Here is a 57,671-nt window from a genome sequence, read left to right on the forward strand (position 1 = left end):
AGGATACACCTGTTCCCATTCCGAACACAGAAGTTAAGCTCTTTAGCGCTGATGGTACTTGGTGGGCAACTGCCTGGGAGAGTAAGACGTAGCCACGTAATCTTTTTTTGTATGAACTTATTTAAGAACTTAGAATATTTTATTCTAGGTTCTTTTTTTATTAAAAAAATCAAACTAAATCTTCAATAAAGATTAAATATAATAAAAAAATAAACAATGAATCATATAAATTATATGCGTTATTGTTTATTTTTGAATGAATACCTATCAAAAAGCTCTTAACTTTAGTTAGGTGAAAATGAGTTATATAAGTGATAAGTTATTTAGTTTGATGAATTTGTCTTACTTATTAAGAAACTTCATCAAAATCATTTAAAATTAAAGCAAAATAGGCTATACTCTTTAATAAGATAAGAATAAGGGGGTACGATTCATATTATGCTTAAAAAAATTAATAAAATACTAGTCGCAAATCGTGGAGAAATAGCAATAAGAATATTTAGGGCTTGCTCTGAATTGGGTATAAAAAGTGTAGGTATATATAGTAAAGAAGATAAGTATGGATTATTTAGGACAAAAGCAGATGAATCTTACTTAATTGGGGAAGATAAAGGGCCAATAGATGCATATTTAGATATAGATAGTATAATTGATTTAGCTAAAAGGAAAAACGTAGATGCAATCCATCCTGGATATGGATTCTTGTCTGAGAATCCAGAATTCGTTCGTAAATGTGAGGAAAATGGAATTATATTTATAGGTCCATCTGCAGATATAATGAATATGATGGGAGACAAGATTAACTCTAAACAGATATCAAAAGAAGTTGGAGTTGCTACTATTCCTGGAATAGATAAATCTATAAAAACTGTAGAAGAAGCAAAAGAAGTTGCAAAAAAAATTGGATATCCAGTAATGCTTAAAGCCTCTAATGGTGGAGGCGGTAGAGGTATGAGAGTTGTATATGACGAATCTGATTTAAAAATAGAATATAAGACTGCTTGTAGTGAATCTAAAAAAGCATTTGGTGAAGATATTATTTTTATTGAAAAATATATATCTAATCCTAAACATATAGAGGTACAAATTTTAGGAGATAAACATGGTAATATAGTGCACTTACATGAAAGAGACTGCTCAGTTCAAAGAAGGCACCAAAAAATAATCGAATATGCACCTGCTTTTTCTTTAGATGATGAATTAAGAAAAAACATATGTGATGATGCTTTAAAAATTGCTAGACATGTAGGATATGTTAATGCGGGTACGTTAGAGTTTTTAGTAGATGAAAATGGAGAGCATTATTTTATAGAGATGAACCCTAGAGTTCAAGTAGAACATACAGTAACTGAAATGATTACAGGTATAGACATAGTACAAAGTCAAATATTAATAGCACAAGGACATAAGTTAGATAGTGAAGAGATAAATATAAAATCTCAAGAAAGTATTGAAGTAAGAGGATATTCTATACAATGTAGAATAACAACTGAGGACCCTAAAAATAAATTTATGCCAGATACGGGTAAAATTCAAGTTTATAGAACTGGTTCAGGGTGTGGAATTAGATTAGATGGTGGTAATGGATTTACAGGTGCTAATATAAATCCTCATTATGACAGTTTATTGGTAAAAACTATATCTTGGGATAGAACTTTTGCAGGGGCAATAAATAAAACTGTAAGATCGATAAAAGAATTTAGGGTTAGAGGTGTTAAGACAAATATAGGATTTTTAGTAAACGTATTAAATAATCCTATATTTAAAGATGGAAAATGTAGTACTAAATTTATAGATGAAAATCCAGATTTATTTGAAATAAGGGAAAGTAAAGATAGAGGAACAAAACTTCTTCAATTTATAGGTAATGCAGTTGTAAATGAAAATAAATGTAGTGAAAAACCATTATTTGATGAATTATATGTTCCAAAGTTAAGTAAAGAAATAATAACAACAGAAGGAAGTAGAGATTTATTTAATAGATTAGGAAAAGAAAAGTATATAGAAAGTATTAAAAATGAAAGCAAATTACTTCTTACAGATACAACAATGAGAGATGCACATCAATCATTGCTTGCAACAAGACTTAGAACATATGATTTATTAAAAGTAGCTCAACCAACTAATGATTATATGAAAGATTTATTTTCTCTTGAAATGTGGGGAGGAGCTACTTATGATGTTGCATATAGATTTTTAAATGAGTCTCCATGGATTAGATTAGAAAAATTAAGAGAAGCAATACCAAATATAATGTTCCAAATGTTATTTAGAGCTTCTAATGGAGTTGGATATAAGAATTATCCTGATAATGTAATAGAAGAATTTATAAAAGAATCTGCACAAAAAGGAATAGATGTGTTTAGAATATTTGATTCTTTAAACTGGGTTGAGAATATGAAACCATCTATATCAGCAGCACTTGATACAGGTAAAATAGTAGAATCGAGTATATGTTATACAGGTGATATATTAGATAAAACAAAAACTAAATATGATTTAGAATATTATGTAAGGATGGCTCAAGAACTAGAAAGTTTAGGATCTGATATTATATGTATAAAAGATATGGCTGGGTTACTTAAGCCATATGCTGCATATACACTAATAAAAGAATTAAAGAAAAATGTAAGTACTCCTATACATTTACACACACACGATACAAGTGGAAATGGAATAGCAACTTGTTTGATGGCGTCACAAGCAGGTGTTGATATTGTAGATGGAGCACTAGAGACAATGGCAGGGTTAACAAGTCAGCCATCATTAAATGCTATAATAGAAGCTCTTAAAAATACAGAAAGAGATACAAATATAAATTTATATGGATATGAAGAGATAGGAAGCTACTATAAGGATTTAAGAAAAGTATATTCTAAATTTGAAAGTGGATTATGCAATCCTTCTGCTGAAATATATAAATATGAAATACCTGGTGGGCAATATACAAATTTAAAACCTCAAGCAGATAGCTTAGGTTTGGTTAATAAATTTGATAAAGTAAAAGAAATGTATAAAGAAGCCAATGATATTTTAGGTGATATCATAAAGGTTACGCCATCATCTAAAGTGGTAGGTGATTTAGCTATTTTCATGGTTAAAAATAACTTAACAAAGGATAATATATTAGATGAAGGTGAAAAATTATCTTTCCCTGATTCAGTACTTGATTATTGTAAGGGAATGATAGGTCAACCAGAAGGCGGTATACCAAAAGATATACAAACGATGGTGTTAAAAGGCGAAAAACCTATAGATGTAAGACCTGGAACTTTAATACCAAAAGAAGATTTTGAAAGTGTTAAGAAACATTTAGATGAAAAGTTTAACATGAATACTAATATAAGAAATATATTAAGTTATACTTTATATCCTAAAGTGTATGAAGATTATCTAAAGCACTTACAATCATATAATGATATATCTAAACTTGAAAGCCATGTATACTTCTATGGATTAAATAAGGGTGAAGAATGTGAAGTTGAGATAGAAGAAGGTAAAGTGTTAACTATAAAATTAATAGATATAGGTGAAGTTAAAGAAAATGGAACTAGAACAATAGCATTTGAATTAAATGCTATGATAAGAGAAATAGAAATAAAAGATAATAATTACTCTGGTAACATAAAAGACATAGTAAGAGCTGATATGAATGATATTTTACAAATTGGAGCTAGTATACCAGGAAAAGTGGTTGAGATTTTAGTAAAAGAAAATGAAGAAGTAAAACAAAATCAACCATTAATAGTAATTGAAGCTATGAAAATGGAAACTATAATAGTAGCTAAAACAAATGGTTTAATCAAAGAAATAAGTGTAGCTAAAAATGAATTAGTTGGAGACAAACAACTATTAATGACAATGAAAAAATAATATAAATTAACCAAAAACCTCTATATGTTTAAATAAACATAATAGAGGTTTTTGTATTTTAAGTATAAAATGTTTTTCAAGGAACAATATTAAACTATAAAAAATATTTATATATAAAAATAATATAGCATCTAATGAATAAATGGAATTATATATGAGTTCATGAATATATATTTATAAATATATATATTTTATATCACCTAAGTAATTATATTTATTTGGTAGCTTAGATAAATGTAATTTAATAGACGTTTTTAATAAAATATTTATATATTATATGATTTGTGTATTTGTAAAACTATTGTAGGAGATAATTCTATAGAAAGAGGAAAAGTATTATTATATGTAGAAGTACTTATTTGAAAGGCTTCATATTAAATATATATCAATAATTACTTGAAGTGGTTATTTCTTAGGAAATAACTATTAAATATAACACTTTAGGACCTGTAGTACAAAAGAAAAGTTGCAGACTTATCAAGAGAAAGTTATGAATAAAAGTAACTAAGAAATAGAATGTAATATATGAATTTTGTATAAATATTAAAAGGTAGGTGCTTATATGAAGGTTTATGATAACGATATGCTAAGAAACATAGCAATACTAGGCCATAGTGGTTGTGGTAAAACAAATTTAATTGAAGCTATAGCGTATACATCAAATTTAACCAATAAAATACCTAAAATAATGGATAAAGTAAATATGACATATAGTATGGGATTAGTGCCAGTTGAGTATAATGATTATAAGTATAATTTATTAGATACTCCAGGATATTTTGATTTTAGTGGTGAAGTTATATCATCTCTTAGTGCAAGTGATGCAGCTATAATAGTAATAGACGCAACAACCGACATTCAAGTTGGAACAGAAAAATCTTTAGAATTGACTCATAATATTCCTAAAATAATGTTTATAAATAAAATAGATAACGAAAAAGCTAGATATAAAGACACTTTATCTATGCTAAGAGAAAAATATGGAAATAAAGTGGTTCCTATGATTATACCTATATACAAAGACAAAGAATTCATCAAATTACATAATGTATTTGAGAATATGGATGGATTAGAGGGTGAATTTAAAGATGAAGCGGTGAGTGTAAAAGAAGCTTTAATGGAACTTATAGCTGAAACTGATGATGAAATATTAGATAAATATTTTAATGGAGAAGAATTAAGTTCAAAAGATATCCAAAAAGGTATAACGATAGGTATGCAAAGAGGGGACATAATACCTGTAATATGTGGATCAACAATAAATAATATAGGAACAGGAGAAATATTAGAAACTGTATCTAAATATTTAGAACCAAAATATAATGATTATCAAAGTAAATTTAAAGGTCAAATATTTAAAACGATAGTTGACCCCTTTATAGGCAAAATGTCTTATTTGAAAGTTATTAAAGGTGAAATAAATAAAGACATAGAAATATTTAATATAAATAAAGCAGTGAAAGATAAAATATACAATTTGTACACTATAAAAAATAAAGAACTTATAGAAGTAGATAAGGCTAAGTGTGGAGATATAGTTGTAATAACTAAAGTTAATTCATTGCAAACTGGAGACACAGTATCTTTAGATAAAGATGAAGAAGCTTTAATAGATTTAGGGTTACCTAAGCCTCAAATATATTATGCAGTACTTCCTAAAAATAAAGGTGATGAAGAAAAAGTAGGAGCAGCTTTAAATAAAATCACCGAAGAAGATCCAACTGTTAAATGGTATAGAAATTCTGAGACTAAGCAAGCACTTATAGGTGGGCAAGGCGAATTACACATAAACACCGTGAAAATTAAAATGAAAGAAAAGTTTGGTGTAGATGTAGAATTAGAGGATTTAAAAGTTGCTTATAGAGAAACAATAAAAGGAGTTGCAGATGTTCAAGGTAGACATAAGAAACAATCTGGAGGTCATGGACAATTTGGAGATGTTAAAATAAAATTTGAAAGAAGCAAAAATGATTTTGAATTTGCAGAAGCAATTTTTGGAGGATCTGTACCTAAGCAATATATACCTGCTGTAGAAAAAGGATTGAGAGATTCTATGACAAAGGGAGTGTTAGCAGGATTCCCTGTTACAAATATAAAAGCAACGCTTTATGATGGGTCATATCATGATGTAGATTCTTCAGAGATGGCCTTTAAAATGGCTGCAAATGCTGCATTTAAAAAAGGGATGGAAGAAGGACAGTCAATATTATTAGAGCCAATTATGAAATTAAAAATAATAATTCCAGAAGAATATATGGGAGATATTATGGGCGACATTAATAAAAGAAGAGGTAAAATACTTGGAATGGAATTTGATGATTATGGAAAACAAGTAATTTATGCTCAAGCACCTCAAGCTGAAACTTTTAAATATGCTATAGATTTAAGAGCTATGACCCAAGGCAGAGGGTGCTTTGAGATGGAACTAGAAAAGTATGAAGAAGTTCCAAATCAAATAGCCCAAAAGATAATAGATTGCACAAACAATAAGTAGTAAGTAGATAGTAATGGCTCCTGATATTTAAATCTGGAGCCTTATTAAATTTCAAAATAACCTTATTAAAATTTAAAATAATGGTAATAGAAAGTTAAACTTCAAAGTGTAACTTTAATATAAAAAATGCATATATATTATATATTAACCAAACATTTTATAACGTTCATAAATATGACAGATAAGTAGTTAAACATATAGAGAGGAGGAGATTGTGTGTATTTTAATAGATTTACTCAAAAGGCTAAAAAGGCAATAGATTTAAGTTTAGAGTCTGCACAAAAACTAGGTCATAAGATTGTTGGAAGTGAACATATATTATTAGGCCTTTTAAAAGAAAAAGAAGGTATAGCATCAAAAGTTTTAACTAATCTAGGATTAACAGAAGATGTATTAGAAGAAAAAATAATAGAAATAAAAGGAAAAGCAGATTTACCTGTAGCGGATATAACACTAAGCCCTAGATGTAAGCAAATATTAGAACTTTCAGGTATGTTTGCAAATAAATTAAAAAATAATTATATAGGAACAGAACATATATTACTTGCAATAGTTCAAGAAGGTGAAGGAATAGGTATTAAAATATTACAGGCACAAGGGATAGATGAAAAAGATATAGTTCAATTGATAATAGATATGATGGGACTAGATGAATATTCTGTTCAGCAGGAACAGGAAATTACTCGTTCAAATAAAGTACAAGAAGCTTCAACAAAATTATTAGATAAATACGGAAGAAATCTTACTCAGTATGCATCTCAAAATAAAATAGATCCAGTTATAGGAAGAGAAAAAGAAATTGAAAGAATAGTACAGATATTGAGTAGAAGAACAAAAAATAATCCGGTTTTAATTGGAGATCCAGGTGTTGGAAAAACATCTGTAGCAGAGGGATTAGCTATTGATATAGCAATGGGAAATGTACCAGAAAATCTTAGAAATAAAATTTTATATACATTAGATATGGGATCAATGCTTGCAGGAGCTAAATATAGAGGTGAGTTTGAAGAGAGAATAAAACAAGTTATAGATGAAGTTATAAAAAATGGTAATATAATTTTATTTATTGATGAACTACACACGATAATAGGGGCTGGGGCAACAGGAGAAAGTACAATAGATGCTTCTAATATACTTAAACCGGTATTAGCTAGAGGTGAGATACAAGTAGTAGGAGCAACCACTATAGATGAGTACAGAAAACATATAGAAAAAGACGCTGCGCTAGAAAGAAGATTTCAGCCTGTTATGATAAATGAGCCTACTAAGGAAGATACAATAAAAATATTAGAAGGTCTTAGACCTAAATATGAAGAGCATCATAGAGTTAAGATAAGCGATGAAGCTATTCATTCAGCAGTTGAGTTGTCTACAAGATATATTAATGATAGATATCTACCAGACAAAGCCATAGATTTAATTGATGAAGCTGCATCAAAAATTAGGTTAAGAAAAAGCACTCCTCCCGCTGAAATAAAAGGACTAGAAGAAGAAATTCAAATAATAATTAAAGAAAAAGAAGAAGCAGTTAAATACCAAGATTTTGAGAAAGTAGCAAAAATAAAAGACGAACAAGAGGTTCTTAAAAATCAATTAGAGGAAGTTAAACATCAATGGAATAAGATGTCTAAATACACAGATACGGTAGAGGCAGATACGATAGCAGAAGTAGTAGAGTTGTGGACAGGAATACCTGTAAACAAAATAGTAGAAGAAGAGTCTGATAGATTATTAAGGTTAGAAGAAATACTGCATGACAGAGTTGTTGGTCAAGAACAAGCTGTAAAAGCTATTTCTAACGCTATAAGAAGGTCAAGGGCAGGACTTAAGGACCCTAACAGACCAATAGGTTCATTTTTATTCCTAGGGCCAACAGGGGTTGGCAAAACAGAATTGTCTAAAGTATTAGCAGAAGTTCAATTTGGAGACCAAAATCAAGTTATAAGAATTGATATGTCAGAGTATATGGAAAAGCATGCTGTATCAAAACTTATAGGTTCTCCTCCTGGATATATAGGCTATGATGAAGGTGGGCAATTGACTGAAAAAGTTAGACGAAATCAATACTCTGTTGTTTTATTTGATGAAATAGAAAAGGCACATCCTGATGTTTTTAATATTTTATTACAGATATTAGATGATGGAAGACTTACAGATTCAAAAGGAAGAACGGTAGATTTTAAGAATACTATAATTATAATGACTTCAAATGTTGGTGCAACTAAAATAGGAAAAGAAAAATCACTGGGATTTGCTTCTATAAAAGATAAAGATGAAGAAGCTAAAACAAGTTATGAAAAAATGAAAGAAAATATAATGGGAGAATTGAAAAAAGGGTTTAGACCAGAATTTTTAAATAGAATAGACGATATAATAGTATTCCACTCATTGTTAGAATCACATATAAGTAAAATAGTAAAATTAATGACTAAAGATGTAATTAAAAGACTAAAAGATATGGATATAGATTTAGAGATAAGCGAAGATGCAGTAAAATTAATAGCAAAAGAAGGTCTTGATTTAGAATATGGAGCAAGACCATTAAAAAGAGCAATACAAAAAGAACTAGAAGATCAGTTATCTGAAGCTATATTGAGAGGTACTGTAAAAAAAGGAAGTATTGTTATAGCAGAAGTTAAAGACAATAATATAGTATTTATAAGTAAGTAGTAGTAATATATAAAGGGGGGGAGAATTACCCTCTTTTATTTTACTTATAGTAAATCTGACTATTAACTTTACATAATATACCACACATATGTTAAAATTATATAGAACTATAGAATTGTAGAAATTAAGGATGAGTTAAAAATGGCGAAAATAAAAACAAAGTATGTATGTCAAGAATGCGGTTATGAAACATCTAAATGGCTTGGAAAGTGCCCAGAATGCACCAAATGGAATACATTTGTAGAAGAGATAGAACAAAAGGGATTAAAAAAAGACGTATTTATAATAGACAAGTCTTCTTCTAAACCAGTAAAGATAAATTCTATACAAGCGAGAGAAGAAGAAAGATTTTCAACATGTATAAACGAACTAGATAGAGTACTAGGAGGAGGAGTTGTAAAAGATTCTTTAGTACTTGTAGGAGGAGATCCTGGTATAGGCAAATCAACTCTTTTAATACAGGTTTCAAGTAATGTTGCTAATTCAGGTAAAAGAGTACTTTATATATCAGGAGAAGAATCAGAGTCTCAAATAAAAATGAGAGCTCAAAGATTAGGTATTAGTTCTGATAATTTATATATATTTGCAGAAAATAATTTAAGTTTGATAGAAGCTCAATTGGAGAGTATAGATCCGCAGCTTATAATATTAGATTCTATTCAAACTGTTTATAGTCCAGAAATAGCATCAGCACCTGGTACTGTTAGCCAAATTAAAGAGGGAACTTCTAAATTTATGAAGATTTCTAAAAAAATGGGTATATCAACCTTTATAGTTGGACATGTAACTAAAGAAGGTTCACTGGCAGGGCCGAAGCTTTTAGAGCATATGGTTGATACTGTATTATATTTTGAGGGCGAGAGATACAATACGTATAGATTAGTTAGAGCTGTAAAAAATAGATTTGGGTCGACTAATGAACTTGGAGTATTTGAGATGAGGGATTTAGGATTGGTTGAGTTAGAAAATCCATCAAAAATACTTATATCAGAAAAACCAAAAGACGTAGCTGGGTCAGTAATAATATCTACGGTAGAAGGAACTAGGCCGATGTTGTTAGAATTACAAGCATTAGTATCTCCAACAAGTTTTGGTATTCCAAAGAGAACAGCAACAGGTGTAGATTATAACAGAGTATCTATGCTTTTAGCAGTTTTAGAGAAGCGTGTTGGGTTACAAATTCAAAATCAAGATGTATATTTGAATATAGTAGGTGGAATAAAGATAAATGAACCTTCTATAGATTTAGGCGTAATCATTGCGGTAGCATCTAGCTTTAAAAATATTACCGTAGATGAAAAGACAGTAGTTACAGGTGAGGTTGGTTTAACTGGAGAAGTAAGGGCTGTTAGTTACATTGAAAAAAGAGTTTCTGAATGTAAAAAATTAGGCTTTACGAAAATGGTAATTCCAAGAAATAATTATGAAGCAGTAAAAGATATAAAAGGCATAGAAATATGGCCAGTTGATAACTTAAGACAAGCTATAAACATAGTATTAGGGGGGAATAAAGAATAATGGAAGATATCTTAAATAACAAAAATGTATTGCATGCATTAAAAATGATATCTCCGGGAAGCCCATTAAGGAAAGGTTTAGAAAACGTCCTTAAAGCGAAAACAGGGGGACTTATAGTTATTGCAAATAGTGAAGAAATTATGAAAGTGGTAGATGGAGGATTTAATGTTAATGCAGAATATTCACCTGCATTTTTATATGAATTAGCCAAAATGGATGGAGCTATAGTGCTTAGTGGAGATATAAAAAAAATATTATTTGCAAATGCACAGCTTATTCCAGATTACTCTATTTTAACATCGGAAACAGGGACAAGACATAGAACAGCTGAAAGAGTAGCTAAGCAAACAGGAGCTATTGTAATAGCTATTTCTCAAAGAAGAAATGTAATAACTGTTTATAGAGAAGATCAAAAATACGCATTAGAGGAAATCTCAAAAATATTTACAAAAGCAAATCAAGCTCTTCAGACTTTAGAAAAGTATAAGTCAGTGTTAGACCAAGCTGTAATAAATTTAAATGCATTAGAATTTAATGATTTAGTAACTATATACGATGTAGCAGTTGTAATTCAAAAAATGGAAATGGTAATGAGAATTACAAATATAATTGAAAAATATGTAATTGAGCTAGGAAAAGAAGGTACATTAGTTAGCATGCAATTAGAAGAATTAATGGGAACTACTAGAAGTGACCAAAAATTAATATTTAAAGATTACAGTAGACAAAATGTAGATATATTAGACTTTAAGAAAAAAATAAAGAGTCTTTCTCCAGAAGAACTGATAGATTTACCTAATATGGCCAAATTATTAGGATATAGCGGTTTTTCAGAAAATCTAGATATGGCTATAAGACCTAGAGGATATAGAATTCTTAATAAAATACACAGGTTACCGGCAGCAATTATAGATAATTTAGTTAATTATTTTGATAATTTCCATGAGATACTAAATGCATCTATTGAAGATTTAGATTATGTTGAAGGTATTGGTGAAATTAGAGCAACTTATATTAAAAATGGACTTATAAAAATGAAACAATTGGTATTATTAGATAGACACATATAATATGTTTTACCACTTTGTTCTTGAATAATTTAGGTATTATGGATTATAATAAAAAAATATATAAATAAATATATAACCAGGGGGTGAAGAGTTGATACAAAAAATAACAAGAATTATAATTGCTATACTTGGATTTACTGTAGGTATTACTACATATTCTACATTAATGAAACAATTTCCAGTTCTTACGTTTGGAACAGATGTAAATGGCATCATAGCATCTGTGTCAGTTGGGATAATTATAGGGCTTATATTCTATGCGATAGAGCCTTGGGTTATAAATAAATTTAAAGATTTTGCTAAAGTTATGGATAAAGAAATATCTAAATATCCTCAGACCGATATATTATTGGGATCTATAGGTCTTATAGTAGGGTTTGTTATAGCTTACTTAGTGAGTGGATTAGTAAACTCAGTTCCAATAGTAGGAGGAATACTATCATTAGTTACATATGGATTTATGGGTTACCTAGGAATTAGGGTAGCACTTAAAAGTAAAGATGATTTATTTAACTTAAATAAGCTTGGAAGATTGACATCAATGAAAGAAAAAGGAACTAAAAAAGAAGTTAAGGCTATACCACCTAAGGTACTAGATACTAGTGTAATAATAGATGGTAGAATAGCTGATATATGTAAAACAGGTTTTATTGAGGGAAAACTTGTTATACCAGAGTTTGTATTAGATGAGTTAAGACACATAGCGGATTCTTCTGATGATTTAAAAAGAGTTAGAGGAAGAAGAGGTTTAGATATATTAAATATAATAAAAGAAGAACTACAAATAGAAGTTGAAATAAGCAAATCTGATTTTAATGATATAGCTGAAGTAGATATGAAACTTTTAAAATTAGCTAGCGTTTTAAATGGTAAAGTAGTTACTAATGATTATAACTTAAATAAAGTAGCTCAAGTTCAAGGTGTTGAAGTTTTAAATATTAATGAACTAGCTAATGCTGTTAAGCCAGTTGCAATACCAGGAGAAGAAATGATAGTGCAAGTGGTTAAAGAAGGTAAAGAAAATAGTCAAGGTATTGCATACCTTGATGATGGAACAATGATAGTTGTAGACGGAGGAAGAAAGCACATGGGCGAAACTATAAGGGTTTTAGTTACATCAGTGCTACAAACGCCTGCAGGAAGAATGATATTTGGAAAACCAAAGAATTAGTATATTAAAAAGTCTCCGTATTTTCGGAGACTTTTTATAGTAGAATAAGGTAAAGATATAATTTACAAAGAGGTGAATATATGAACGGAGTTGTTATAGTAGCAGCAGGGACTGGAAGTAGAATGAAAATGGAAATAAATAAGCAATTTATAAAACTTAATGAAAAAGAAATAATTGCTTATACAATTGAAAAATTCTACAAACATAAAAATATACAAGATATAGTTGTTGTAATAAAAGAAGAAGAAGCTGAATTTTTCAAAGAAAATATATTAAAAAAATACAAATTTGAAAATATAAAAATAGCTTATGGTGGAAATGAAAGACAAGACTCTGTATATAATGGATTAAAATTATTAGATAATAAATGCGATACAGTATTAATTCATGATGGAGCAAGACCGTTTGTTTCAGGATACACTATAGATAAAAGTATAGAAGAAGTTAAAAAGCATAAAGCTGTAGTAGTAGGTGTTAGGGTTAAAGATACAATAAAAGTGATAAATGATAAAAATGATATAATTGATACACCTGATAGAAGTAAGCTTTGGGCAGTTCAAACACCTCAAACATTCGATTACAATATACTATTAAAGTCTTATGAAGATGCATTTGAAAATGGATTTTACGGTACAGATGATGCTATGTTAGTGGAACGTATAGGATATAAAGTTAAAATGGTAGAAGGGTCGTACAATAATATAAAAATTACTACTCAAGAGGATATAAATATAGGAACTCAAATATTAAAAATTCAAGATTAATAGGAGGTAGAAAATGAGAATTGGATCAGGATATGATGTACATAAATTAGTTGAGGGAAGAAAATTAATAATAGGTGGAGTTCATGTTCCACATGAAACAGGATTATTAGGTCACTCTGATGCCGATGTATTAGTTCATGCAGTGATGGATTCAATATTAGGGGCACTAGCATTAGGCGACATCGGTAAACATTTCCCTGATACTGATGAAAAATATAGGGGTGCTGATAGTATAAAATTATTAGAATTTGTTTATAATTTAATAAAGGATAAGGGATATGTTATAGGAAACATAGACTGTACAATAATAGCACAAAGTCCTAAAATGGCACCTCATATACAAAATATGAGAGAAAATATATGCAAAGCTTTAAATACAGATATAAATAATATAAATGTCAAAGCAACTACAGAAGAAGGACTTGGATTCACAGGAAGCAAGCTAGGTATTGCAGCGCAGAGTATATGTTTGTTAGTTAAAGTTGACAACTAATATTAAATAATATATTATTATATTTAATAAGATACATTTATACAAAATAGTAAACTTATTTATATAAATGTATATACTAAATTATAATAAAAAGCTATGATAAAGAAATAGTAGAGGGTTAAAGCTTCACAGAGAGGAAACGTTGGTGAGAGTTTCTAAGAATAAATCTTTGAACCAATCTTTTAGCATAAAAGCGTTAAAAAGCTTTTACGGTAGAGACCGTTATATCTCCTAAAGAGAGCCTTATGGCTAACTAGAGTGGTACCGCGGAAATTCAACCTTTCGTCTCTATACTATGTATAGAGGCGAGAGGTTTTTTTAATTTATAAAGTCAAAAAAGTAACAAAAAATAAAATCATAAAAATAGGAGGAAGTTTAATATGAAAATGTCAAAGATGTTAATGCCAACTTTAAGAGAAGTTCCAAATGATGCAGAAATAACAAGTCATCAGTTAATGTTAAGAGCAGGTATGATAAAGAAAATGTCTTCAGGGGTATACAACCAATTACCAATGGGATTAAGAGTTTTCAAAAAAATAGAAGCTATAATAAGAGAAGAGTTAGAAAAGAAAGGTTGCCAAGAAATACTATGTGCAGGATTAATACCAGCAGAACTTTGGAAAGAATCTGGTAGATGGGATGTAATGGGAGCTGAAATGATGAGATTAAAGGATAGAAATGCAAGAGATTTCTGTCTTGGACCAACTCATGAGGAAGTATTTACAGACATAATAAGACAAGAGATAAATTCATATAAACAACTTCCACTAAACTTATATCAAATACAAGTTAAGTATAGAGATGAAAGAAGACCAAGATTTGGCGTTATGAGAACTAAGACTTTTACAATGAAAGATGCATACAGCTTTGACGTAGATGAAGCGGGATTAGACAAATCATACCAAGATATGTTTGAAGCTTATACAAGTATATTTGCTAGATGTGGATTAGAAAACAGTCCAGTTCAAGCAGATTCAGGAGCTATAGGTGGTTCAACTTCAGCTGAATTCATGGTTAAATCAGAAGTTGGAGAAGATGAAATAGTATTCTGTAGTGGTTGTGATTATGCTGCTAATATTGAGAAGGCAGAATCAGTAAACACAGTTCCAGCAAAAGAAGAAATGAGAGAATTAAACCCAGTTCATACTCCAGGAGTTCATACTATAGAAGAGTTAGAAACATTCTTTAATGTATCAGCAGACAAATTTGCTAAAACATTAATATATGAAGCTGATGGAAAAACAGTAGTAGTTTTAGTAAGAGGAGATAGAGAAGTAAATGAAGTAAAAGTTTGCAATGCTATAGGTGAGGTTATAGAATTTGATCTTGCAAGAGAAGAAATTGTAAATGAATTAACTAATGCAGAAGTAGGATTTGCTGGTCCAATAGGAATTAAGGCAGATTATATATTTATAGATAAAGAAGTAGCAGAGCAAAGTAACATAGGTGTAGGTGGAAATAAAACAGATTATCATATACAAAATGCTAACTATGGAAGAGATTTCGAGGGCGTTGTAGGAGATTTTAGAAATGTACAAAAAGGTGATAAATGTACTTGTTGTGGTGCTGATTTAGAGATAGCTAGAGGAGTAGAAGTTGGTCATATATTTAAATTAGGGACTAAGTATTCTGAAACTATGGGAGCTAACTTTATAGACAATGACGGTAAATCTAAGCCAATAGTAATGGGATGTTATGGAATAGGTGTAGAGAGAACAGCTGCAGCTATAATAGAACAACATCATGATGAAAATGGTATAGTATGGCCATTAGCTATAGCACCATATCAATTAGTAGTTGTACCAGTAAATATAAAGAAAGCAGAACATATGGAAGCTGCACAAAATATATACAGTGAATTACAAGCTATGGGTGTAGAAGTTTTACTAGATGATAGAGATGAAAGAGCTGGAGTTAAATTTAAAGATGCTGAGTTAATAGGGATACCAATGAGAATAACAGTTGGTAAAGATATAACTGAAGGTAAAGTAGAATTTAAATTAAGAGACGCAGATGAAAAAGAATTATTAACTTTAGAAGACATAAAATCAAGAGTAGAATCTGAATTTGTAAAGAATAACGTAAAGTTAGGTTAGTATAAATTAAAAATAGTATATATAATCCACGGAGTTATTAACATATTCGATTAAAATGTGGATATATATACTATTTTAACTATGTCAGAAATTAAGTTATCCACAAAATGAATGTAGAAAATAATAGATTTTTATCATATAATGAATTATATTAATTTGAGGATATCGATAATTATTATTCCAAAGAGTTCGTAAGGAATTCCTAATAGAATATTTTTTTGCATTTGCTGGATATAATAAAAATAAAATATACATTATTTTGATATTATAAATATAGACGATAATTATAGGAGGTAACAAAATGAGCGTAAGAGTAAGATTTGCTCCAAGTCCAACAGGGTTTGTTCATATAGGTAGTTTAAGAACAGCTTTATACAACTATTTATTTGCAAAAAAAATGGGTGGAGAATACATATTAAGAGTAGAAGATACAGACCAAACAAGATTAGTTGATGGTGCAATAGAAAACATGCTTACTGGTATGGCTTGGGGTGGAGTTAACCACACTGAAGGTGTTGTACTAGATGAGAATGGAAACATAACTCAAAAAGGTGAATATGGTCCATACATACAATCAGAAAGATTAGATATATACAAAGACTATATAAGCCAATTATTAGATAATGGACAAGCGTATTACTGCTTCTGTACAAAAGAGAGATTAGATGAAGTAAGAGAAAAGCAAAAAGAAGCTGGAGAAACTCCAAAATACGATGGTCATTGTAGAGACCTTACTAAAGAAGAAGTTGAAGCTAAGATAGCAGCAGGAGTTCCTCATGTTATAAGACTAAGATTACCAGAAAACCATGTTATAAAGTTTACTGACTTAGTTAGAGGAGAAACTGAATTCAATACTAATGATTTAGACGATCAAGTTTTAATAAAAACTGATGGATTCCCAACTTACCACTTTGCAGTTGTAGTTGATGACCATTTAATGAAAATAACTCATGTTATAAGAGGAGAAGAATGGGTTTCTTCAACTCCAAAACATGTTTACTTATATGAAGCATTTGGATGGGAAGCTCCAACATTTGTACATTTACCAAATATACTTAATAGTGAGAAGAAAAAATTAAGTAAAAGACATGGTGATGTTGCAGTTGAAGATTTCAAGAAAAAAGGATATTTACCAGACGGATTAATAAACTATGTTGCATTAGTTGGATGGTCTCCAGAAGATAATCAAGAAATATTCTCTATGGAAGAATTAGAAAATGCATTCTCTGTAGAAAGAGTATCTAAGAGTGGTGGAGTATTTGATACTGAAAAATTAAACTGGGTTAACCAACATTATATAAAAGATGCAGATGATGCTTATTTAACAGATTTAGCATTACCATTTTTAGTTGAAGCTGGATTTATAACGGAAGAAGAAGCTACTACTAAGTACGATTTCTTAAAAGGAATGGTATCAGTTCTTAAAGAAAAATTACAATATGTAAAAGAAATAACTGAACATGCTAACATATTCTTTGGAAATGAAGTCAACTTAGAAACTGAAGAATGTAGGGAATTTTTAAAATTAGAACATATGCCAACTTTAATAGATGTATTATTAGATAAGATAGAAATCGCAGAAGTTGTAGATGAAGCATTTGTAAAAGCTATGTTTAAAGAAATACAAAAAGAACACGGTATAAAAGGTAAAAATTTATTCATGGGTTCTAGAATAGTATTAACTGGACAAATGCATGGACCAGACTTACCAAAAACTATGGAAGTATTAGGAAAGCAAAATTGTTTAGATAGAATATCATACGTAAAAAATAATATTTTATAATAAAAAATCCACCTTTTTCAAGGTGGGTTTTTTTGTCTTTATATAGCTAAGAATTTAAACATATCTTTAATGAATTTAGCATTTGAAATGTCTTAAGTACTAACTAATTCTCAAAAAATAGTTGTCCATCTTACATATCATAATATTTGTTACATTTTATCATTAATTAGTGAATTAAACTTTTGTGTAGTTTTTTGATGAAAACATTTAGATGGCTAAGTAAAGGAATTTAGATTAATTAATGTAATATATTAACACAGAGAAAAATATTGATTAGAAAAATAACTATTATAAATAGATTGGATTGGTTTTAATATAAGGGGGATAATTATGTATAGTAGCATAGATGATGTCAAAAAAGAATTAAAAGAATTATGTAGCGAGTATATAAATATACTTGAGGAACTAAAACAAGAAGATATAATAACTAAAGAGACTTTTGAAATATGTAGTTCAAATAAAATTTCATTTTTGGAAGAATAAAATTAATTTTAATAAAGAGGACATAATACTAATACTATTAATTGTGTGTGTTTTAAACTATAATATATTATAGAATATTTATTAAAAGATATAACAATCAGTGAGGTGATGAGTGTGAAATTATATAATACATTAACTAGATCAAAAGAAGAATTTGTACCATTAGAAGAAGGAAAGGTAAAAATGTATGTGTGTGGTCCTACAGTATATAACTATATTCATATAGGAAATGCAAGACCATTTATAATATTTGATACTTTAAGAAGATATTTAGAGTACAGAGGTTATGATGTTACATATGTACAAAACTTTACAGATGTTGATGATAAAATAATCAAAAGAGGACACGAAGAGCAAATATCTCCAGAAGATGTTGCAAATAAGTATATAGATGAATACTTTGTAGATGCAGATGGACTAGGAATAAAAAGAGCAAATGTTCATCCTAGAGTAACAGATAATATACAACAGATAATAGATTTTGTTAAGGAATTAGAGAAAAAAGGATATGCATATGAAGTAAATGGAGATGTTTACTTTGATACTAAGAAATTTGAAGGATATGGAAAGCTTTCTAAACAAAATCAAGATGACTTAGAAGCTGGTTCAAGAATAGAAGTAAATGATCAAAAAAGACATCCAATGGACTTTGTTCTTTGGAAGTCAAAGAAAGATGGAGAACCAGGATGGGAAAGTCCTTGGGGAGAAGGTAGACCAGGATGGCATATAGAATGTTCAGTTATGTCTAATAGATACCTAGGTGAAACTATAGATATACATGCTGGAGGACAAGATTTAGCATTCCCACATCATGAAAATGAAATAGCACAAAGTGAAGCTAGAAGTGGAAAGACATTCTCTAATTATTGGGTTCATAATGGTTATATAAATATAAATAATGAAAAAATGAGTAAATCAAAAGGGAATTTCTTCACAGTAAGAGATATATCTAAAGCATATGACTTAGAGATAGTTAGATTCTTTATGTTGTCAGCTCATTATAGAAATCCAGTTAACTTTAGTGATGAAATGCTTGCACAAGCTAAAGCTGGACTTGAAAGATTATACAATGCAAAAGAAAAATTAGAGTTTACTATAAATAACTTAAAAGAATCTAATATATCTGAAACAGAAAAAAATCTTGAAACTGAATTAAACACTTATAGAGCTAAATTTATAAGTGCTATGGAAGATGATTTAAATACAGCAGATGCTGTAAGTGTTATATTCGAATTATCTAAATTTATAAATTCTAATATAGATGAAAATTCTTCTTTAGAATTTGCTAAAAAATGTTTAGAAGAATTTAATGAATTAACTTCTGTATTAAACATAGTAAATAAGAAAAATGAAGATATAGTAGATGAGGAAATAGAAAACCTTATACAAAAAAGAGTAGATGCTAAGAAGAACAAAGATTTTAAATTAGCAGATAACATAAGAGTAGAATTACTAGACAAAGGCATAATCTTAGAAGATACTAGACAAGGAACTAAGTGGAAAAGAGCATAATTATGAATAAAATAGAATTGATTACTATGTCTCCATTAGTGTTAGCTTATATAGGAGACACTGTATATGAAACACAAATAAGAGAATACTTAATAACAAAAAATATAAATAAAAAAGTTAATGATCTTCATAAGTCAGCAGTTAAATATGTTAAGGCAAAAGCTCAAGCAAGTATAATGCATGAAATAGAAGAACAATTAACAGAAGAAGAACTTAGAATTTACAAAAGGGGAAGAAATCAAAAATCACATACTTCTCCTAAAAATGCAGATATGATAGATTACAAACAAGCAACTGGATTTGAAGCATTAGTTGGATACTTGCATTTAGGAAATGAACATGAAAGACTACAGTATATAATTACTGAAGGTATAAAAATAATAGAAAAAAACATGTAATAAAAAAGTATTGCTTATGATAAGCAATACTTTTTTATAGCATTAAAATTAATATATTTTTATTGAAATAAGTTACACCTAAATTTAAAAATAGTGTTATTATAAATTATATTATAAGTGATGTATAATATAATTTATAAATTATGAAGAGAGAGAGGATTAGAGAATGAAAGTAAAATTATTATCTCATACACCGGAGCCAGAAAAAGTTATATCTATGGCTGCTAAATTGTGTTACTCAAGTGTTGGAGTTGAAGAAATAGAAGAAAATTTGACAGAAGAAAGTGTTAACAAATTCTTAAATATGTTAATAAACATAGGTCATGAATCTCCTTTAGAGCATGTTTCATTTACATTTGCCGTAGAAGGGATATCTAGAGCTTGTTCACATCAAATAGTTAGACACAGAATAGCTAGTTACTCTCAACAAAGTCAAAGATACGTAAAGTTAAATCAATTTGAATACATAATTCCTCAGGAAATAAATGAAATAAAAGAAGCTAGAGAACTATTTATAGATTCAATGAAGAAAGATCAAGAAGTATATGACAAGTTAGTAGATATATTATTTGAAAAACATTATAATAATTTAATAGAAAATGGAAAAAATGAAAAAGAAGCTAAAAGAGATGCTGAAAAAAAGGCAATAGAAGATGCTAGATATGTATTCCCAAATGCTTGTGAAACTAAAATGGTATTTACTATGAATACAAGAAGTTTATATAACTTCCTAGATCATAGATGTTGTGAAAGAGCACAATGGGAAATAAGAGAGTTAGCAACAGAGATGTTAAAAGAGTTAAAAAAAGCAGCTCCAATATTATTTAAAAATAGTGGACCTAACTGTGTAAAAGGATCTTGTCCTGAAGGAAATATGACATGCGGCAAGATGCCTAGCATAAGAGAAAAATTTAAGAATTTGTAGGCGGTGGAAGAATTGGCAATAATAGAAGGAAGAAATCCAGTAATAGAAGCAATAAAAAATGACAGAGAAATAGATAAGATAATGGTAGCAAATTCTGCTAAAGAAGGTTCTATCAAGAAAATAATAGGTATGGCTAAAGAAAAAAATATAATAATACAATATGTTGATAGAAATAAATTAGATGAAATAAGTACTAGCCACTCACATCAAGGAGTTATGGCACAAGTAAGTGAACATAAATATCATGAATTAGATGATTTAATAGCAAGTGTTAAAGAAAAAGGGGAAGATCCATTCTTTATAATATTAGATGAAATAACAGACCCTCACAATCTTGGAACAATAATAAGAACAGCTGATGCAGTAGGTGCTCATGGTGTAATAATACCAAAGAGAAGATCTGTACATATAACTCCAACTGTAGTTAAAGCTTCAGCAGGCGCTATAGAATACGTACCGGTTTGTAAGGTTACTAATATAGTAAACACTATAAAAAAATTAAAAGAAGAAGGACTATGGATAGCAGCAGCAGACATGGACGGAGAAGTTTTCTATAAACAAAACCTTACAGGAGCATTAGGATTAGTTATAGGAAGCGAAGGATTTGGGATATCTAGATTAGTTAAAGAAAATTGTGATTTTACAGTTAAAATGCCTATGATAGGGAATGTAACATCATTAAATGCATCTGTAGCAGGTGGAATTCTTCTTTATGAGATATTCAAGCAAAGATCAGGTCTAAAGTAAATTAATGAGAAGGAATATAAAAAGTTATCTGATAGTTGATGGCTACAATATTATAAATGCATGGGATGAGTTAAAATATATAGCTAAGACAGATTTAGAAGATGCTAGAGAGAAATTGATAGATGTTATTATTGAATATGCTGAATTCACAGGAAGAAAAGCTATAGTGGTTTTTGATGCTTATAATGTTAAGAATAGTAGAGAAACTGTAGAGAATAGAAAATATATAACTGTAGTTTACACAAGAGAACATCAGACAGCAGATAGTTACATAGAAAAATTTATTACCTCATTATCTAAATATGACGATGTGAAAGTTGCCACTAATGATTATGCAGAACAACAAATAATATTAGGAAAAGGTGCAAGTAGAATATCGGCTAGAGAGTTAAAATTAGACTTAGACCAAGCAAAAAATAGGATGAAGCAAAAAAATAGTAGTGAGACTAAAAAAATTCAGCGAAATTGGTTAGAAGAAAGGTTAGATAAAGAAACATTGTCGAAACTTGAGAACATTCGTAGAATGCATTGAAACTACTACATCCATTGGTTTATAATATAGCTATGAAAATGTTTTATGGGGGAGATATACATGTTGGTAGCTAATGATAAAGGATATGAGTTAATAGACAATTGTCAGCAAGATGAATACGAGATAGTATTAAAAGCAAGTGATGGGGATAAAATAGCACTAGAATACATTATTACAAAATATAAAAACTTCGTAAAAGCTAAAGCGAAGTCATATTTTTTAATAGGTGCAGACAAAGAAGATATAATTCAAGAAGGTATGATAGGACTTTATAAAGCGGTTAGAGATTTTGATGGAAGCAAGACTAATTCATTTAAATGTTTTGCTGAGATATGTATAACGAGGCAAATAATAACAGCTATAAAGACGGCAACAAGACAAAAGCATATACCGCTTAATTCTTATGTGTCTTTAAATAAACCTATATACGATGAAGAATCAGACAGAACACTTTTGGATATAATCGCTACGAGTATAGTAACTGATCCAGAGGAATTGATAATAAGTAAGGAAGAGTTAAAACGCATTGAATCTAAAATGAATGAATTGTTAAGTGACTTAGAACAAGAGGTACTAGAGCTGTACTTAAATGGAAAGTCATATCAGTACATAGCGGACAAGCTTGAAAGAGATGTAAAATCAATAGATAATGCTCTTCAGAGAGTTAAGAGAAAATTAGAAAAACATCTTGAAAACAGAAATGATTAATAGTAAAATACTTACAATAAGCTTATTATAAGCGTATTAATTTATATCATAAAAACAGGAGGTATTTCAAAATGGCTAAAGCTAAATTTGAAAGAAATAAACCACACGTTAATATAGGAACTATAGGACACGTTGACCATGGTAAAACTACATTAACTGCTGCAATAACTAAAACGTTATTCGACAGATATCAATTAGGAGAAGCAGTAGACTTCGCTAATATAGATAAAGCTCCAGAAGAAAGAGAAAGAGGAATCACAATATCAACAGCTCACGTTGAGTATGAAACTCCAAACAGACATTACGCTCACGTTGACTGTCCAGGACATGCTGACTACGTTAAGAATATGATAACAGGAGCAGCTCAAATGGATGGTGCTATATTAGTTTGTTCAGCAACTGATGGACCAATGCCTCAAACAAGAGAGCATATACTATTATCAAGACAAGTTGGGGTACCTTACATAGTGGTATTCTTAAACAAATGTGACGTAGTAGATGACGAAGAATTATTAGAGTTAGTTGAAATGGAAGTAAGAGACTTATTAAACGAGTACGAATTCCCAGGTGATGACACTCCAATAATCCAAGGATCTGCTTTAATGGCATTACAAGATACTTCTTCTACATGGGGAGATAAAATAATAGAATTATTCGAGCAAATAGATACTTATATACCAGAGCCAGAAAGAGATGTTGATAAAAACTTCTTAATGCCAGTAGAAGATGTATTCTCTATAACAGGTAGAGGAACAGTTGCTACAGGTAGAGTAGAAAGAGGAGTATTAAAGGTTCAAGATGAAGTTGAATTAGTCGGTTTATCTGAAGAGCCAAGAAAAATGGTAGTAACAGGAGTAGAAATGTTCAGAAAATTATTAGATCAAGCACAAGCTGGAGATAATATAGGAGCATTAATAAGAGGGGTACAAAGAAACGAAATCGAAAGAGGACAAGTATTAGCTAAGCCAGGAACAGTTAAAGCACATACAAAATTCATGGCAGAAGTATACGTTCTTAAAAAAGAAGAGGGTGGAAGACATACTCCATTCTTCGATGGATACAGACCACAGTTCTACTTCAGAACAACAGATGTTACAGGAGCTTGTAAATTACCAGAAGGAATAGAGATGGTAATGCCAGGAGATAACGTAACTATGGCAGTTGAGTTAATAAACTCAATATGTGTTGAAGAAGGATTAAGATTCGCAATAAGAGAAGGTGGAAGAACAGTAGCATCAGGTGTTGTTGCTTCTATAGTTGAGTAATTTCTTATATACGATTAATCAATAGATAAAAGAGGGGGATTATACTCCTCTTTTTTTAACTTGAAAACTACAAAAACATTGACACGACTATTATTTTGTGATAACTTATACAAGGTAATACTCAGGAAGGTAATAGTACCTTAATGATACTAATTGAGGTATTATCTTAATAATATATATTATTGTATTAACAAAGTTGGAGGTGTAGCAGATGAGAGTTAAAGTAACTTTAGCATGTACAGAATGTAAGCAAAGAAACTACAATACTACTAAGAACAAGAAGAATAACCCAGACAGAATAGAATTACAAAAATACTGTAGATTTTGTAAGAAGCATACTGCGCATAAAGAAACAAAATAGTTTTTTATAAGGATGTGAGTGTGAGTGGCTGCCCAAGTAAATCAAGGCATAAAAACTAAAAAAAGATTCAGTTTAATTTCATATACAAAAGAGACTAAGCAAGAATTAAAAAGAGTTTCGTGGCCAACAAAACAAGAATTACTTAAAAATACAGGGGTGGTTTTAACTGTAGTTATTTCATCTACTATATTAGTGTGGGTTTTAGATAGTGTATTATCTGGTGCACTAGGGCTGATACTAAAATAGACAAAAAGGAGAAAATAATATGTCGGAATTACAAGAACCAAGATGGTATGTTGTACATACTTATTCAGGACATGAGAATAAAGTTAAAGCTACCATAGAAAAAGCTGTCAAAACAAGAGGTATGGAAGATCACATTACTCAAGTGGTTGTACCAACTGAAGATGTGGTTGAAACTACTAAAACAGGAAAAGAAAAAACTAGACAACGTAAGGTGTTTCCTGGTTATGTCATAGTTAAAATGGTAATAACTGATGAATCTTGGTATGTCGTAAGAAATACTAAGGGTGTTACTGGATTTGTTGGACCTGGGTCTAAGCCAGTAGCGTTAAGTGAAGACGAAGTTATAACTATGGGGATAGAATTAACTGAACCTAAAATAGCGAGTAACAATATCGATCTAGAAATAGGGGATACTGTAGAAGTTGCTAAGGGTCCATTTAGTGGACAAATAGGTACAGTTGAAGAAATCAACCTTGAGACAAAAGAAACAAAAGTTTGTATAGATGCATTCGGTAAGAAAACTCTATTTGTTGTAGAGTTCGATAGCATACAAAAAATTTAATTGCTATATTAATTATAGAAACAAAATAAGGAGGTCCGCAAATGGCTAAAAAAGTTATAGGTCAAATAAAATTACAAATACCTGCAGGGAAAGCTACTCCAGCTCCACCAGTTGGACCAGCATTAGGACAACACGGTGTTAACATAATGGGATTCACAAAAGAATTCAATGCTAAGACTGCAGATCAAGCTGGAATGATAATACCAGTTGTTATAACTGTATATCAAGACAGATCATTCTCATTCATAACAAAAACTCCACCGGCTGCAGTATTATTAAAGAAAGCTGCTGGTTTAGATTCAGCTTCTGGAGAACCAAACAAGAAGAAGGTTGCAACTTTATCTTCTGCTAAAATAAGAGAAATCGCTGAATTAAAAATGCCAGACTTAAACGCTGCATCAGTAGAAACTGCTATGAGTATGATATCTGGTACTGCAAGAAGTATGGGTATCGTTGTAGAAGACTAATTAAAATAATTAGACACTTCTTTATAGAAGTGGGAGGTTTAATAAACCGAATAAAACCACAAGGAGGACATTTAAAATGGCTAAAGTAGGAAAAAAATACGCTCAAGCGTTAAGTAAAATAGACAGAACTAAGTTATATGATGCTACAGAAGCATTATCATTAGTTGTAGACGTTGCTACTGCAAAGTTTGATGAAACTGTAGAAGCACACATAAAGTTAGGTGTTGACTCAAGACATGCTGACCAACAAGTAAGAGGTGCGGTAGTATTACCTCACGGAACTGGTAAAACTAAAAGAGTTTTAGTTTTTGCTAAAGGTGAAAAAGCTAAAGAAGCAGAAGCTGCTGGAGCTGACTTTGTAGGAGCTGAAGATTTAGTTCAAAAAATACAAGGTGAAAACTGGTTTGAATTTGATGTAATAGTTGCTACTCCAGATATGATGGGTGTAGTAGGTAGATTAGGTAGAGTATTAGGACCTAAAGGTTTAATGCCAAACCCTAAATCAGGAACTGTTACTTTCGATGTAGCTAAAGCTATAGATGAAATAAAAGCTGGTAAAGTTGAATACAGATTAGATAAAACTAATATAATTCACGTTACAGTAGGAAAAGTATCTTTCGGTGGAGAAAAATTAACTGAAAACTTTGCTGCATTAATGGACGCTATAATAAAAGCTAAGCCATCTGCTGCTAAAGGACAATACTTAAAGAGTGTTGCAGTAACATCTACTATGGGACCTGGTGTTAAAATAAACCCAGCTAGAATAGCAGAATAATAAAACTGTTGACATAGATAATCATAAATGTTAATATAACATTTGTTGATATAAAAAAGAATAGATTTGCCGTAGACAGTAGGTGCTGTAAAGCTTAAAATTCCTACCGAGGTTTTAGATAAATTGAAATTACTAAAGCTTTTGTTGTCTTATTTTGACTCAGAAGCTTTTTTAAATGAGATTGCGGCGAATACTAAACCTATTAGGTGAAGGAGGTGCACAATTAGATGAGACAAGCTATAGAAGTTAAATCACACGTTGTTACTGAAATAGTTGAGAAGTTACAAAAATCTTGTGCTGCTGTTATAGTTGACTATAAGGGATTAACAGTTGAAGAAGTAACTGAACTAAGAAAGAAAATGAGAGACGCTGGTGTTGAATATAAGGTATACAAAAACACTTTAGTAAGAAGAGCTGCTAAAGAGGTTGGTATAGAACAATTCAATGACGAGTTATTAGTTGGAACTAATGCGATAGCATTCGGATACGAAGATCCTGTTGCACCAGCTAGAATATTAAAAGAATTTATGGATTCTCATCCAAAAATGCAATTAAAGATGGGTGTAGTAGAAGGAGAATTCTACAACGAAACTCAAATAGTTGAGTTCGCTAACATACCATCAAGAGAAGTTCTTCTTGCTAAATTACTTGGAAGCTTAAAAGCTCCAGTATCAAACTTTGCATACTTAGTAGATGCAATAGCTAAGAAAGCTGAAGGACAAGAAGCTTAATTGTCAATTTAGTGAAAATTATTATATAATTTTACATTAATATTATTAAAACGAAAAAAAATGCGGAGGTGCTTAAAATGACAATAGAACAAATATTAGAAGCTATAGAAAACATGAAAGTTTTAGAATTAAACGAATTAGTTAAAGCTGCTGAAGAAAAATTCGGTGTATCTGCTTCAGCTCCAGTAATGGTTGCTGGTGCTGCAGGTGCTGCTGCTGAAGAGAAAACTGAGTTTGATGTAATATTAACTAACTGTGGATCTTCAAAAGTTGGAGTTATAAAAGCTGTTAGAGAAATAACTGGATTAGGATTAAAAGAAGCTAAAGAAGTAGTTGATAACGCTCCTAAAGCTGTTAAAGAAGGAGCTTCTAAAGAAGAAGCTGAGCAAATGAAAGAAAAATTAGAAGCTGCAGGTGCTTCAGTAGAAGTTAAGTAGTTTTCTTTAAAAAGATGTCCCAAGGGACATCTTTTTTATTCTAAATGATTTTTATAAAATTAAGTTATATATTTATAATAGATAAGATGTTGAACAACATATTTAAAGATATATTAACTTGAATAGATGGAGTCTTTTGACTTCTTTTTTTATGTAATAAGAAAATATGTGAAAAAAAAGAATTTTACATTGGTATTTTGTGCATAATAAATAATGCATATTTTGTATCGAAAGTGAAATAAAAAGATTAGATGCAAGTTACATATTGAAAAATACTTGACATTATGATAAAATTGTTAGATGCGTTAGAATAAACTATGGTTTTATTTTTAATTATTGAGAGGTGAAAAGTGAATGCCACATCCTGTCACGATAGGTAAAAGAACTAGAATGAGCTTTTCTAAGATAAAGGAAATAGCTGATGTACCAAATCTTATAGAACTACAAGTAGATTCATATAAGTGGTTTATTGAAGAAGGTTTAAAGGAAGTATTTGAGGACATTTCACCAATAGAAGATTATACAGGTAATCTTATATTAGAATTTGTTGATTACTCTTTAGACGATAAACCTAAATACGATATAGAAGAATGTAAAGATAGAGATGCTACATATTGTGCACCTCTAAAAGTTAAAGTAAGACTTATCAATAAGGAAACTGGGGAAATCAAAGAGCAAGAAGTTTTCATGGGAGACTTCCCGTTAATGACAGAAAGAGGAACTTTTGTAATTAATGGTGCTGAGAGAGTTATAGTAAGTCAATTAGTTAGATCTCCAGGCGTTTATTATGCCCAAGAAAGAGATAAAACAGGTAAAAGATTAATATCATCTACTGTTATTCCTAACAGAGGTGCATGGTTAGAATACGAAACTGATTCTAATGATATTATATCTGTAAGAGTTGATAGAACTAGAAAACAACCAGTTACGGTTTTATTAAGAGCTTTAGGAATAGGAACGGATGCAGAAATAATTGATCTTCTAGGTGAAGATGAGAGATTAGCTGCAACTTTAGAAAAAGACAACACTACTACAGTTGAAGAAGGTTTAATTGAGATATACAAGAAATTAAGACCAGGTGAACCTCCTACAGTAGAAAGTGCATCATCATTATTAAATGCTTTATTCTTTGATCCAAAGAGATATGATTTAGCTAAAGTAGGTAGATATAAGTTTAACAAAAAACTTGCTCTATGTTACAGAATAATGAATAGAGTATCAGCTGAAGATATAGTTAACCAAGAAACTGGTGAAGTATTCGTTAAAGCTGGTGACAAAATAAGTTATGACGTAGCTAAAGATATACAAAACTCAGGCATTAATGTCGTTACTTTATTAATGGGTGATGAAAAAACTGTTAAAGTTATAGGGAATAATTTTGTAGATATCAAATCTCATATTAGCTTTGATATAGACGGATTAAATATAAAAGAAAAAGTTCACTATCCAACTTTAAAAGAAATAATAGAAGAGTATAGTGACGAAGAAGAAATAAAAGAAGCTATAAAATCTAGAATAAAAGAACTTATACCAAAGCATATATTATTAGATGATATAATCGCTTCTATAAGTTATGAATTCAATATATTCCATAAAATAGGGAATATAGATGATATAGACCATTTAGGAAATAGAAGAATAAGATCAGTTGGTGAGTTATTACAAAACCAAGTGAGAATAGGTCTTTCAAGAATGGAAAGAGTTATAAAAGAAAGAATGACAGTTCAGGATATGGAAGCTATAACGCCACAAGCGTTAGTTAACATAAGACCTGTTTCTGCAGCTATAAAAGAATTCTTTGGAAGCTCTCAGTTATCTCAGTTCATGGACCAAACAAACCCATTATCTGAATTAACTCATAAGAGAAGATTATCAGCATTAGGACCAGGTGGACTTTCAAGAGAAAGAGCTGGATTCGAAGTGCGTGACGTACATCATTCTCACTATGGTAGAATGTGTCCTATAGAAACTCCAGAGGGACCAAACATCGGTCTTATAAACTCATTAAGTACTTATGCTAAAATAAATGAGTTTGGTTTCATAGAATCACCTTACAGACAAGTAGACAAAGAAGCTGGAAGAGTTACTAATGAAATACAGTACTTAACAGCAGACGAAGAAGATTTATTCATAAGAGCCCAAGCAAATGAGCCATTAGAAGAAGATGGAACTTTTGTAAACAACAGAGTTGTGTGTAGAACTAAGAACGGTGCAGTAGAATTAGTTTCAGTTAACAAAGTTGATTTTATGGATATCTCTCCAAAACAAGTTGTTTCTATAGCAACAGCTATGATACCATTCTTAGAAAATGATGATGCCAACCGTGCGCTGATGGGATCAAACATGCAACGTCAAGCAGTACCTTTAGTGAGAAGAGAAGCTCCAATTATAGGTACAGGGGTTGAGTATAGAGCTGCTAAAGATTCAGGAGCAGTTGTAGTTGCTAAGAATTCAGGTATAGCTGAAAGAGTAACAGCTGATGAAATGGTAATAAAAAGAGAAGATGGAAATAGAGATAGATATAAATTACTTAAATTTAAACGTTCTAACTCAGGTACTTGTATAAACCAAACTCCTATAATAGAAAGAGGAGATCGCATAGAAAAGGGTGACGTAATAGCAGATGGACCAGCTACAGACTTAGGTGAAGTAGCATTAGGAAGAAACTGTTTTATAGCATTCATGACATGGGAAGGTTATAACTACGAGGATGCCATCTTAATTAACGAAAGATTAGTTAAAGAAGATAGATTATCAACAATTCATATTGAAGAATATGAATCAGAAGCTAGAGATACTAAATTAGGACCAGAAGAAATAACTAGAGATATACCAAACGTTGGAGAAAGTGCTACAAAGAACTTAGATGACAGAGGTATAATAAGAATAGGTGCTGAAGTAGATTCAGGAGACATATTAGTTGGTAAGGTAACTCCAAAAGGAGAAACTGAGCTTACTGCTGAAGAAAGATTACTTCGTGCTATATTTGGAGAAAAAGCTAGAGAAGTTAGAGATACTTCACTTAAGGTTCCTCATGGAGAATCTGGTATAATAGTTGATGTGAAGATATTCACTAGAGAAAATGGAGACGATTTATCTCCTGGTGTTAATGAATTAGTTAGATGTTATATAGCTAAGAAGAGAAAAATAAAAGTTGGAGATAAAATGGCTGGACGTCATGGTAATAAAGGGGTTATCTCTAGAATATTACCTGAAGAAGATATGCCATTTATGGAAGACGGAACTCCTCTTGATATAGTTCTTAACCCTCAAGGTATACCATCTCGTATGAACATCGGACAGGTGTTAGAAGTCCACTTAGGACTTGCAGCCAATACTTTAGGATGGCATGTTGCTACTTCAGTATTCGATGGAGCTAAAGAAGCAGACATAAGAAGTGCTTTAACAAAAGCTGGATATCCAGATGATGGAAAAGTAACTTTATACGATGGTAGAACAGGTGATACTTTTGACAATAGAATAACAGTAGGATACATGTACATGCTGAAACTACATCACTTGGTTGATGATAAGTTACATGCAAGAAGTACAGGACCATACTCATTAGTTACTCAACAGCCACTAGGTGGTAAAGCACAATTTGGTGGACAAAGATTTGGAGAGATGGAGGTTTGGGCTTTAGAAGCATACGGAGCTGCTCACATACTTCAAGAGATACTTACTGTTAAGTCTGATGACGTTGTAGGACGTGTTAGAGCATACGAAGCAATAGTTAAGGGAGAGAATATCCCTGAACCAGGAATACCAGAATCATTTAAGGTTCTTATAAAAGAACTTCAAAGTTTATGCTTAGATGTAAAGGTATTAACAGAAGAAGACCAGGAAATAGAAGTTAGAGAATCTTTAGATGTAGATGACTCTACTGGTGAATTTGAGTTAGACATTATAGATAATATCCAAGAGATGGAAGAAAATCATATAATAGAAGAAATCGAAGACGATTTCGAAAAAGTAGAAGTAGAAGTAGAAGTAGAACCGATAGCAATAGAAGAAGCTGAAGTAGTAGAAAGCATAGATTTCGAAGAAGACATAGTCTATGAAGAAGAAATAGACTTTGAGGATACTGAAGACTTTGATGCATAAATTTTATTAATGTAAATATCAAATAGAAGGGAGAGAACTCCTTGTTTGAATTAAACAATTTCGAGTCGATAAAGATAGCATTGGCTTCTCCAGAAAAAATAAGACAGTGGTCTAGAGGAGAAGTAAAAAAGCCTGAAACTATAAACTACCGTACACTTAAACCAGAGAAAGATGGTCTTTTCTGTGAAAGAATATTTGGACCTCAAAAAGACTGGGAGTGTCACTGTGGTAAATACAGAAGAGTAAGATACAAAGGTGTAGTTTGTGATAGATGTGGAGTAGAAGTAACAAAAGCTAAGGTAAGAAGAGAAAGAATGGGACATATAGAGCTAGCAGCTCCTATGTCTCATATCTGGTACTTCAAAGGTATACCAAGTAGAATGGGTCTTTTACTTGATATGTCTCCTAGATCTTTAGAAAAAATATTATACTTTGCATCATATGTTGTAGTTGATTCAGGAGAAACTGGATTAAATACAAAGCAACTATTAACAGAAAAAGAATATAGAACTGCTGTTGAAAAGTATGGATATAATACTTTCACTATAGGTATGGGTGCTGAAGCTGTAAAACAATTATTACAAAATATTGATTTAGAGCAAGAAAGCAAAGATTTAAGATCGGACTTAAAAGATAGCACTGGACAAAAAAGAGTTAGAACTATAAGAAGATTAGAAGTGGTAGAAGCATTCAAAAAGTCTGGAAATAAACCAGAGTGGATGATAGTAGAAGCTATACCAGTTATACCTCCAGATTTAAGACCTATGGTACAACTTGATGGAGGAAGATTTGCAACTTCTGATTTAAATGATTTATATAGAAGAGTTATAAATAGAAATAACAGATTAAAGAGATTATTAGAGCTTGGAGCACCGGACATAATAGTAAGAAATGAAAAGAGAATGCTTCAAGAAGCTGTAGATGCTTTAATTGACAATGGTAGAAGAGGTAGACCTGTAACAGGACCTGGTAATAGACCACTTAAGTCATTATCAGACATGTTAAAAGGAAAGCAAGGACGTTTCCGTCAAAACTTACTTGGTAAGCGTGTTGACTACTCAGGACGTTCAGTTATAGTCGTTGGACCAGAACTTAAATTCTATCAATGTGGTCTTCCAAAGAAAATGGCACTTGAATTATTCAAACCATTTGTTATGGATAAACTAGTTAAAGAAGGGCATGCACATAATATAAAAAGTGCAAAGTCTATAGTAGAAAAAGTTAAACCAGAGGTTTGGGATGTTCTAGAAGACGTTATAAAAAGTCATCCAGTACTTCTTAACCGTGCACCTACTCTTCATAGATTAGGGATACAAGCATTTGAACCAATATTAGTTGAAGGAAAAGCTATAAAGTTACATCCACTTGTATGTACAGCATACAATGCTGACTTTGATGGTGACCAAATGGCAGTTCACGTTCCTTTATCAGTTGAAGCCCAAGCGGAAGCAAGATTCTTAATGTTATCTATTAACAATATACTTGCACCTAAAGATGGTACTCCGATAACTACTCCTTCTCAGGATATGGTTTTAGGATGTTACTATTTAACAATAGAAGCTCAAGGTGGAGAAAAAGGAACAGGTACAACATTTAAGGACTTCAATGAATTATTACTTGCTTATCAAAATAATGCAGTTGAATTGCACTCATTAGTAAAGATGAGAATAATACTTGAAGATGGTAGAAGATCAATTGTTGAAAGTACAGTTGGTAGATTTATATTCAATGAACAAATACCTCAAAACTTAGGATTTGTTGATAGAGAAAAAGATCCATTTGGATTAGAAGTTGACTATTTAGTTGATAAAAAATCTTTAGGTGTAATAATAGACAAGTGTTTTAGAAAACATGGAAATACAGATACTGCTGTATTACTTGATTATATAAAATCACTAGGATTTAAGTATTCTACAAGAGGTGGATTAACAGTTGCCGTTGCAGATATGACAATTCCAGAAGCTAAACAAGGTTACGTAACTTTAGCTGAAGAAAAAGTTGATAAGTATGAAAAAGCATATAGAAGAGGTCTAATATCTAACGAAGAAAGATATGAAAGAGTTATAGAAACTTGGACAGAAACAACTGAAAAAGTTACAGATGCTCTTATGGAAGGTTTAGACAGATTAAATAATATATATATAATGGCTCATTCAGGAGCCAGAGGATCGAAAAACCAGATAAGACAGTTAGCTGGTATGCGTGGACTTATGGCCAATGCATCTGGTAAAACAGTTGAAGTTCCAGTTAAATCTAACTTCCGTGAAGGTTTATCAGTAATGGAATACTTTACATCTTCACATGGTGCTAGAAAAGGTCTTGCCGATACTGCACTTCGTACAGCCGATTCAGGTTACTTAACAAGAAGACTTGTTGATGTCAGTCAAGATGTTATAGTAAGAGATGTAGACTGTGGAACTACGGATACAACAGAAATCTTTGCAATAAAAGATGGAAATGAAGTAATAGAAGTACTATACGATAGAATGGTAGGAAGATACACTATAGATGCTATAGTACATCCAACTACTGGAGAAGTTATAGTAGAAGCTGATTCTATGATTCAAGAAGATGAAGCTGAAAAAATAGTAGCATCAGGAATAGAAACAGTTCAAATAAGAACGGTTCTTAATTGTAGAACAAACCACGGAGTTTGCTCTAAGTGTTACGGTAGAAACCTTGCTACAGGTAAGGAAGTAAACATAGGTGAAGCTGTAGGTATAATAGCTGCTCAATCAATAGGTGAGCCAGGTACACAGCTTACAATGCGTACATTCCATACGGGTGGGGTTGCCGGTGGAGATATAACTCAAGGTCTTCCAAGGGTTGAGGAATTATTCGAAGCCAGAAAACCAAAAGGTTTAGCGCTAATTACTGAAGTTGCTGGTAGAGTTGAAATAGATGAAACTGGTAAGAAGAAGGAAATAGCTATAGTACCACAAACAGGAGAAACAGAAATATACGCAATACCTTACGGATCAAGATTGAGAGTTAAACAAGGACAAAAGGTTGTAGCTGGTGAAGCTTTAACTCAAGGTTCTATAAACCCTCATGATATAGTAAGAGTACAGGGTATAGGTGGGGTTCAAGAGTATATAGTTAAAGAAGTACAAAGAGTTTATAGAATGCAAGGTGTTGACGTTAACGATAAGCATATAGAAGTAATTGTAAGACAGATGCTTTCTAAAGTTAAGGTTGAAGATCCAGGAGATACAGATTTATTACCAGGTGGATATGAAGATGTATTAACATTCAATAAATGTAATGAAGAAGCTATGGCTCAAGGATTAAGACCAGCTGTTGCGAAGAGAACTTTACTTGGTATAACTAAGGCATCTCTTGCTACAGAATCATTCTTATCAGCTGCATCATTCCAGGAAACTACAAGAGTATTGACAGAAGCTGCTATAAAAGGAAAAGAAGACCATTTAATAGGTCTGAAAGAGAATGTTATAATAGGTAAGTTAATACCAGCAGGAACTGGTATGAAGAGATATAAAAACATAGCTGTTGAAAGAATAGAAGACTAGAATCGAAAGTTAAACCTTTATACTTATAAAGAAATCTTGACATAGATTATGTCTGGTGATAAAATGTAAAAGTGTGCAATTGAAAGTCGGTTAAGAGCTTATATAAGTTCTTAATTACTTTCGATTGAACTTTTAATAAATAATAATAGTAGCACCAAACTGCAAAGAGCTAAAACCACATAAAATGTGTGTTAATAGACATTTAATTGTAAAGTAACGGAAGTTACTATAAATACTCAATATGATTTCATATTGATGTAGTTGGCGGTCATAAAGATCGAAAATTTTGAAAAAGGAGGTGCATGTCATGCCAACGATTAACCAATTAGTTCGTAAAAAAAGACAAGCAATAGAGAAAAAATCTACTGCTCCAGCATTACAAAAGGGATATGATTCTTTACACAAGAAATCTACTGATGCAAGTGCTCCACAAAAAAGAGGAGTTTGTACTTCAGTAAAAACAGTTACTCCTAAGAAACCTAACTCAGCTTTAAGAAAAGTTGCAAGAGTTAGATTAACAAACGGAATAGAAGTTTCTGCTTATATACCAGGTGAAGGCCACAACTTACAAGAGCATAGTGTTGTTCTTATAAGAGGAGGAAGAGTAAAAGACCTTCCAGGGGTTAGATACCATATACTTAGAGGTACATTAGATACTGCAGGTGTTGATAAGAGAATGCAATCAAGATCTAAGTACGGTGCTAAGAGACCTAAAGCTGCAAAAAAATAGTAAAAACTAACAATTGATTATACGTGCGGTGCTTTAAATATATAGATATTTATGGCATCACGGCATTTTAGTTATGTCGAGTACCTATGATTTAAGATTTAATAATTAAGGAGGGAAGCAAAATGCCAAGAAAAGGTAATGTTCCAAAAAGAGAAGTATTAGCTGATCCAATGTATGGAAGTAAAGTAGTTACTAAGCTAATAAACAATTTAATGATGGATGGAAAAAAAGGAAAGTCTCAAGCAATAGTTTATGATGCTTTCGCTATAATAGCTGAAAAAACTGGTGAAGAGGCTGTTGAAGTATTCAACAGAGCTATGGAAAACATAATGCCAGTTTTAGAAGTTAAAGCTAGAAGAGTTGGTGGAGCTAACTACCAAGTACCTATAGAGGTTAGACCTGAAAGAAGACAAACTTTAGGTTTAAGATGGTTAGTAAACTACACTAGAGCTCGTGGAGAAAAAGGTATGGTTGAGAAGTTATCTAAAGAGATAATGGACGCTGCTAACAACACAGGAGCTTCAGTTAAGAAAAAAGAAGATACTCATAAAATGGCAGAAGCTAATAAAGCATTTGCTCATTATAGATTCTAATTGTAAGGTACAGATACCTTTAAAAGGATATCGTAAGGAGGAGAACCATGGCTAGAAAGTTTCCTTTAGAAAGAACTAGGAATATAGGAATCATGGCTCATATAGATGCAGGAAAAACTACTACTACAGAAAGAATCCTATTCTATTCAGGGCAAACTCATAAGATCGGAGAAACTCACGAAGGAGCTTCTCAAATGGACTGGATGGAGCAAGAAAAGGAGAGAGGTATAACAATTACTTCTGCTGCTACTACTGCTACTTGGAAAGACCATAGAATAAATGTAATAGATACTCCAGGTCACGTAGACTTCACTGTTGAAGTTGAAAGATCTTTAAGAGTTCTTGATGGTGCAGTTGCTGTATTCTGTGCTAAAGGTGGGGTTGAACCTCAATCTGAGAATGTATGGAGACAAGCTGATAACTACGGAGTGCCTAGAATGGCTTTCGTAAACAAGATGGATATCATGGGTGCAGATTTTTATAATGTTGTACAAATGATGAAAGATAGATTAGCTGCTAATGCAGTTCCAGTTCAATTACCAATAGGTAAAGAAGACTGGTTAGAAGGTGAAGTTGACCTTGTAGAAATGTGTGCTCACGTTTACAAGGATGACTTAGGAGTAGAAATAATAAGAACTGAAATACCAGAAGATATGAAAGAATTAGCTGCAGAGTGGAGAGAAAAGCTTGTAGAAGCTGTTGCCGAAACTGATGAAGAATTAATGATGAAATATCTTGAAGGTGAAGAGTTTACTACAGAAGAAATAAAAGTTGCATTAAGAAAAGCTACTATAGCTTGTGAAATCAACCCAGTATTCTGTGGATCTGCTTACAAGAACAAAGGAGTTCAGTTATTATTAGATGGTGTTGTTGATTACTTACCAGCTCCAACTGATATAGCTGCTATAAAAGGTGTATTAGAAGATGGAGAAGAAGAAGAAAGACATTCATCTGATGAGGAGCCATTCTCAGCTTTAGCATTCAAGATAATGACTGACCCATTCGTTGGGAAGTTAGCATTCTTCAGAGTTTATTCTGGAGTAATATCTAGTGGATCTTATATCTTAAACTCTACTAAAAACAAGAGAGAAAGATTAGGACGTATACTACAAATGCATGCTAATACTAGAGAAGAAATAACTGAAGTATATGCAGGAGATATAGCTGCTGCTGTTGGATTAAAAGAAACTACAACTGGAGATACTTTATGTGATCCAGCTAATCCGATAATACTTGAGACTATGGAATTCCCTGAGCCAGTTATATCTGTTGCTATAGAGCCTAAGTCAAAAGCTGCTCAAGAAAAGATGGGTGTAGCTCTTCAAAAGTTAGTTGAAGAAGATCCGACTTTCAGAGTTAGAACTGATGAAGAAACAGGACAGACTATAATATCGGGTATGGGTGAATTACACTTAGAGATAATAGTTGATAGATTATTAAGAGAATTTAAAGTTGAAGCTAACGTTGGAGCTCCACAAGTTGCTTACAGAGAAACTATAACTCAACCAGTAGATATTGAGTACAAGTACTCTAAGCAATCAGGTGGTAGAGGACAATATGGTCACGTTAAGATCAGAGTTAATCCTCAAGATCCAGGTCTTGGATATACATTCACAAACAAAACTGTTGGTGGATCTGTACCTAAGGAATATGTTGGACCAACTGATGCAGGTATACAAGGAGCTATGGCTGCTGGTGTAGTTGCTGGATTCCCAGTTGTTGACGTTGCTGTTGAATTATATGATGGTTCTTACCATGATGTCGATTCATCAGAGATGGCATTCAAAATGGCTGGATCTATGGCTATGAAAGAAGCTTTAAGAAAAGGTAACTCTATATTACTTGAGCCTTACTTCAAAGTTGAAGTTGTTACTCCTGAAGATTATATGGGAGACGTTATGGGTGGATTAAACTCTAAGAGAGGTTTAATACAAGGTATGGAAGCTAGATCTGGTGCGCAAATTATAAATGCATTCGTTCCACTTTCAGAAATGTTTGGATACTCTACTGAGTTAAGATCATCTACTCAAGGTCGTGCAACTTACACTATGATATTTGATCATTATGCACAAGTTCCAGCTTCAGTTGCTAAGAAGATATCTGAAGGTAAATAATAATTATAAAAAAATAAAATAAGTAAGGTGAGGTATACCTCGCCTTACATAAATATATATAGGAGGTATTTCAAAATGGCTAAAGCTAAATTTGAAAGAAATAAACCACACGTTAATATAGGAACTATAGGACACGTTGACCATGGTAAAACTACATTAACTGCTGCAATAACTAAAACGTTATTCGACAGATATCAATTAGGAGAAGCAGTAGACTTCGCTAATATAGATAAAGCTCCAGAAGAAAGAGAAAGAGGAATCACAATATCAACAGCTCACGTTGAGTATGAAACTCCAAACAGACATTACGCTCACGTTGACTGTCCAGGACATGCTGACTACGTTAAGAATATGATAACAGGAGCAGCTCAAATGGATGGTGCTATATTAGTTTGTTCAGCAACTGATGGACCAATGCCTCAAACAAGAGAGCATATACTATTATCAAGACAAGTTGGGGTACCTTACATAGTGGTATTCTTAAACAAATGTGACGTAGTAGATGACGAAGAATTATTAGAGTTAGTTGAAATGGAAGTAAGAGACTTATTAAACGAGTACGAATTCCCAGGTGATGACACTCCAATAATCCAAGGATCTGCTTTAATGGCATTACAAGATACTTCTTCTACATGGGGAGATAAAATAATAGAATTATTCGAGCAAATAGATACTTATATACCAGAGCCAGAAAGAGATGTTGATAAAAACTTCTTAATGCCAGTAGAAGATGTATTCTCTATAACAGGTAGAGGAACAGTTGCTACAGGTAGAGTAGAAAGAGGAGTATTAAAGGTTCAAGATGAAGTTGAATTAGTCGGTTTATCTGAAGAGCCAAGAAAAATGGTAGTAACAGGAGTAGAAATGTTCAGAAAATTATTAGATCAAGCACAAGCTGGAGATAATATAGGAGCATTAATAAGAGGGGTACAAAGAAACGAAATCGAAAGAGGACAAGTATTAGCTAAGCCAGGAACAGTTAAAGCACATACAAAATTCATGGCAGAAGTATACGTTCTTAAAAAAGAAGAGGGTGGAAGACATACTCCATTCTTCGATGGATACAGACCACAGTTCTACTTCAGAACAACAGATGTTACAGGAGCTTGTAAATTACCAGAAGGAATAGAGATGGTAATGCCAGGAGATAACGTAACTATGGCAGTTGAGTTAATAAACTCAATATGTGTTGAAGAAGGATTAAGATTCGCAATAAGAGAAGGTGGAAGAACAGTAGCATCAGGTGTTGTTGCTTCTATAGTTGAGTAATTTCTTATATACGATTAATCAATAGATAAAAGAGGGGGCTTAGCCCTTTCTTTTTTTGTTTTCATTAAAAACTTTAAATAGTAATAATATACTAATTATATTTTGTTGACATTTGTCACTAAATTTTATATACTAAGTTAGTGCCTTAATAGAGAAGACAATCAAGTTTATAAAAAAATCTACATAATAAAATAAATTTTGTAAATTGATAAAAAAAACTTGAAAAAATGTAAATAATGATATAAAATATAATAGTGTGCTTGAGAGATACGAAATAAACTAAACAAATCTTAGTTAAGAGCGACCGAATGCCGGTTGTAGAAATACAACACACCCGGAGCAGTGTATCGGCAAAAGTCGTGCGTAACATATAAGATAAACGTGCGATAAAGGAGGGAAATTACAATGGCTAACAATGAAAAAATAAGAATAAGATTAAAGTCATATGACCACAAATTATTAGATTTTTCAGCTGGGAAAATAGTTGAAACTGCTAAAAAGGCTGGATCACAAGTTTCAGGACCTGTGCCATTACCTACAGAAAAGCAAATTGTAACTATATTAAGAGCTGTGCATAAGTATAAAGACTCTAGAGAGCAATTCGAAATAAGAACTCACAAGAGATTAATAGACATAGCTAACCCAACACCTAAAACAGTTGACTCATTAATGAGATTAGACTTACCAGCTGGTGTTGATATAGAAATAAAGTTATAATAGCAACCTAAGATACGATCCTATAAGGTAACTATCTTAGAATGATTATATAAAATATAATCCGCTGTAAGATTATAGGAGGTGCTAATATGAAAGGCATATTAGGAAAAAAATTAGGTATGACTCAAATATTTACTGAGCAAGGTATAGTAATACCTGTAACAGTTGTTGAGGCAGGACCAATCGTCGTAACTCAAATAAAAACAGTTGAGAAAGACGGATACAATGCAATACAAATAGGATTTGTAGATGCTAAAGAAAAATCTTTAAACAAGCCTCAAAAAGGGCATTTAGCTGCTGCTAACGTTTTAAAGAAACACTTAAAAGAATTTAGAGTAGATTCTGTAGAAGGATATACAGTTGGACAAGAAATAAAAGCTGATTTATTCACTACAGGCGAAAAGATAGATGTTTCTGGAACAAGTAAAGGTAAGGGATTCCAAGGTCCTATAAAAAGACATGGACAATCAAGAGGTCCTGAATCTCACGGTTCTAGATACCACAGAAGACCAGGATCAATGGGAGCATGTTCTTTCCCTGGTAGAGTTTTTAAAAACAAAAAATTAGCTGGACACATGGGTAGCGTTAAAGTTACTGTTCAAAACTTAGAGGTTGTTAAAGTAGATACTGATAAGAACCTTATATTAGTTAAAGGTGCTATACCAGGACCTAAAGGTTCAGTAGTAACTATAAAGGAAGCAGTTAAGTCTTCTAAATAATGACTAACCTAAGAAAGGAGGAAGCACAATGCCAAAATTAAATGTATTAAATATTAATGGACAAAATGTTGGAGAAATAGAATTAGTAGATTCTATATTCAATATAGAAGTTAATGAACATGTTTTATATGAGGTTGTTAAAAACCAATTAGCAAACAAAAGACAAGGTACTCAGTCTGCTAAAACTAGAGCAGAAGTTAGAGGTGGCGGAAGAAAACCTTGGAAACAAAAAGGAACAGGTAGAGCTAGACAAGGTTCTATAAGAGCTGTACAATGGGTTGGTGGAGGAGTTGCTTTTGCACCTAAGCCAAGAGATTACAGTTACACATTACCTAAAAAGGTAAGAAGATTAGCGATGAAGAGTGCTTTATCTGCTAAAGTACAAAACGGTGAAATAATAGTATTAGACGCTTTCAACATGGAAGCTCCTAAGACTAAAGAATTCGCTCAAATATTAAAGAATGTAAATTCTGCAAAGAAAGCTTTAATAGTAACTGCTGAAAACAATACTAACGTAATAAAATCAGCTTCAAACATAGAAGGTGTTGCAACTGCTACAGTTAACACAATAAATGTTTATGATATATTAAAGTATGATTCATTCATAATAACTACAGACGCTGTTAAAAAAGTGGAGGAGGTGTACGCATAATGACTAATCCACATGATATAATAATGAAGCCAGTTGTAACTGAGCAAAGTATGGCCGAAATGGTTGAAAAGAAATACACTTTTGTTGTTGCTAAAAAAGCAAACAAAACTGAAATAAAAAAAGCTATAGAAGCAATATTCGGAGTTAATGTAGAAAAAGTAAATACAATGAACTACGATGGAAAAGTTAAAAGAATGGGTAAACATGAGGGAAGAACTGCAAGCTTTAAGAAAGCAGTAGTTAAATTAACTACTAGCAGTAAAGAAATAGAATTCTTCCAAGGAATGTAATATCCTAGCAAACGAAGGAGGGAAAACAGATGGCTATAAAAAAGTTTAAACCAACTTCTCCTGCCTTAAGACAAATGACAGTTTTAGTTTCTGATGAAATAACTTGCAACGAACCAGAAAGATCTCTTTTAGTATCTCTAAAGAAGAACGCTGGTAGAAATGCACACGGAAAAATAACTGTTCGTCACAGAGGTGGAGGAAACAGAAGAAAATATAGAATAATAGATTTCAAGAGAAATAAAGACGGTGTACCTGCTAAGGTTGCTACTGTTGAATATGATCCAAATAGAACGGCTAACATAGCTTTATTACACTATGCAGATGGTGAAAAGAGATATATATTAGCACCTGTTGGATTAGAGGTTGGAAGTACAATATTATCAGGCCCAACAGCTGACATAAAGCCAGGAAATGCATTAGCATTAAAGGACATGCCAGTAGGTACTGTAATACACAACATAGAGTTAAAGCCAGGAAAAGGTGCTCAGTTAGTTAGATCTGCTGGAGTTTCAGCTCAATTAATGGCTAAAGAAGGAAAGAAAGCTTTACTAAGATTACCATCAGGTGAAATGAGATTTGTAAGCATAGATTGCAAAGCTACAATAGGACAAGTTGGTAACATAGAGCACGGTAACGTAGTTATCGGTAAAGCAGGTAGAAAAAGACATATGGGTATCAGACCAACTGTAAGAGGATCTGTAATGAACCCTTGTGATCATCCACACGGTGGTGGAGAAGGTAGAACTTCAATAGGTAGACCTTCACCAGTTACTCCATGGGGTAAACCAGCTCTTGGATACAAAACTAGAAAGAAAAATAAAGCTTCTGATAAGTTAATAGTATCAAGAAGAACTAAGTAATATATTTACTTTTTGCTCGGAAAGGAGGATTTTAAATGTCAAGATCAACTAAAAAAGGACCTTTCGTCCACGCGAGACTTTTAAAGAAAATAGAAGCAATGAACGCTGCAGGAAATAAAGAAGTTATAAAGACTTGGTCAAGAACTTCAACTATATTCCCTCAAATGGTAGAACATACTATAGCTGTTCATGATGGAAGAAGACATATACCAGTTTTCGTAACAGAAGATATGGTTGGACATAAATTAGGTGAATTCGTTCCTACAAGAACTTTCAAGGGACATAAGGACGATGAAAAATCTAACAAAAGAAAATAATAAATTTCTGACTAAGGAAGGAGGAATAGCAAATGGAAGCAAAAGCTACTGCTAAATATGTACGTGTATCACCAAGAAAAGCAGGACAAATCTGTGACCTTGTTAGAGGAAAAAATGTTGATGAAGCATTAGCAATATTAAAGTTTACTCCAAGAGGAGCAGCTTCAATAATAGCTAAAGTTGTTAAATCTGCTAAAGCAAACGCTGAAAACAACCATGAAATGGATGTTGAGAATTTATATATCGCATCAGTAGTTGCAAACCAAGGGCCAACAATGAAGAGATTCATGCCTAGAGCTATGGGACGTGCAACAATGATAAGAAAAAGAACTTCTCACATAGAGGTTGTTGTAAAGGAAAGAAAATAATTTATAGATAGGAGGGAAAATAATGGGTCAAAAAGTTAATGCACATGGATTAAGAGTCGGTGTTATAAAAGATTGGGACTCTAGATGGTTCGCATCTGATAAAAAAGAATTCGGAAACTTATTATTAGAAGACCATAATGTACGTAAATTCTTAAAGAATAGACTTTACTCTGCAGGAGTTGCTAAAATAGAAATAGAAAGATCAGCAAATAAAGTTAAAATAGACCTACACGTTGCTAAGCCAGGTGTAGTTATAGGAAGAGCTGGTGCTGGTATAGACGCTTTAAAAGCGGAATTAGAAAAAATGACTAAAAAGACTGTAATAGTTAACATAGTTGAAGTTAGAAACCCAGATAAAGATGCTCAATTAGTAGCGGAAAATATAGCGTTAGCTATAGAGAGAAGGGTAGCTTTCAGAAGAGCTATGAAACAAGCTATACAAAGAGCTATGAAGTCAGGTGTTAAAGGGATAAAAGTTTCTGCATCAGGAAGATTAGGTGGAGCAGAGATGGCTAGAACTGAAGGATACAGCGAAGGAAATGTACCTTTACAAACACTAAGAGCTGATATAAACTACGGTTTTGCAGAAGCTAACACTACTTATGGAAAAACTGGTATCAAAGTTTGGATATGCAACGGTGAAGTTTTACCAACTAGAAACGGTGTAAACCCAAGAGAAGATAGAAGAGATAACAGAAGAGACAATAAGAGAAATGATAGAAGAGATAATAGAAGAAATGATAGAAGAGGAAATGATAGAGGGCAAAGACCTCAATCAGCTCAAGGTTCAAGACCACAAGGTTCAAGACCACAAGGTGCTCAAGGTTCAAGACCACAAGGACAAAGACCAGCGAACACTCAAAACAAAGGAAACTAATATTAGTAAGGTTTGAGGAAGGAGGAAATACTCATGTTAATGCCAAAGAGAGTAAAGCGTCGTAGAGTTCATAGAGGAAGTATGTCTGGAACAGCTCAAAAAGGTAACAAAGTTACTTATGGAGAGTTCGGACTAGTTGCTTTAGAAGCTTCTTGGATAACTTCTAATCAAATAGAAGCTGCCAGAATAGCGATGACTAGATATATAAAAAGAGGCGGGAAGGTTTGGATAAAAATATTCCCTCATAAGCCGGTAACAAAAAAACCAGCTGAAACTCGTATGGGTGCTGGTAAAGGATCTCCAGAATACTGGGTAGCAGTAGTTAAGCCAGGGAGAGTTATGTTCGAATTAGCAGGTGTTGATGAAGCAAAAGCTAGAGAAGCAATGAGACTTGCGATGCACAAATTACCAATCAAGTGTAAGTTTGTAAAACGTGAAGACTTAGAAGTAAAGGGTGGTGAATAGGATGCAAGCTAAAGAATTAAGAGATTTAACAGGCGAAGAGCTAATGAATAAGTTAAATGACTTCAAAAGTGAATTATTTAGCTTAAGATTCCAATTAGCTACTGGTCAATTAGAAAATACAGCTAGAATAAAATTCGTTAAAAAGGATATAGCTAGAGTTAAGACTGTCCTTGCTCAAAGAAATTTAAACGAAACTAGAGCGTAATTTGGAAAGGAGGCTTTTTAAACATGGAAAGAGGAAGAAGAAAAGTTAGAATAGGCCGTGTTGTAAGTGATAAAATGGATAAAACTATAGTAGTTGCTGTAGAAGATTTCGTACGTCATCCATTATATAATAAGCAAATTAAGAGAACTAAGAAATTAAAGGCTCATGATGAGCAAAATATATGTACAACTGGAGACAAAGTTAAGATAATGGAGACTAGACCTTTATCAAAAGATAAGAGATTTAGACTAGTTGAAGTTGTTGAAAAAGTTAAGTAGTTTTTTGGAAAAGGAGGGATTATGATATGGTACAACAAGAGTCACGTTTAAGAGTTGCTGATAACTCTGGTGCTAAGGAAATACTATGTATACGTGTACTAGGCGGAAGTAAAAGAAGATATGGTAATATAGGCGACGTAATAGTTGCTACTGTTAAAAGTGCAACACCTGGTGGAGTTGTAAAAAAAGGTAAAGTTGTTAAAGCTGTTATAGTGAGAACTAAGCAAGGCGTAAGACGTAAAGATGGAAGTTATATATCTTTCGATGATAACGCTGCAGTTATAATAAAAGATGACAAAACTCCAGTAGGAACTCGTATATTCGGGCCTGTTGCTAGAGAGTTAAGAGATAATGAGTTCATGAAGATAGTTTCTCTTGCTCCAGAAGTACTATAATAAGGAGGTGCAATAGGACATGATGCGTGTTAAAAAAGGTGACACTGTTGTAGTTATAGCAGGTAAAGATAAAGGCAAAAAAGGTGCAGTTTTAAAAGTATTCCCTAAAGCTAATAGAGTATTAGTTGAAGGTGCAAACGTAATAACTAAACACCAAAAGCCAAGTGCTATGAACCCACAAGGTGGAATAATAAATAAAGAAGCTTCACTTCACATATCTAACGTAATGCCATTCGATCCTGAAACAGGAAAAGGTGCAAGAGTTAGATTCGAAATGAAAGATGGAAAAAAAGTTAGAGTTTCAGTAAAGAGCGGAAAAGAATTATAATATAGCTTGAAAGGAGGGACCTTAAATGGCTTCTAGATTACAAGAAAAATACATGAAAGAAGTTGCTCCTGCTTTAATGGAGAAATTTGGATATAAGAACGTTATGGAAATACCTAAGTTAGACAAAATTGTTATGAACATGGGTGTTGGTGACGCTAGAGAAAATGCCAAAGGATTAGAAAAGGCAGTTGAAGAGATGTCAATGATATCTGGACAAAAGCCTGTTACAACTAAAGCTAGAAAATCTGTTGCAAACTTCAAATTAAGAGAAGGTATGCCAATAGGTGCAAAAGTTACTTTAAGAGCTGACAAAATGTTCTACTTCATGGACAAATTAGTATCAGTATCATTACCAAGAGTTAGAGACTTCAGAGGAGTTAATCCTAACGCATTCGATGGTAGAGGAAACTATGCTTTAGGTGTTAAAGAGCAATTAATATTCCCTGAAATTGAATACGATAAAGTAGACAAAGTAAGAGGAATGGATATAATATTCGTTACAACTGCAAAGACTGACGAAGAAGCGCGTGAATTATTAAAATTATTAGGAATGCCGTTTTCTAAGTAAGTTTAGAAAAGGTCATTTTCTAAGCTAAAACGAAGGAGGGATTCCAGTGGCTAGAAAAGCGATGGTTGTGAAACAACAAAAGAAGCAAAAGTACGCTACTAGAGAATACACTAGATGTACTATATGTGGTAGACCACATTCAGTTTTAAGAAAATTTGGTATATGCCGTATATGCTTTAGAGAATTAGCTTATAAAGGTCAAATACCTGGTGTTAGAAAAGCAAGTTGGTAAAACTTCGCTAAAAATGGAAGGAGGGTTTCAATATGACAATGACAGATCCAATCGCAGATATGCTAACTCGTATAAGAAATGCTAACATGGTTAAGCATGAAACTGTTGACGTTCCTGCCTCTAATATGAAGAAAGAATTAGCTAGAATCTTATTAGAAGAAGGTTTCGTAAGAGGTTATGATGTTATAGAAGATGGAAAACAAGGAATAATAAGAATACAATTAAAGTACGGACAAGTAGGCGAAAGAGTTATAACAGGACTTAAGAGAATATCTAAGCCTGGTATGAGAGTTTACGCTGCTAACCATGAAGTACCTAAGGTATTAAATGGATTAGGAATATCAGTAATATCTACTTCTAAAGGAATATTAACTGATAGACAAGCAAGAAAAGAAAATGTTGGTGGAGAAGTAATCTGCTACGTTTGGTAATATAAACGAACAATGTAAGGAGGTGCGACTATGTCAAGAATAGGTGTTAAACCAATAACAGTACCAACAGGTGTTGAAGTAACTATAGCTGAAGGAAACTTCGTTACAGTAAAAGGACCAAAAGGAACTTTAACTAAGCAACTTGATGGTGCATTAAAAATAAAGCAAGAAGAAAATACTATAACTGTTGAAAGACCAACAAACAATAAGCAACACAGATCTTTACACGGATTAACTAGAACTTTAATAGATAATATGGTTGTAGGTGTTACTACTGGTTTCGAAAAGAAATTAGAATTAGTTGGTGTTGGATATAGAGCTCAAAAACAAGGAACTAAATTAGTTATGAACTTAGGATTCTCTCATCCAGTAGAGATGGAAGATCCAGAAGGTATAACTGTTGAGTCTCCTAACCAAACTGAGTTAGTAGTAAAAGGTATCGATAAGCAATTAGTAGGAAACTACGCTGCTAAGATAAGAGACTGGAGAAAGCCAGAGCCATACAAGGGTAAAGGTATAAGATACGCTGGTGAAGTAGTAAGACGTAAAGAAGGTAAAACTGGTAAGAAGTAATAATACCAAACTTAAAAGCTAGAAAGGAGTGAGCCTTATGATAAAGAAAGCAAATAAAAATGCTAATAGACTTCAAAGACATAAGAGAGTACGTAGTAAAGTAGCTGGAACTACTCAAAGACCTAGATTATGTATCTTCAGAAGTGCTAATAATATATACGCTCAAATAATAGATGATACAAACAGAGTAACTGTTGTTGCTGCATCTTCTTTAGACGCAGAAATAAAGGGTGCTGTTAATCATACAGGAAACAAAGAAGCAGCTAAAAAAGTTGGCGAAATGATCGCTAAGAAAGCTGTAGAAAAAGGAATCACTGAAGTTGTATTTGACAGAGGTGGATACTTATATCACGGTAGAGTACAAGAGTTAGCTGAAGGTGCTAGAGAAGCTGGACTTAAGTTCTAATTAAGAAACAAAGGAGGGAAATGCACATGTTACGTCGTAAACTTATAGACGCAAGACAACTTGACTTAAAAGAAAAAGTTGTTGAAGTAAGACGTGTTACTAAAGTTGTAAAAGGTGGTAGAAACTTCAGATTTGCAGCATTAGTAGTAGTTGGAGATGAAAACGGACACGTTGGTGTAGGTACTGGTAAAGCAATGGAAGTACCTGACGCTATAAAAAAAGCAATAGAAGATGCTAAAAAGAATCTTATAAACGTACCTATGGTTGGTACAACAATTCCTCACGAAGTAAACGGACACTTCGGAGCTGGAAAAATATTAATAATGCCTGCTAAAGAAGGTACAGGAGTTATAGCTGGTGGACCTGCTAGAGCGGTACTTGAATTAGCTGGATTAACAGATGTTAGAGCTAAGTCTCTAGGATCTAACAACCCAAGAAATATGGTAAATGCTACAATAGAAGGTCTTAACTCTCTAAAGACAGCTGAAGATATAGCTAAACTTAGAGGTAAAAAAGTTGAAGACTTACTAGGGTAAGGAGGTAGTGAAAAATGGCTAAATTACAAATAAAGTTAGTTAGAAGTACAATAGGAACTACTCCTAACCAAAGAAAAAACGTAGAAGCGTTAGGATTAAGAAAAAGAGAACAAGTAGTTGTTAAAGAAGACAATGCCCAAACAAGAGGTATGATAAATAAAGTTAAGCATTTAGTACAAGTTACTGAAATAGCTGAGTAATATTTTTAAGAAGTGCGATAAGGAGGTGCAATCCATGAAGTTACATGAGTTAAAACCTGCTAAAGGTGCAGTAAGAGCTAAAAAGAGATTAGGTAGAGGTACTGCAACTGGACAAGGTAAAACTGCAGGACGTGGACAAAAAGGACAAAAGTCTCGTTCAGGTGGTGGAGTTAGAATAGGATTCGAAGGTGGACAAATGCCACTAGCTAGAAGACTTCCTAAGAGAGGTTTCAAGAACATATTCAAGAAAGTTTATACTGAAATAAACGTAGCTGCTTTAAACAGATTCGAAAACGGAACTGAAATAACTGCAGAGTTATTATTAGCAACTAGAGTTATAAGTAAAATAGAAAAAGACGGCGTTAAGATCTTAGGCGAAGGAAACTTAGAGAAAGCTGTAACAGTTAAGGCAACTAAGTTTACTGCTTCAGCTCAAGAAAAAATAGAAAAAGCTGGAGGAAAAGCAGAATTAGTTTAATCTAATCTGCTAACTCTTAGCCATTACAGGCGGGGTGAGTTAACGTGCTGTCACAGTTAAAGCAAGCTTGGAAACTTAAAGACGTAAGAAGAAAAATTTTATATACTTTGATGATGATTGCAGTATTTAGGATAGGTGCAGTAATACCTGTTCCTGGAGTTAAAACAGATATTATAAGGGAGATGGTAGGCGGTAATAGTCTTCTGTCTCTATATAATATGTTTACTGGAGGTGCTTTTAGTAACTTCACGTTATTTGCTTTAGGTATAGGACCATATATAACAGCATCTATAATAATACAACTTTTAACTGTTGGTTTTGAAAGTTTGGAAGAACTTCAAAAATCCGGTGAAGAAGGTAAGAAAAAAATTAACAAATATACTAAGTATATAGCGCTAGCATTAGCGTTCGTACAAGCAATAGCTATTACGCTAGGGGTTGTGCGAGATGCGTTAAATTCAGATAGTATATTTTTTATAATTACAGTTATATTGACATTAGTATCAGCTAGTATGTTATTAATGTGGATAGGGGACAAAATTACTGAAAAAGGATTAGGTAATGGAAGTTCTATTATAATATTTGTCGGTATTATCTCAAGAATACCAGTAGATGTTATATCAACTGCAGACTTAATAAAAAGTGGTAAAATAAATATGTGGTCAGCTATATTATTAGGAGTAGTAATACTTTTAACAATAGCAGCAGTTACATACATACAAGAAGCCACTAGAAAAATACCTGTACAATACGCGAAAAGAGTTGTTGGAAGAAAAATGTATGGAGGACAAAGTTCTCATATACCTATGAAAGTTAATCAGTCGGGAGTTATACCGGTAATTTTCGCTAGTTCACTTTTAGCCTTCCCTCAAACTATAGCAATGTTTATGGGTGCAGATGCTCAAGCGTTCGTTCAAACTTACTTAAATCCAGTAGGATCTCCGGGAGTTTGGATATATAGATCACTTGAAGTTCTGTTGATAGTATTCTTCTCTTATTTCTATACTACTGTATCATTTAATACAGAAGATATAGCTAATAACATGAAAAACAATGGTGGATTTATACCAGGCATAAGACCAGGAAAATCTACTATAGATTATTTAAATAGAATATTATCAAGATTAACTCTAGCTGGGGCTTTATTTTTAGCATCGATAGTTATGGTATCGGCTATAATAATGTTCTTTATGAAACTTCAAATTACATTAGTAGGGACATCTTTACTAATAGTTGTAGGAGTTGCATTAGAACTTAAGAGACAGTTAGAATCAAATTTAGTTATGAGAAGCTATCAAGGTTTCTTAAAATAAATTGGAGATGATAATATGAGAATAATATTACTTGGACCTCCTGGTGCTGGTAAAGGTACGCAAGCAGCAGAGATAGTAGAAAAATACAACATACCTCATATATCAACAGGAGATATATTCAGAAAGAATATAAAAGAGGGAACAGATCTTGGAAAAAAAGCTAAAGAATATATAGATCAAGGATTATTAGTTCCAGATGAGTTAACTGTAGGTTTAGTTACTGATAGAATAACTCAAGATGACTGTAAGAATGGATTTATGTTAGATGGATTCCCAAGAAATGTTGCTCAAGCTGAACATTTAGATGCGTTTTTACATCAAGTTAATATATCTTTAGATAAGGTAGTTAATATCGAAGTTGATAAGAACATATTAGTTGGAAGAGCTGTAGGAAGAAGAATTTGTAAATCTTGCGGTGCAACGTATCATGTTGAGTTCAATCCTCCTAAAGTAGAAGGAGTATGTAACGTATGCCAAGGAGAGTTATACCAAAGAGCAGACGATACAGAAGAAACTGTATCTAAAAGAATACAAGTTTATTTAGATGAAACAAAGCCATTAGTTGATTATTATAGTTCTCAAGGTATAATAGCTAACATAAATGGACAACAATCTATAAACACTGTATTTGAAGATATAGTAAATGCTCTAGGATGTGAACAATAATGATTATTTTAAAATCAAAAAAAGAAATAGAACTTATGAGAGAGGCAGGCAAGATTGTCGCTGAAACTCATGAGATATTAAGAGCAGCTGTGACTCCGGGAATATCTACTTTAGAGTTAGATAAAATAGCTGAAGAGAATATAAAAAAATATAATGCGATACCATCTTTTAAAGGATATGGTGGATTTTCAGGTTCTATATGCGCTTCTATAAATGAAGAAGTTGTACATGGAATACCAGGAAAGAACATATTAAAAGAAGGCGACATTATAAGTTTAGATGTAGGAGCCTATTATAAAGGATATCATTCAGACTCTGCGAAAACTCATGGAGTAGGGGTAATATCTGAAGAAGATAGGAAATTAATAGAAGTAACTAGAGAAAGCTTCTATGAAGGCATAAAATTTGCTAAACTAGGATATAGATTATCAGATATCTCACACGCAGTACAAGCACACGTTGAAAAATATGGTTTCTCTGTAGTTAGAGATTTAGTAGGTCATGGAGTTGGCTCAGAACTTCATGAAGATCCTCAAATACCTAATTACGGTCCAGCAGGCAAAGGACCAAGACTTCAAGAAGGAATGGTTTTAGCTATAGAGCCAATGATTAACGCTGGTAAATACCACGTTAAAACATTAGTGGATGGATGGACTATTGTCACAATAGATGGCAAAAAATCAGCTCATTACGAGCATACGATAGCAATCACTGAAGATGAACCGTTGATATTATCTGCGTTGTAATCATAAAAGTAGGTGAAAAAATGTTATCAAATAATTTAAGTGTAGGTCAAGTTGTAAAAGCTACCTCTGGTAAGGAGAAAGATAAACTATTTTTTATAATAAAAGTAGTGGATCATCAATATGTTCTTATAGCAGATGGAAAGAAAAGAAAACTTGGTAAACCTAAACTAAAAAAAGTTAAGCACTTAGAAATATATAATGTTATTAATAATAAAGTTAACAACAAGATATCGTCTGAACAAAATGTTACGGATGTTTTTTTAAGAGTTGAACTTACTAAGTTAAATGATTTAGTTTAACTTATTGAATGGAGGTTTGGTTAGTTAATGGCCAAAAAAGATGTTATAGAGTTTGAAGGTGTAGTTTCTGAAAACTTACCGAATGCTATGTTTAAAGTAAAACTAGAAAACGGGCACGAAGTATTATGTCACTTATCTGGAAAGCTAAGAATGAACTTCATAAGAATTCTTGAAGGAGATAAGGTGAATGTTGAACTTTCTCCATATGACCTTACAAGAGGAAGAATCACTTGGCGTAAGAAGTAGACTAATTTTGAAATAGTCTAAGGAGGGATTAACAATGAAAGTAAGACCATCAGTAAAACCAATGTGCGAAAAGTGCAAAGTAATAAAAAGAAAAGGTAAAGTAATGGTTATCTGTGAAAATCCAAAGCATAAACAAAAGCAAGGATAATAAATTATTACTAGTAATTTGTTAACTTCTATAGTATAATATTTAATTGTGATGTTAACAGAGAACATTTAAATCGTTAAGAAAATCTGGTTTCGGATTTTAAGATATTAAGATTTTAACACTAAAAACTAAGTGTAGGAGGTGCGATTAATGGCAAGAATAGCTGGGGTAGATTTACCTAGAGAAAAAAGAGCGGAAATAGCTTTAACTTATATATATGGTATAGGGAAAGCAACTGCTAATGAAATATTAGCTAAAGCTGAGATAAATCCAGATTCAAGAATAAAAGACTTATCTGAAGAGCAAGTTAACGACTTAAGAAAAATCATAGATAGTGATTTCTTAGTTGAAGGTGACTTAAGAAGAGAGATAGCTTTAAACATAAAGAGATTAAGAGATATCAAATGTTACAGAGGTATAAGACATGCTAAAGGTCTTCCACTAAGAGGACAAAGAACTAAGACTAATGCTAGAACTAGAAAAGGTCCTAGAAAAACTGTATCTCGTAAGAAAAAGAAATAATAACTAGATAGGAGGGAAAACAATGGCTAAACCAAAAAAGAAAGTTACACGTGTTAGAAGAAGAGAACGTAAAAATATAGAGCGTGGTCAAGCACATATACAATCAACTTTTAACAATACAATAATAACTTTAACTGATGTTCATGGAAATGCTATATCAGCTGCAAGTTCAGGACAATTAGGATTCAAAGGATCAAGAAAAGCAACTCCTTTCGCATCTCAGATGGCTGCAGAAACAGCTGCTAAAGCTGCAATGGAGCACGGTTTAAAAACTGTTGAAGTATTTGTAAAGGGACCAGGTTCAGGTAGAGAAGCTGCTATAAGAGCACTTCAAGCCACTGGATTAGAAGTAACTATGATAAAAGACGTAACTCCAATTCCTCATAACGGATGTAGACCGCCAAAGAGAAGAAGAGTTTAATTATATAAACGAGTAAATTAGGAGGTGTAAAGACATGGCAAGATACACAGGTGCATCATGCAGACAGTGTCGTAGAGAAGGAATGAAATTATTCCTTAAAGGTGACAGATGTTATACTGATAAATGTGCTATAGTTAAAAGAAACTATGCTCCAGGACAACATGGACAAGGAAGAAAGAAAGTTTCTAACTATGGTTTACAATTAAGAGAAAAGCAAAAAGTTAAAAGAATATACGGAGTTTTAGAAACTCAATTCAGAAACTTATACGAGCGTGCTGAAAAAATGGCTGGTATAACTGGAGAAAACTTATTAAGTTTATTAGAAAGAAGATTAGACAATGTTGTTTACAGAATGGGATTAGCTTCATCTAGAAAAGAAGCTAGACAATTAGTAGGACACGGTCATTTCTTATTAAACGGACATAAGGCTGATATAGCTTCTATAACAGTTAAACCTGGTGATGTTATAACAGTTAAAGAAAGATCAAAAACATCTGCTAAGTTCAAAGCTTTAGTAGAAAATAATTCAAGAATAGCTCCTAAGTGGTTAGAAGCTAACTTAGAAGAAATGTCAGTTAAGGTTGTTGCATTACCAACAAGAGAAGATATAGATCTTGAAGTAGCAGAACACTTAATCATAGAACTTTACTCTAAGTAATAAGCATATTTTAAAATTTATTTTAAAATTTTGTTTACCCTCAGTGGATTAATAAATTTGAAGGAGGGTTTTGTCCATGATAGAAATAGAAAAACCAAAAGTAGATATAATCGAACTTAGCGAAGACTATAGATATGGAAAATTTGTTATAGAACCTCTAGAAAGAGGCTATGGCATAACTATAGGTAATGCTTTAAGAAGAATATTATTATCTTCTTTACCAGGTGTTGCAGTTAACTCTATAAAAATAGATGGAGTTCTTCATGAATTCTCTACAGTACCAGGTGTTAAAGAAGATGTTACTGAAATGATATTATCATTAAAAGAGCTTTCAGCTACTATAGATGGTGAAGGAAGTAGAACACTTAAAATAGATGCTCAAGGACCATGCACTATCACAGGAGCAGACATAATATGTCCTCCTGATGTTGAAATATTAAGCAAAGATTTAAAGATAGCTACGCTAGATGAAAATGCTAAGTTTAATATGGAAATATTTATAGATAAAGGTAGAGGTTATGTTTCAGCTGAAGAAAATAAAACAGAGCATATGCCTATAGGTGTACTACCTGTAGATTCAATATATACTCCTGTTGAAAAAGTGAGCTACCATGTAGAAGATACAAGAGTAGGTCAAAAAACAGATTACGACAAATTAGTATTAGATGTTTGGACTAATGGAAGTATAAACCCTCAAGAAGGAATATCTCTTGCAGCCAAAGTACTAGTAGAGCATTTAAATCTATTCATAGACTTAACAGAGCATGTAAGCAGTGTTGAGATAATGGTAGAAAAAGAAGAAGATCAAAAAGAAAAAGTTCTTGAAATGACAATAGAAGAATTAGATTTATCAGTTAGATCATACAACTGTTTAAAGAGAGCGGGAATCAATACAGTTGAAGAATTAGCTAATAAGTCTGAAGATGATATGATGAAGGTTAGAAATCTAGGGAAAAAATCTTTAGAGGAAGTAATCCAAAAATTAGAAGAACTTGGACTAGGTCTTAAACCAAGCGAAGAATAGCGAGTGAAGGAGGGATAGTATGGCTACTTACCGTAAATTAGGTTGTGAAACTGCTCACAGAAACCTTATGTTAAGAAACTTAGTAACTAGTTTACTAAGACATGGAAGAATAGAAACTACAGTAACTAGAGCAAAAGAAACTAAAAGAATGGCAGAAAAGATGATAACTCTTGGTAAAAGAGGAGATCTTCATGCTAGAAGACAAGTTTTAGCTTATGTTATGGATGAAACTGTAGTGAATAACTTATTCACTGAAATAGCTCCAAAGTACGCTGAGAGAAACGGTGGATATACTAGAATAATTAAAAAAGGACCAAGAAAAGGCGATGCCGCTGAAATGGCTTTTATAGAATTAGTATAGTATCAAAAGGATTAAGCTTTATAGCTTAGTCCTTTTTTTATTAAATCAATGAATTTTAATAATATATATTATTAAAAAATTTGTATATATATTAAATTATTTCTTAAATTATTGATTGATTAATTATAAAAAATAAAATTATAATTAGTATTTAATCCAACTATGATTTTTATGTTAAACTATGATATAATACTATTTAAAATGATTTTCATAATGAATAAAAATTTAGTAATATTGCATATTTAATACTATATTAAAATTTATTAAAACGTGATAAAATTTAATATGCTATATTTAATATGAAATCAAAATTATGAGCAGTTTATTTATAAATAGGTTATTTTTATAATGAACTTGGGTTAGCATAGATACATTTATATACTACTTATGAGAAGGAGTAAATTAGTGGATAATATAATAAAGGTCAATAATGTATCATTTGAGTATATTACGGATGAAAGTAAACTTAAGGCTATAGATAAATTAAGTTTGGAAGTGAAAAAAGGTGAATTTGTGGCAATAATAGGACATAATGGTTCGGGCAAGTCAACTTTATCTAAAAACTTAAATGCTATTTTACTTCCTAGTGAAGGAAATATACTTATAGATGGACTAGATACAAGAGAAGAAAGTAAATTATGGGACATAAGACAAACAGCAGGAATGGTTTTTCAAAATCCTGATAATCAAATTGTTGCAACTGTAGTAGAAGAAGATGTAGCATTTGGACCTGAAAATTTAGGTATTGATCCTATAGAAATAAGAAAAAGAGTTGAAGAAGCTCTTAAAAATGTCGGAATGTATGATTTAAGAGATAGGCAACCACATTTATTATCTGGAGGTCAAAAGCAAAGAGTGGCTATAGCAGGTATAATAGCAATGAAACCAAAATGTATTATATTTGATGAAGCAACTGCTATGTTAGACCCATCTGGAAGAAAAGAAGTAATG

Annotated in this window: 64 protein-coding genes, 1 rRNA gene and 2 other annotated features (1 of these 67 running past the window's edge); all 65 genes read left to right on the forward strand. The window is 32.1% G+C overall.

Annotated features, from left to right (window positions below; all coding sequences use genetic code 11):
- Window positions 1-98: ribosomal RNA gene (gene rrf / locus QOZ84_RS15185) — 5S ribosomal RNA — on the forward strand; the annotation flags it as partial.
- Window positions 99-438: 340 nt separating this feature from the next.
- Entirely contained in the window at window positions 439-3,873 is a 3,435-nt protein-coding gene (locus QOZ84_RS15190) for a pyruvate carboxylase (RefSeq protein ID WP_284133778.1), read from the forward strand.
- 562 nt (window positions 3,874-4,435) lie between these two features.
- Window positions 4,436-6,367, forward strand: coding sequence for an elongation factor G (locus tag QOZ84_RS15195; RefSeq protein ID WP_284133779.1), 1,932 nt, complete (start codon window positions 4,436-4,438; stop codon window positions 6,365-6,367).
- Between the two features lie 216 nt (window positions 6,368-6,583).
- A complete protein-coding gene (locus QOZ84_RS15200) occupies window positions 6,584-9,037 on the forward strand; it encodes an ATP-dependent Clp protease ATP-binding subunit (protein ID WP_284133780.1) in 2,454 nt (817 codons plus the stop codon).
- 141 nt (window positions 9,038-9,178) lie between these two features.
- Entirely contained in the window at window positions 9,179-10,555 is a 1,377-nt protein-coding gene (gene radA, locus QOZ84_RS15205; protein ID WP_284133781.1) for a DNA repair protein RadA, read from the forward strand.
- Window positions 10,555-11,625, forward strand: coding sequence for a DNA integrity scanning diadenylate cyclase DisA (gene disA / locus QOZ84_RS15210; protein ID WP_284133782.1), 1,071 nt, complete (start codon window positions 10,555-10,557; stop codon window positions 11,623-11,625). The genes radA and disA overlap by 1 nt, the downstream gene beginning before the upstream one ends.
- 91 nt (window positions 11,626-11,716) lie before the next feature.
- The gene (locus QOZ84_RS15215) at window positions 11,717-12,796 is read left to right on the forward strand and encodes a PIN/TRAM domain-containing protein (protein WP_284133783.1); all 1,080 of its coding nucleotides are present in this window, start codon (window positions 11,717-11,719) and stop codon (window positions 12,794-12,796) included.
- Window positions 12,797-12,876: 80 nt separating this feature from the next.
- On the forward strand, window positions 12,877-13,560 hold the full coding sequence (gene ispD, locus QOZ84_RS15220) for a 2-C-methyl-D-erythritol 4-phosphate cytidylyltransferase (protein WP_284133784.1): 684 nt from the start codon (window positions 12,877-12,879) through the stop codon (window positions 13,558-13,560).
- A 13-nt stretch (window positions 13,561-13,573) separates the two neighbouring features.
- Window positions 13,574-14,053 (forward strand): 2-C-methyl-D-erythritol 2,4-cyclodiphosphate synthase, encoded by a 480-nt coding sequence (gene ispF, locus QOZ84_RS15225; RefSeq protein ID WP_284133785.1) that lies wholly within the window; start codon window positions 13,574-13,576, stop codon window positions 14,051-14,053.
- Between the two features lie 87 nt (window positions 14,054-14,140).
- Window positions 14,141-14,346, forward strand: a binding site (T-box leader).
- Between the two features lie 87 nt (window positions 14,347-14,433).
- Window positions 14,434-16,149 carry a proline--tRNA ligase gene (locus QOZ84_RS15230; protein WP_284133786.1) on the forward strand — a complete coding sequence of 572 codons (1,716 nt, stop codon included), beginning with the start codon at window positions 14,434-14,436 and terminating at the stop codon, window positions 16,147-16,149.
- A gap of 301 nt (window positions 16,150-16,450) precedes the next feature.
- Window positions 16,451-17,932, forward strand: coding sequence for a glutamate--tRNA ligase (gene gltX / locus QOZ84_RS15235; protein ID WP_284133787.1), 1,482 nt, complete (start codon window positions 16,451-16,453; stop codon window positions 17,930-17,932).
- Between the two features lie 330 nt (window positions 17,933-18,262).
- Window positions 18,263-18,415, forward strand: a complete 153-nt coding sequence (locus tag QOZ84_RS15240; RefSeq protein WP_284133788.1) for a hypothetical protein — start codon at window positions 18,263-18,265, stop codon at window positions 18,413-18,415.
- A 114-nt stretch (window positions 18,416-18,529) separates the two neighbouring features.
- Window positions 18,530-19,927, forward strand: coding sequence for a cysteine--tRNA ligase (gene cysS, locus QOZ84_RS15245; RefSeq protein WP_284133789.1), 1,398 nt, complete (start codon window positions 18,530-18,532; stop codon window positions 19,925-19,927).
- Window positions 19,928-19,929: 2 nt separating this feature from the next.
- Entirely contained in the window at window positions 19,930-20,325 is a 396-nt protein-coding gene (locus QOZ84_RS15250) for a Mini-ribonuclease 3 (RefSeq protein ID WP_036767155.1), read from the forward strand.
- Between the two features lie 166 nt (window positions 20,326-20,491).
- On the forward strand, window positions 20,492-21,250 hold the full coding sequence (thyX, locus tag QOZ84_RS15255) for an FAD-dependent thymidylate synthase (protein ID WP_284133790.1): 759 nt from the start codon (window positions 20,492-20,494) through the stop codon (window positions 21,248-21,250).
- Between the two features lie 12 nt (window positions 21,251-21,262).
- Window positions 21,263-21,997 carry a 23S rRNA (guanosine(2251)-2'-O)-methyltransferase RlmB gene (rlmB, locus tag QOZ84_RS15260; protein ID WP_284133791.1) on the forward strand — a complete coding sequence of 245 codons (735 nt, stop codon included), beginning with the start codon at window positions 21,263-21,265 and terminating at the stop codon, window positions 21,995-21,997.
- A 4-nt stretch (window positions 21,998-22,001) separates the two neighbouring features.
- Window positions 22,002-22,529: an NYN domain-containing protein gene (locus tag QOZ84_RS15265; protein WP_284133792.1), complete on the forward strand. Its 528-nt coding sequence runs from the start codon at window positions 22,002-22,004 to the stop codon at window positions 22,527-22,529.
- 60 nt (window positions 22,530-22,589) lie between these two features.
- Window positions 22,590-23,237, forward strand: a complete 648-nt coding sequence (gene sigH, locus QOZ84_RS15270) for an RNA polymerase sporulation sigma factor SigH (RefSeq protein WP_026899726.1) — start codon at window positions 22,590-22,592, stop codon at window positions 23,235-23,237.
- A 71-nt stretch (window positions 23,238-23,308) separates the two neighbouring features.
- Complete coding sequence (gene tuf, locus QOZ84_RS15275) at window positions 23,309-24,502, forward strand: elongation factor Tu (protein ID WP_284133793.1); 1,194 nt, start codon at window positions 23,309-23,311, stop codon at window positions 24,500-24,502.
- Between the two features lie 211 nt (window positions 24,503-24,713).
- A complete protein-coding gene (rpmG, locus tag QOZ84_RS15280; RefSeq protein WP_021121979.1) occupies window positions 24,714-24,863 on the forward strand; it encodes a 50S ribosomal protein L33 in 150 nt (49 codons plus the stop codon).
- Between the two features lie 24 nt (window positions 24,864-24,887).
- The gene (gene secE / locus QOZ84_RS15285; protein WP_284133794.1) at window positions 24,888-25,109 is read left to right on the forward strand and encodes a preprotein translocase subunit SecE; all 222 of its coding nucleotides are present in this window, start codon (window positions 24,888-24,890) and stop codon (window positions 25,107-25,109) included.
- 19 nt (window positions 25,110-25,128) lie between these two features.
- Complete coding sequence (nusG, locus tag QOZ84_RS15290; RefSeq protein ID WP_284133795.1) at window positions 25,129-25,671, forward strand: transcription termination/antitermination protein NusG; 543 nt, start codon at window positions 25,129-25,131, stop codon at window positions 25,669-25,671.
- Window positions 25,672-25,712: 41 nt separating this feature from the next.
- Window positions 25,713-26,138, forward strand: coding sequence for a 50S ribosomal protein L11 (gene rplK, locus QOZ84_RS15295; protein ID WP_284133796.1), 426 nt, complete (start codon window positions 25,713-25,715; stop codon window positions 26,136-26,138).
- Between the two features lie 76 nt (window positions 26,139-26,214).
- Complete coding sequence (gene rplA, locus QOZ84_RS15300; protein WP_284133797.1) at window positions 26,215-26,913, forward strand: 50S ribosomal protein L1; 699 nt, start codon at window positions 26,215-26,217, stop codon at window positions 26,911-26,913.
- A gap of 51 nt (window positions 26,914-26,964) precedes the next feature.
- Window positions 26,965-27,095, forward strand: a sequence feature (ribosomal protein L10 leader region).
- 45 nt (window positions 27,096-27,140) lie between these two features.
- A complete protein-coding gene (gene rplJ / locus QOZ84_RS15305) occupies window positions 27,141-27,644 on the forward strand; it encodes a 50S ribosomal protein L10 (protein ID WP_026899721.1) in 504 nt (167 codons plus the stop codon).
- A gap of 77 nt (window positions 27,645-27,721) precedes the next feature.
- Entirely contained in the window at window positions 27,722-28,081 is a 360-nt protein-coding gene (rplL, locus tag QOZ84_RS15310) for a 50S ribosomal protein L7/L12 (protein WP_284133798.1), read from the forward strand.
- A 354-nt stretch (window positions 28,082-28,435) separates the two neighbouring features.
- The gene (gene rpoB, locus QOZ84_RS15315; protein ID WP_284133799.1) at window positions 28,436-32,185 is read left to right on the forward strand and encodes a DNA-directed RNA polymerase subunit beta; all 3,750 of its coding nucleotides are present in this window, start codon (window positions 28,436-28,438) and stop codon (window positions 32,183-32,185) included.
- A gap of 41 nt (window positions 32,186-32,226) precedes the next feature.
- Window positions 32,227-35,715 (forward strand): DNA-directed RNA polymerase subunit beta', encoded by a 3,489-nt coding sequence (gene rpoC / locus QOZ84_RS15320; RefSeq protein WP_284133800.1) that lies wholly within the window; start codon window positions 32,227-32,229, stop codon window positions 35,713-35,715.
- 307 nt (window positions 35,716-36,022) lie between these two features.
- Window positions 36,023-36,445, forward strand: coding sequence for a 30S ribosomal protein S12 (gene rpsL, locus QOZ84_RS15325; RefSeq protein WP_284133801.1), 423 nt, complete (start codon window positions 36,023-36,025; stop codon window positions 36,443-36,445).
- Window positions 36,446-36,567: 122 nt separating this feature from the next.
- Window positions 36,568-37,038: a 30S ribosomal protein S7 gene (gene rpsG / locus QOZ84_RS15330; protein ID WP_026899716.1), complete on the forward strand. Its 471-nt coding sequence runs from the start codon at window positions 36,568-36,570 to the stop codon at window positions 37,036-37,038.
- A 47-nt stretch (window positions 37,039-37,085) separates the two neighbouring features.
- The gene (fusA, locus tag QOZ84_RS15335; RefSeq protein ID WP_284133802.1) at window positions 37,086-39,152 is read left to right on the forward strand and encodes an elongation factor G; all 2,067 of its coding nucleotides are present in this window, start codon (window positions 37,086-37,088) and stop codon (window positions 39,150-39,152) included.
- A gap of 75 nt (window positions 39,153-39,227) precedes the next feature.
- Window positions 39,228-40,421, forward strand: a complete 1,194-nt coding sequence (gene tuf / locus QOZ84_RS15340; RefSeq protein ID WP_284133793.1) for an elongation factor Tu — start codon at window positions 39,228-39,230, stop codon at window positions 40,419-40,421.
- Window positions 40,422-40,826: 405 nt separating this feature from the next.
- Window positions 40,827-41,138 (forward strand): 30S ribosomal protein S10, encoded by a 312-nt coding sequence (gene rpsJ, locus QOZ84_RS15345; RefSeq protein ID WP_026899713.1) that lies wholly within the window; start codon window positions 40,827-40,829, stop codon window positions 41,136-41,138.
- An 89-nt stretch (window positions 41,139-41,227) separates the two neighbouring features.
- A complete protein-coding gene (gene rplC, locus QOZ84_RS15350; protein ID WP_026899712.1) occupies window positions 41,228-41,857 on the forward strand; it encodes a 50S ribosomal protein L3 in 630 nt (209 codons plus the stop codon).
- A gap of 28 nt (window positions 41,858-41,885) precedes the next feature.
- Window positions 41,886-42,509 carry a 50S ribosomal protein L4 gene (gene rplD, locus QOZ84_RS15355; protein WP_026899711.1) on the forward strand — a complete coding sequence of 208 codons (624 nt, stop codon included), beginning with the start codon at window positions 41,886-41,888 and terminating at the stop codon, window positions 42,507-42,509.
- Window positions 42,509-42,799, forward strand: a complete 291-nt coding sequence (gene rplW / locus QOZ84_RS15360; protein ID WP_026899710.1) for a 50S ribosomal protein L23 — start codon at window positions 42,509-42,511, stop codon at window positions 42,797-42,799. The genes rplD and rplW overlap by 1 nt, the downstream gene beginning before the upstream one ends.
- A 29-nt stretch (window positions 42,800-42,828) precedes the next feature.
- A complete protein-coding gene (gene rplB / locus QOZ84_RS15365) occupies window positions 42,829-43,659 on the forward strand; it encodes a 50S ribosomal protein L2 (protein ID WP_026899709.1) in 831 nt (276 codons plus the stop codon).
- Between the two features lie 35 nt (window positions 43,660-43,694).
- On the forward strand, window positions 43,695-43,976 hold the full coding sequence (gene rpsS / locus QOZ84_RS15370; RefSeq protein ID WP_026899708.1) for a 30S ribosomal protein S19: 282 nt from the start codon (window positions 43,695-43,697) through the stop codon (window positions 43,974-43,976).
- A 32-nt stretch (window positions 43,977-44,008) separates the two neighbouring features.
- Window positions 44,009-44,344 (forward strand): 50S ribosomal protein L22, encoded by a 336-nt coding sequence (gene rplV / locus QOZ84_RS15375; protein WP_026899707.1) that lies wholly within the window; start codon window positions 44,009-44,011, stop codon window positions 44,342-44,344.
- Window positions 44,345-44,366: 22 nt separating this feature from the next.
- Window positions 44,367-45,221 carry a 30S ribosomal protein S3 gene (rpsC, locus tag QOZ84_RS15380; protein WP_026899706.1) on the forward strand — a complete coding sequence of 285 codons (855 nt, stop codon included), beginning with the start codon at window positions 44,367-44,369 and terminating at the stop codon, window positions 45,219-45,221.
- Window positions 45,222-45,254: 33 nt separating this feature from the next.
- Window positions 45,255-45,686 (forward strand): 50S ribosomal protein L16, encoded by a 432-nt coding sequence (gene rplP / locus QOZ84_RS15385; RefSeq protein WP_026899705.1) that lies wholly within the window; start codon window positions 45,255-45,257, stop codon window positions 45,684-45,686.
- Window position 45,687: 1 nt separating this feature from the next.
- Window positions 45,688-45,891, forward strand: a complete 204-nt coding sequence (gene rpmC / locus QOZ84_RS15390; protein ID WP_036767152.1) for a 50S ribosomal protein L29 — start codon at window positions 45,688-45,690, stop codon at window positions 45,889-45,891.
- A gap of 23 nt (window positions 45,892-45,914) precedes the next feature.
- Window positions 45,915-46,169: a 30S ribosomal protein S17 gene (rpsQ, locus tag QOZ84_RS15395; protein WP_026899703.1), complete on the forward strand. Its 255-nt coding sequence runs from the start codon at window positions 45,915-45,917 to the stop codon at window positions 46,167-46,169.
- Between the two features lie 26 nt (window positions 46,170-46,195).
- Window positions 46,196-46,564 (forward strand): 50S ribosomal protein L14, encoded by a 369-nt coding sequence (rplN, locus tag QOZ84_RS15400; RefSeq protein ID WP_026899702.1) that lies wholly within the window; start codon window positions 46,196-46,198, stop codon window positions 46,562-46,564.
- Window positions 46,565-46,586: 22 nt separating this feature from the next.
- The gene (gene rplX / locus QOZ84_RS15405) at window positions 46,587-46,892 is read left to right on the forward strand and encodes a 50S ribosomal protein L24 (protein ID WP_026899701.1); all 306 of its coding nucleotides are present in this window, start codon (window positions 46,587-46,589) and stop codon (window positions 46,890-46,892) included.
- 25 nt (window positions 46,893-46,917) lie between these two features.
- Window positions 46,918-47,460 carry a 50S ribosomal protein L5 gene (gene rplE / locus QOZ84_RS15410; protein WP_026899700.1) on the forward strand — a complete coding sequence of 181 codons (543 nt, stop codon included), beginning with the start codon at window positions 46,918-46,920 and terminating at the stop codon, window positions 47,458-47,460.
- 46 nt (window positions 47,461-47,506) lie between these two features.
- Window positions 47,507-47,692 (forward strand): type Z 30S ribosomal protein S14, encoded by a 186-nt coding sequence (locus QOZ84_RS15415; protein WP_021127555.1) that lies wholly within the window; start codon window positions 47,507-47,509, stop codon window positions 47,690-47,692.
- 32 nt (window positions 47,693-47,724) lie between these two features.
- Window positions 47,725-48,123 (forward strand): 30S ribosomal protein S8, encoded by a 399-nt coding sequence (gene rpsH, locus QOZ84_RS15420; RefSeq protein WP_026899699.1) that lies wholly within the window; start codon window positions 47,725-47,727, stop codon window positions 48,121-48,123.
- A 30-nt stretch (window positions 48,124-48,153) separates the two neighbouring features.
- The gene (rplF, locus tag QOZ84_RS15425) at window positions 48,154-48,696 is read left to right on the forward strand and encodes a 50S ribosomal protein L6 (RefSeq protein WP_284133803.1); all 543 of its coding nucleotides are present in this window, start codon (window positions 48,154-48,156) and stop codon (window positions 48,694-48,696) included.
- A 37-nt stretch (window positions 48,697-48,733) separates the two neighbouring features.
- The gene (gene rplR / locus QOZ84_RS15430) at window positions 48,734-49,102 is read left to right on the forward strand and encodes a 50S ribosomal protein L18 (RefSeq protein WP_026899697.1); all 369 of its coding nucleotides are present in this window, start codon (window positions 48,734-48,736) and stop codon (window positions 49,100-49,102) included.
- Window positions 49,103-49,128: 26 nt separating this feature from the next.
- Window positions 49,129-49,638 (forward strand): 30S ribosomal protein S5, encoded by a 510-nt coding sequence (gene rpsE / locus QOZ84_RS15435; RefSeq protein ID WP_026899696.1) that lies wholly within the window; start codon window positions 49,129-49,131, stop codon window positions 49,636-49,638.
- Between the two features lie 14 nt (window positions 49,639-49,652).
- Window positions 49,653-49,838, forward strand: a complete 186-nt coding sequence (gene rpmD / locus QOZ84_RS15440; RefSeq protein ID WP_026899695.1) for a 50S ribosomal protein L30 — start codon at window positions 49,653-49,655, stop codon at window positions 49,836-49,838.
- A 34-nt stretch (window positions 49,839-49,872) separates the two neighbouring features.
- Window positions 49,873-50,316, forward strand: a complete 444-nt coding sequence (gene rplO / locus QOZ84_RS15445; RefSeq protein WP_026899694.1) for a 50S ribosomal protein L15 — start codon at window positions 49,873-49,875, stop codon at window positions 50,314-50,316.
- Window positions 50,317-50,360: 44 nt separating this feature from the next.
- Window positions 50,361-51,629: a preprotein translocase subunit SecY gene (secY, locus tag QOZ84_RS15450; RefSeq protein ID WP_284133804.1), complete on the forward strand. Its 1,269-nt coding sequence runs from the start codon at window positions 50,361-50,363 to the stop codon at window positions 51,627-51,629.
- A gap of 15 nt (window positions 51,630-51,644) precedes the next feature.
- Complete coding sequence (locus tag QOZ84_RS15455; protein ID WP_284133805.1) at window positions 51,645-52,295, forward strand: adenylate kinase; 651 nt, start codon at window positions 51,645-51,647, stop codon at window positions 52,293-52,295.
- Window positions 52,295-53,041, forward strand: coding sequence for a type I methionyl aminopeptidase (gene map, locus QOZ84_RS15460; protein WP_284133806.1), 747 nt, complete (start codon window positions 52,295-52,297; stop codon window positions 53,039-53,041). The genes QOZ84_RS15455 and map overlap by 1 nt, the downstream gene beginning before the upstream one ends.
- 20 nt (window positions 53,042-53,061) lie before the next feature.
- Complete coding sequence (locus QOZ84_RS15465; protein WP_284133807.1) at window positions 53,062-53,340, forward strand: KOW domain-containing RNA-binding protein; 279 nt, start codon at window positions 53,062-53,064, stop codon at window positions 53,338-53,340.
- 27 nt (window positions 53,341-53,367) lie between these two features.
- Entirely contained in the window at window positions 53,368-53,586 is a 219-nt protein-coding gene (infA, locus tag QOZ84_RS15470; RefSeq protein ID WP_026899689.1) for a translation initiation factor IF-1, read from the forward strand.
- Window positions 53,587-53,620: 34 nt separating this feature from the next.
- Window positions 53,621-53,734 carry a 50S ribosomal protein L36 gene (gene rpmJ, locus QOZ84_RS15475; protein ID WP_017753001.1) on the forward strand — a complete coding sequence of 38 codons (114 nt, stop codon included), beginning with the start codon at window positions 53,621-53,623 and terminating at the stop codon, window positions 53,732-53,734.
- Window positions 53,735-53,884: 150 nt separating this feature from the next.
- The gene (gene rpsM / locus QOZ84_RS15480; RefSeq protein WP_284133808.1) at window positions 53,885-54,256 is read left to right on the forward strand and encodes a 30S ribosomal protein S13; all 372 of its coding nucleotides are present in this window, start codon (window positions 53,885-53,887) and stop codon (window positions 54,254-54,256) included.
- Between the two features lie 22 nt (window positions 54,257-54,278).
- On the forward strand, window positions 54,279-54,677 hold the full coding sequence (rpsK, locus tag QOZ84_RS15485; protein ID WP_026899687.1) for a 30S ribosomal protein S11: 399 nt from the start codon (window positions 54,279-54,281) through the stop codon (window positions 54,675-54,677).
- Between the two features lie 34 nt (window positions 54,678-54,711).
- On the forward strand, window positions 54,712-55,335 hold the full coding sequence (gene rpsD / locus QOZ84_RS15490) for a 30S ribosomal protein S4 (protein ID WP_026899686.1): 624 nt from the start codon (window positions 54,712-54,714) through the stop codon (window positions 55,333-55,335).
- Between the two features lie 76 nt (window positions 55,336-55,411).
- Window positions 55,412-56,359 (forward strand): DNA-directed RNA polymerase subunit alpha, encoded by a 948-nt coding sequence (locus QOZ84_RS15495; RefSeq protein WP_284133809.1) that lies wholly within the window; start codon window positions 55,412-55,414, stop codon window positions 56,357-56,359.
- Window positions 56,360-56,378: 19 nt separating this feature from the next.
- Window positions 56,379-56,720: a 50S ribosomal protein L17 gene (gene rplQ, locus QOZ84_RS15500; protein WP_026899684.1), complete on the forward strand. Its 342-nt coding sequence runs from the start codon at window positions 56,379-56,381 to the stop codon at window positions 56,718-56,720.
- Window positions 56,721-57,125: 405 nt separating this feature from the next.
- Window positions 57,126-57,671: the 5' portion of an energy-coupling factor transporter ATPase gene (locus tag QOZ84_RS15505; RefSeq protein WP_284133810.1), read on the forward strand. The gene runs 288 nt beyond the window's last position; only the first 546 of its 834 coding nucleotides appear in the window; it begins with the start codon at window positions 57,126-57,128; the stop codon falls past the right edge of the window.

This window comes from Romboutsia sedimentorum (assembly GCF_030131845.1).
In the GTDB taxonomy this organism is placed as follows: Bacteria; Bacillota; Clostridia; order Peptostreptococcales; family Peptostreptococcaceae; genus Romboutsia_D; species Romboutsia_D sedimentorum.

Coding starts and splice junctions, on each gene's coding strand:
- nusG (WP_284133795.1), top strand. CDS start 25,129: ATGTCGGAATTACAAGAACCAAGATGGTATGTTGTACATACTTATTCA.
- rplA (WP_284133797.1), top strand. CDS start 26,215: ATGGCTAAAGTAGGAAAAAAATACGCTCAAGCGTTAAGTAAAATAGAC.
- rplW (WP_026899710.1), top strand. CDS start 42,509: ATGACTAATCCACATGATATAATAATGAAGCCAGTTGTAACTGAGCAA.
- map (WP_284133806.1), top strand. CDS start 52,295: ATGATTATTTTAAAATCAAAAAAAGAAATAGAACTTATGAGAGAGGCA.
- sigH (WP_026899726.1), top strand. CDS start 22,590: ATGTTGGTAGCTAATGATAAAGGATATGAGTTAATAGACAATTGTCAG.
- rpsQ (WP_026899703.1), top strand. CDS start 45,915: ATGGAAAGAGGAAGAAGAAAAGTTAGAATAGGCCGTGTTGTAAGTGAT.
- rplO (WP_026899694.1), top strand. CDS start 49,873: ATGAAGTTACATGAGTTAAAACCTGCTAAAGGTGCAGTAAGAGCTAAA.
- rplR (WP_026899697.1), top strand. CDS start 48,734: ATGATAAAGAAAGCAAATAAAAATGCTAATAGACTTCAAAGACATAAG.
- QOZ84_RS15265 (WP_284133792.1), top strand. CDS start 22,002: ATGAGAAGGAATATAAAAAGTTATCTGATAGTTGATGGCTACAATATT.
- rplE (WP_026899700.1), top strand. CDS start 46,918: ATGGCTTCTAGATTACAAGAAAAATACATGAAAGAAGTTGCTCCTGCT.
- disA (WP_284133782.1), top strand. CDS start 10,555: ATGGAAGATATCTTAAATAACAAAAATGTATTGCATGCATTAAAAATG.
- rplB (WP_026899709.1), top strand. CDS start 42,829: ATGGCTATAAAAAAGTTTAAACCAACTTCTCCTGCCTTAAGACAAATG.
- rpmD (WP_026899695.1), top strand. CDS start 49,653: ATGGCTAAATTACAAATAAAGTTAGTTAGAAGTACAATAGGAACTACT.
- rplN (WP_026899702.1), top strand. CDS start 46,196: ATGGTACAACAAGAGTCACGTTTAAGAGTTGCTGATAACTCTGGTGCT.
- rpsJ (WP_026899713.1), top strand. CDS start 40,827: ATGGCTAACAATGAAAAAATAAGAATAAGATTAAAGTCATATGACCAC.
- rplK (WP_284133796.1), top strand. CDS start 25,713: ATGGCTAAAAAAGTTATAGGTCAAATAAAATTACAAATACCTGCAGGG.
- QOZ84_RS15495 (WP_284133809.1), top strand. CDS start 55,412: ATGATAGAAATAGAAAAACCAAAAGTAGATATAATCGAACTTAGCGAA.
- QOZ84_RS15455 (WP_284133805.1), top strand. CDS start 51,645: ATGAGAATAATATTACTTGGACCTCCTGGTGCTGGTAAAGGTACGCAA.
- fusA (WP_284133802.1), top strand. CDS start 37,086: ATGGCTAGAAAGTTTCCTTTAGAAAGAACTAGGAATATAGGAATCATG.
- rpsL (WP_284133801.1), top strand. CDS start 36,023: ATGCCAACGATTAACCAATTAGTTCGTAAAAAAAGACAAGCAATAGAG.
- rplC (WP_026899712.1), top strand. CDS start 41,228: ATGAAAGGCATATTAGGAAAAAAATTAGGTATGACTCAAATATTTACT.
- ispF (WP_284133785.1), top strand. CDS start 13,574: ATGAGAATTGGATCAGGATATGATGTACATAAATTAGTTGAGGGAAGA.
- rpsE (WP_026899696.1), top strand. CDS start 49,129: ATGTTACGTCGTAAACTTATAGACGCAAGACAACTTGACTTAAAAGAA.
- tuf (WP_284133793.1), top strand. CDS start 39,228: ATGGCTAAAGCTAAATTTGAAAGAAATAAACCACACGTTAATATAGGA.
- rpmG (WP_021121979.1), top strand. CDS start 24,714: ATGAGAGTTAAAGTAACTTTAGCATGTACAGAATGTAAGCAAAGAAAC.
- radA (WP_284133781.1), top strand. CDS start 9,179: ATGGCGAAAATAAAAACAAAGTATGTATGTCAAGAATGCGGTTATGAA.
- rpsS (WP_026899708.1), top strand. CDS start 43,695: ATGTCAAGATCAACTAAAAAAGGACCTTTCGTCCACGCGAGACTTTTA.
- rpsG (WP_026899716.1), top strand. CDS start 36,568: ATGCCAAGAAAAGGTAATGTTCCAAAAAGAGAAGTATTAGCTGATCCA.
- rplX (WP_026899701.1), top strand. CDS start 46,587: ATGCGTGTTAAAAAAGGTGACACTGTTGTAGTTATAGCAGGTAAAGAT.
- rpsD (WP_026899686.1), top strand. CDS start 54,712: ATGGCAAGATACACAGGTGCATCATGCAGACAGTGTCGTAGAGAAGGA.
- rplF (WP_284133803.1), top strand. CDS start 48,154: ATGTCAAGAATAGGTGTTAAACCAATAACAGTACCAACAGGTGTTGAA.
- QOZ84_RS15250 (WP_036767155.1), top strand. CDS start 19,930: ATGAATAAAATAGAATTGATTACTATGTCTCCATTAGTGTTAGCTTAT.
- rpsM (WP_284133808.1), top strand. CDS start 53,885: ATGGCAAGAATAGCTGGGGTAGATTTACCTAGAGAAAAAAGAGCGGAA.
- rplD (WP_026899711.1), top strand. CDS start 41,886: ATGCCAAAATTAAATGTATTAAATATTAATGGACAAAATGTTGGAGAA.
- ispD (WP_284133784.1), top strand. CDS start 12,877: ATGAACGGAGTTGTTATAGTAGCAGCAGGGACTGGAAGTAGAATGAAA.
- rpmJ (WP_017753001.1), top strand. CDS start 53,621: ATGAAAGTAAGACCATCAGTAAAACCAATGTGCGAAAAGTGCAAAGTA.
- rplJ (WP_026899721.1), top strand. CDS start 27,141: ATGAGACAAGCTATAGAAGTTAAATCACACGTTGTTACTGAAATAGTT.
- QOZ84_RS15190 (WP_284133778.1), top strand. CDS start 439: ATGCTTAAAAAAATTAATAAAATACTAGTCGCAAATCGTGGAGAAATA.
- gltX (WP_284133787.1), top strand. CDS start 16,451: ATGAGCGTAAGAGTAAGATTTGCTCCAAGTCCAACAGGGTTTGTTCAT.
- rpoB (WP_284133799.1), top strand. CDS start 28,436: ATGCCACATCCTGTCACGATAGGTAAAAGAACTAGAATGAGCTTTTCT.
- rplQ (WP_026899684.1), top strand. CDS start 56,379: ATGGCTACTTACCGTAAATTAGGTTGTGAAACTGCTCACAGAAACCTT.
- rpsK (WP_026899687.1), top strand. CDS start 54,279: ATGGCTAAACCAAAAAAGAAAGTTACACGTGTTAGAAGAAGAGAACGT.
- rplL (WP_284133798.1), top strand. CDS start 27,722: ATGACAATAGAACAAATATTAGAAGCTATAGAAAACATGAAAGTTTTA.
- rplV (WP_026899707.1), top strand. CDS start 44,009: ATGGAAGCAAAAGCTACTGCTAAATATGTACGTGTATCACCAAGAAAA.
- rpsC (WP_026899706.1), top strand. CDS start 44,367: ATGGGTCAAAAAGTTAATGCACATGGATTAAGAGTCGGTGTTATAAAA.
- QOZ84_RS15195 (WP_284133779.1), top strand. CDS start 4,436: ATGAAGGTTTATGATAACGATATGCTAAGAAACATAGCAATACTAGGC.
- QOZ84_RS15240 (WP_284133788.1), top strand. CDS start 18,263: ATGTATAGTAGCATAGATGATGTCAAAAAAGAATTAAAAGAATTATGT.
- rpsH (WP_026899699.1), top strand. CDS start 47,725: ATGACAATGACAGATCCAATCGCAGATATGCTAACTCGTATAAGAAAT.
- QOZ84_RS15230 (WP_284133786.1), top strand. CDS start 14,434: ATGAAAATGTCAAAGATGTTAATGCCAACTTTAAGAGAAGTTCCAAAT.
- QOZ84_RS15465 (WP_284133807.1), top strand. CDS start 53,062: ATGTTATCAAATAATTTAAGTGTAGGTCAAGTTGTAAAAGCTACCTCT.
- tuf (WP_284133793.1), top strand. CDS start 23,309: ATGGCTAAAGCTAAATTTGAAAGAAATAAACCACACGTTAATATAGGA.
- infA (WP_026899689.1), top strand. CDS start 53,368: ATGGCCAAAAAAGATGTTATAGAGTTTGAAGGTGTAGTTTCTGAAAAC.
- thyX (WP_284133790.1), top strand. CDS start 20,492: ATGAAAGTAAAATTATTATCTCATACACCGGAGCCAGAAAAAGTTATA.
- rpmC (WP_036767152.1), top strand. CDS start 45,688: ATGCAAGCTAAAGAATTAAGAGATTTAACAGGCGAAGAGCTAATGAAT.
- rplP (WP_026899705.1), top strand. CDS start 45,255: ATGTTAATGCCAAAGAGAGTAAAGCGTCGTAGAGTTCATAGAGGAAGT.